General features: G+C 57.0%; 51 protein-coding genes (2 of these 51 cut by a window edge). 28 read left to right on the top strand and 23 right to left on the bottom strand.

Annotation, left to right across the window (positions count from 1 at the left end):
- Together ABIE60_RS09010 and ABIE60_RS09005 are read right to left on the bottom strand one after the other, a co-directional pair.
- A protein-coding gene (locus ABIE60_RS09010; protein WP_354469103.1) for a methyl-accepting chemotaxis protein crosses the window boundary here: on the bottom strand, positions 1-19 show its start. 1,562 nt of this gene lie to the left of the window's left edge; 19 of the gene's 1,581 nt are visible here — the first part of the coding sequence; it begins with the start codon at positions 17-19; its stop codon lies beyond the left edge, outside the window.
- A gap of 152 nt (positions 20-171) precedes the next feature.
- Complete coding sequence (locus tag ABIE60_RS09005; RefSeq protein WP_354469102.1) at positions 172-2,427, bottom strand: Orn/Lys/Arg family decarboxylase; 2,256 nt, start codon at positions 2,425-2,427, stop codon at positions 172-174.
- Between the two features lie 200 nt (positions 2,428-2,627).
- On the opposite strand from ABIE60_RS09005, the gene ABIE60_RS09000 reads away from it, so the two are divergent.
- Both ABIE60_RS09000 and ABIE60_RS08995 read left to right on the top strand, forming a co-directional pair.
- Complete coding sequence (locus ABIE60_RS09000) at positions 2,628-3,056, top strand: hypothetical protein (RefSeq protein WP_354469101.1); 429 nt, start codon at positions 2,628-2,630, stop codon at positions 3,054-3,056.
- Positions 3,057-3,270: 214 nt separating this feature from the next.
- Positions 3,271-4,179 carry a bestrophin family protein gene (locus tag ABIE60_RS08995; RefSeq protein WP_354469100.1) on the top strand — a complete coding sequence of 303 codons (909 nt, stop codon included), beginning with the start codon at positions 3,271-3,273 and terminating at the stop codon, positions 4,177-4,179.
- A 131-nt stretch (positions 4,180-4,310) separates the two neighbouring features.
- Here the strand turns inward: ABIE60_RS08995 and ABIE60_RS08990 are convergent, their stop codons facing one another.
- Together ABIE60_RS08990 and ABIE60_RS08985 are read right to left on the bottom strand one after the other, a co-directional pair.
- Positions 4,311-5,237 carry a porin gene (locus ABIE60_RS08990; RefSeq protein ID WP_354469099.1) on the bottom strand — a complete coding sequence of 309 codons (927 nt, stop codon included), beginning with the start codon at positions 5,235-5,237 and terminating at the stop codon, positions 4,311-4,313.
- Between the two features lie 38 nt (positions 5,238-5,275).
- A complete protein-coding gene (locus tag ABIE60_RS08985) occupies positions 5,276-5,935 on the bottom strand; it encodes a YccT family protein (protein ID WP_354469098.1) in 660 nt (219 codons plus the stop codon).
- Positions 5,936-6,123: 188 nt separating this feature from the next.
- Between ABIE60_RS08985 and ABIE60_RS08980 the strand changes: the two genes are divergently transcribed.
- The 3 genes from ABIE60_RS08980 (at position 6,124) to ABIE60_RS08970 (ending at position 9,509) form a co-directional block, all read left to right on the top strand.
- Complete coding sequence (locus tag ABIE60_RS08980; RefSeq protein ID WP_354469097.1) at positions 6,124-8,289, top strand: esterase-like activity of phytase family protein; 2,166 nt, start codon at positions 6,124-6,126, stop codon at positions 8,287-8,289.
- A gap of 190 nt (positions 8,290-8,479) precedes the next feature.
- Positions 8,480-8,773: a hypothetical protein gene (locus ABIE60_RS08975; protein ID WP_354469096.1), complete on the top strand. Its 294-nt coding sequence runs from the start codon at positions 8,480-8,482 to the stop codon at positions 8,771-8,773.
- 76 nt (positions 8,774-8,849) lie between these two features.
- Positions 8,850-9,509 (top strand): class I SAM-dependent methyltransferase, encoded by a 660-nt coding sequence (locus ABIE60_RS08970; RefSeq protein ID WP_354469095.1) that lies wholly within the window; start codon positions 8,850-8,852, stop codon positions 9,507-9,509.
- Here the strand turns inward: ABIE60_RS08970 and ABIE60_RS08965 are convergent.
- Positions 9,490-11,229: a sensor domain-containing diguanylate cyclase gene (locus tag ABIE60_RS08965; protein WP_354469094.1), complete on the bottom strand. Its 1,740-nt coding sequence runs from the start codon at positions 11,227-11,229 to the stop codon at positions 9,490-9,492. The two genes, ABIE60_RS08970 and ABIE60_RS08965, sit on opposite strands and share 20 nt — an antisense overlap.
- 235 nt (positions 11,230-11,464) lie before the next feature.
- Here ABIE60_RS08965 and ABIE60_RS08960 point away from each other — a divergent pair, with 235 nt between their 5' ends.
- From ABIE60_RS08960 to ABIE60_RS08930, 7 genes are all read left to right on the top strand, one after another.
- Positions 11,465-12,226, top strand: a complete 762-nt coding sequence (locus ABIE60_RS08960) for an SDR family NAD(P)-dependent oxidoreductase (RefSeq protein ID WP_354469093.1) — start codon at positions 11,465-11,467, stop codon at positions 12,224-12,226.
- A 14-nt stretch (positions 12,227-12,240) separates the two neighbouring features.
- Positions 12,241-13,392 (top strand): acyl-CoA dehydrogenase family protein, encoded by a 1,152-nt coding sequence (locus tag ABIE60_RS08955; protein ID WP_354469092.1) that lies wholly within the window; start codon positions 12,241-12,243, stop codon positions 13,390-13,392.
- A 57-nt stretch (positions 13,393-13,449) separates the two neighbouring features.
- Positions 13,450-14,631, top strand: coding sequence for a thiolase family protein (locus ABIE60_RS08950; protein WP_354469091.1), 1,182 nt, complete (start codon positions 13,450-13,452; stop codon positions 14,629-14,631).
- 220 nt (positions 14,632-14,851) lie between these two features.
- Positions 14,852-16,417: an HD domain-containing phosphohydrolase gene (locus ABIE60_RS08945; protein WP_354469090.1), complete on the top strand. Its 1,566-nt coding sequence runs from the start codon at positions 14,852-14,854 to the stop codon at positions 16,415-16,417.
- Positions 16,418-16,659: 242 nt separating this feature from the next.
- Entirely contained in the window at positions 16,660-16,950 is a 291-nt protein-coding gene (locus ABIE60_RS08940; protein WP_354469089.1) for a sll1863 family stress response protein, read from the top strand.
- Positions 16,951-16,994: 44 nt separating this feature from the next.
- Positions 16,995-17,186, top strand: coding sequence for a DUF3185 family protein (locus tag ABIE60_RS08935; RefSeq protein WP_354469088.1), 192 nt, complete (start codon positions 16,995-16,997; stop codon positions 17,184-17,186).
- A gap of 13 nt (positions 17,187-17,199) precedes the next feature.
- The gene (locus tag ABIE60_RS08930) at positions 17,200-17,451 is read left to right on the top strand and encodes a GlsB/YeaQ/YmgE family stress response membrane protein (protein WP_502914945.1); all 252 of its coding nucleotides are present in this window, start codon (positions 17,200-17,202) and stop codon (positions 17,449-17,451) included.
- Positions 17,452-17,528: 77 nt separating this feature from the next.
- Here ABIE60_RS08930 and ABIE60_RS08925 read toward each other — a convergent pair whose 3' ends face one another.
- The 11 genes from ABIE60_RS08925 to ABIE60_RS08875 form a co-directional block, all read right to left on the bottom strand.
- Positions 17,529-18,416 carry a F0F1 ATP synthase subunit gamma gene (locus ABIE60_RS08925; protein ID WP_354469087.1) on the bottom strand — a complete coding sequence of 296 codons (888 nt, stop codon included), beginning with the start codon at positions 18,414-18,416 and terminating at the stop codon, positions 17,529-17,531.
- A complete protein-coding gene (locus tag ABIE60_RS08920) occupies positions 18,416-19,951 on the bottom strand; it encodes an alternate F1F0 ATPase, F1 subunit alpha (protein ID WP_354469086.1) in 1,536 nt (511 codons plus the stop codon). Before ABIE60_RS08920 ends, ABIE60_RS08925 begins: the two co-directional genes overlap by 1 nt.
- Positions 19,948-20,769, bottom strand: coding sequence for a F0F1 ATP synthase subunit delta (locus ABIE60_RS08915; protein WP_354469085.1), 822 nt, complete (start codon positions 20,767-20,769; stop codon positions 19,948-19,950). The genes ABIE60_RS08920 and ABIE60_RS08915 overlap by 4 nt, the downstream gene beginning before the upstream one ends.
- Positions 20,770-20,772: 3 nt before the next feature.
- The gene (locus ABIE60_RS08910; RefSeq protein ID WP_354469084.1) at positions 20,773-21,054 is read right to left on the bottom strand and encodes a F0F1 ATP synthase subunit C; all 282 of its coding nucleotides are present in this window, start codon (positions 21,052-21,054) and stop codon (positions 20,773-20,775) included.
- A 30-nt stretch (positions 21,055-21,084) separates the two neighbouring features.
- The gene (locus tag ABIE60_RS08905) at positions 21,085-21,786 is read right to left on the bottom strand and encodes a F0F1 ATP synthase subunit A (protein WP_354469083.1); all 702 of its coding nucleotides are present in this window, start codon (positions 21,784-21,786) and stop codon (positions 21,085-21,087) included.
- On the bottom strand, positions 21,776-22,087 hold the full coding sequence (locus tag ABIE60_RS08900; RefSeq protein WP_354469082.1) for an N-ATPase subunit AtpR: 312 nt from the start codon (positions 22,085-22,087) through the stop codon (positions 21,776-21,778). Before ABIE60_RS08900 ends, ABIE60_RS08905 begins: the two co-directional genes overlap by 11 nt.
- Positions 22,080-22,412: an AtpZ/AtpI family protein gene (locus ABIE60_RS08895; protein WP_354469081.1), complete on the bottom strand. Its 333-nt coding sequence runs from the start codon at positions 22,410-22,412 to the stop codon at positions 22,080-22,082. The genes ABIE60_RS08900 and ABIE60_RS08895 overlap by 8 nt, the downstream gene beginning before the upstream one ends.
- Complete coding sequence (locus ABIE60_RS08890; RefSeq protein WP_354469080.1) at positions 22,405-22,794, bottom strand: F0F1 ATP synthase subunit epsilon; 390 nt, start codon at positions 22,792-22,794, stop codon at positions 22,405-22,407. Before ABIE60_RS08890 ends, ABIE60_RS08895 begins: the two co-directional genes overlap by 8 nt.
- Positions 22,784-24,256 (bottom strand): F0F1 ATP synthase subunit beta, encoded by a 1,473-nt coding sequence (atpD, locus tag ABIE60_RS08885; protein ID WP_354469079.1) that lies wholly within the window; start codon positions 24,254-24,256, stop codon positions 22,784-22,786. The genes ABIE60_RS08890 and atpD overlap by 11 nt, the downstream gene beginning before the upstream one ends.
- A 328-nt stretch (positions 24,257-24,584) precedes the next feature.
- Entirely contained in the window at positions 24,585-26,675 is a 2,091-nt protein-coding gene (locus tag ABIE60_RS08880) for a methyl-accepting chemotaxis protein (RefSeq protein ID WP_354469078.1), read from the bottom strand.
- 150 nt (positions 26,676-26,825) lie between these two features.
- A complete protein-coding gene (locus ABIE60_RS08875) occupies positions 26,826-27,830 on the bottom strand; it encodes an AraC family transcriptional regulator (RefSeq protein ID WP_354469077.1) in 1,005 nt (334 codons plus the stop codon).
- Between the two features lie 241 nt (positions 27,831-28,071).
- Between ABIE60_RS08875 and ABIE60_RS08870 the strand changes: the two genes are divergently transcribed.
- The 4 genes from ABIE60_RS08870 (at position 28,072) to ABIE60_RS08855 (ending at position 32,369) form a co-directional block, all read left to right on the top strand.
- Positions 28,072-29,721, top strand: coding sequence for an AMP-binding protein (locus ABIE60_RS08870; RefSeq protein ID WP_354469076.1), 1,650 nt, complete (start codon positions 28,072-28,074; stop codon positions 29,719-29,721).
- Between the two features lie 68 nt (positions 29,722-29,789).
- Positions 29,790-30,542 carry an electron transfer flavoprotein subunit beta/FixA family protein gene (locus tag ABIE60_RS08865; RefSeq protein ID WP_354469075.1) on the top strand — a complete coding sequence of 251 codons (753 nt, stop codon included), beginning with the start codon at positions 29,790-29,792 and terminating at the stop codon, positions 30,540-30,542.
- Positions 30,539-31,468, top strand: coding sequence for an electron transfer flavoprotein subunit alpha/FixB family protein (locus ABIE60_RS08860; RefSeq protein WP_354469074.1), 930 nt, complete (start codon positions 30,539-30,541; stop codon positions 31,466-31,468). The genes ABIE60_RS08865 and ABIE60_RS08860 overlap by 4 nt, the downstream gene beginning before the upstream one ends.
- A 49-nt stretch (positions 31,469-31,517) precedes the next feature.
- A complete protein-coding gene (locus ABIE60_RS08855; RefSeq protein WP_354469073.1) occupies positions 31,518-32,369 on the top strand; it encodes a M48 family metallopeptidase in 852 nt (283 codons plus the stop codon).
- A gap of 67 nt (positions 32,370-32,436) precedes the next feature.
- Here ABIE60_RS08855 and ABIE60_RS08850 read toward each other — a convergent pair whose 3' ends face one another.
- Together ABIE60_RS08850 and ABIE60_RS08845 are read right to left on the bottom strand one after the other, a co-directional pair.
- Positions 32,437-33,540, bottom strand: coding sequence for a phosphoribosylaminoimidazolesuccinocarboxamide synthase (locus tag ABIE60_RS08850; RefSeq protein WP_354469072.1), 1,104 nt, complete (start codon positions 33,538-33,540; stop codon positions 32,437-32,439).
- Between the two features lie 56 nt (positions 33,541-33,596).
- Positions 33,597-34,154 (bottom strand): lysozyme inhibitor LprI family protein, encoded by a 558-nt coding sequence (locus tag ABIE60_RS08845; protein ID WP_354469071.1) that lies wholly within the window; start codon positions 34,152-34,154, stop codon positions 33,597-33,599.
- Positions 34,155-34,440: 286 nt separating this feature from the next.
- Here ABIE60_RS08845 and ABIE60_RS08840 point away from each other — a divergent pair, with 286 nt between their 5' ends.
- From ABIE60_RS08840 to ABIE60_RS08830, 3 genes are all read left to right on the top strand, one after another.
- Positions 34,441-35,007, top strand: a complete 567-nt coding sequence (locus ABIE60_RS08840) for a TMEM165/GDT1 family protein (RefSeq protein WP_354469070.1) — start codon at positions 34,441-34,443, stop codon at positions 35,005-35,007.
- Positions 35,008-35,060: 53 nt separating this feature from the next.
- Entirely contained in the window at positions 35,061-35,501 is a 441-nt protein-coding gene (locus tag ABIE60_RS08835; RefSeq protein ID WP_354469069.1) for a hypothetical protein, read from the top strand.
- A gap of 133 nt (positions 35,502-35,634) precedes the next feature.
- A complete protein-coding gene (locus ABIE60_RS08830) occupies positions 35,635-37,374 on the top strand; it encodes a putative bifunctional diguanylate cyclase/phosphodiesterase (protein WP_354469068.1) in 1,740 nt (579 codons plus the stop codon).
- On the opposite strand, the gene ABIE60_RS08825 is transcribed toward ABIE60_RS08830, so the two are convergent.
- A complete protein-coding gene (locus ABIE60_RS08825; RefSeq protein ID WP_354469067.1) occupies positions 37,359-43,721 on the bottom strand; it encodes an AAA family ATPase in 6,363 nt (2,120 codons plus the stop codon). The two genes, ABIE60_RS08830 and ABIE60_RS08825, sit on opposite strands and share 16 nt — an antisense overlap.
- Complete coding sequence (locus ABIE60_RS08820) at positions 43,718-44,452, bottom strand: response regulator (RefSeq protein ID WP_354469066.1); 735 nt, start codon at positions 44,450-44,452, stop codon at positions 43,718-43,720. Before ABIE60_RS08820 ends, ABIE60_RS08825 begins: the two co-directional genes overlap by 4 nt.
- Positions 44,453-44,681: 229 nt before the next feature.
- On the opposite strand from ABIE60_RS08820, the gene peaA reads away from it, so the two are divergent.
- From peaA to qhpG, 7 genes are all read left to right on the top strand, one after another.
- Positions 44,682-46,283 carry a quinohemoprotein amine dehydrogenase subunit alpha gene (peaA, locus tag ABIE60_RS08815; protein ID WP_354469065.1) on the top strand — a complete coding sequence of 534 codons (1,602 nt, stop codon included), beginning with the start codon at positions 44,682-44,684 and terminating at the stop codon, positions 46,281-46,283.
- A gap of 47 nt (positions 46,284-46,330) precedes the next feature.
- Positions 46,331-47,761 carry a quinohemoprotein amine dehydrogenase maturation protein gene (gene peaB / locus ABIE60_RS08810; RefSeq protein WP_354469064.1) on the top strand — a complete coding sequence of 477 codons (1,431 nt, stop codon included), beginning with the start codon at positions 46,331-46,333 and terminating at the stop codon, positions 47,759-47,761.
- Between the two features lies 1 nt (position 47,762).
- The gene (gene qhpC, locus ABIE60_RS08805; protein ID WP_091826707.1) at positions 47,763-48,086 is read left to right on the top strand and encodes a quinohemoprotein amine dehydrogenase subunit gamma; all 324 of its coding nucleotides are present in this window, start codon (positions 47,763-47,765) and stop codon (positions 48,084-48,086) included.
- A gap of 12 nt (positions 48,087-48,098) precedes the next feature.
- The gene (gene peaD, locus ABIE60_RS08800; protein ID WP_354469063.1) at positions 48,099-49,217 is read left to right on the top strand and encodes a quinohemoprotein amine dehydrogenase subunit beta; all 1,119 of its coding nucleotides are present in this window, start codon (positions 48,099-48,101) and stop codon (positions 49,215-49,217) included.
- 98 nt (positions 49,218-49,315) lie between these two features.
- Entirely contained in the window at positions 49,316-51,043 is a 1,728-nt protein-coding gene (locus ABIE60_RS08795; protein ID WP_354469062.1) for an ABC transporter ATP-binding protein, read from the top strand.
- Positions 51,033-51,731 (top strand): subtilisin-like serine protease QhpE, encoded by a 699-nt coding sequence (qhpE, locus tag ABIE60_RS08790; protein ID WP_354469061.1) that lies wholly within the window; start codon positions 51,033-51,035, stop codon positions 51,729-51,731. The genes ABIE60_RS08795 and qhpE overlap by 11 nt, the downstream gene beginning before the upstream one ends.
- A complete protein-coding gene (gene qhpG / locus ABIE60_RS08785) occupies positions 51,724-53,046 on the top strand; it encodes a flavin-dependent monooxygenase QhpG (RefSeq protein ID WP_354469060.1) in 1,323 nt (440 codons plus the stop codon). Before qhpE ends, qhpG begins: the two co-directional genes overlap by 8 nt.
- Before the next feature lie 60 nt (positions 53,047-53,106).
- On the opposite strand, the gene ABIE60_RS08780 is transcribed toward qhpG, so the two are convergent.
- Both ABIE60_RS08780 and ABIE60_RS08775 read right to left on the bottom strand, forming a co-directional pair.
- A complete protein-coding gene (locus ABIE60_RS08780; RefSeq protein ID WP_354469059.1) occupies positions 53,107-54,021 on the bottom strand; it encodes a nucleotidyl transferase AbiEii/AbiGii toxin family protein in 915 nt (304 codons plus the stop codon).
- 5 nt (positions 54,022-54,026) lie between these two features.
- Entirely contained in the window at positions 54,027-54,800 is a 774-nt protein-coding gene (locus ABIE60_RS08775; RefSeq protein ID WP_354469058.1) for a type IV toxin-antitoxin system AbiEi family antitoxin domain-containing protein, read from the bottom strand.
- Between the two features lie 326 nt (positions 54,801-55,126).
- On the opposite strand from ABIE60_RS08775, the gene sfsA reads away from it, so the two are divergent.
- The gene (gene sfsA, locus ABIE60_RS08770; protein WP_354469057.1) at positions 55,127-55,849 is read left to right on the top strand and encodes a DNA/RNA nuclease SfsA; all 723 of its coding nucleotides are present in this window, start codon (positions 55,127-55,129) and stop codon (positions 55,847-55,849) included.
- A gap of 48 nt (positions 55,850-55,897) precedes the next feature.
- Positions 55,898-56,854 carry a sensor domain-containing diguanylate cyclase gene (locus ABIE60_RS08765; RefSeq protein WP_354469056.1) on the top strand — a complete coding sequence of 319 codons (957 nt, stop codon included), beginning with the start codon at positions 55,898-55,900 and terminating at the stop codon, positions 56,852-56,854.
- 3 nt (positions 56,855-56,857) lie between these two features.
- Here the strand turns inward: ABIE60_RS08765 and ABIE60_RS08760 are convergent, their stop codons facing one another.
- Positions 56,858-57,510, bottom strand: partial view of a GNAT family N-acetyltransferase/peptidase C39 family protein gene (locus tag ABIE60_RS08760; RefSeq protein WP_354469055.1) — the 3' portion only. The gene runs 466 nt beyond the window's last position; 653 of the gene's 1,119 nt are visible here — the last part of the coding sequence; its start codon lies off the right edge, out of view; it ends in the stop codon at positions 56,858-56,860.

Genomic DNA, 57,510 nt, shown 5'->3' with positions numbered 1-57,510 from the left:
TGGGCAGATTCTTTTTCATGGCACCTGTTATCCTTGTTATCGCCGTTTGGTCCCTCAAGGACCATCCAGCTCACTATAGATTACCTACAAATTGTGTGCCAAATATTTCATGTATAAAAAAAGCGGCTTCTGAAAGCCGCTTCTAATAAGGTGTTGTTTGTCGTGTGTTGATCAGTCCTTGACCACATCCACGAAGTAGGCGTCCTTGCCGTTGACCTGCTCACGTACCAGGCCGTGAACGTCGGTCTCGAAGCCCGGGAAGCGTGAATTGAAGTCGCGGGCAAACTGCAGGTAGCGCACGATAGTCTTGTTGAAACGCTCACCCGGTACCAGCAGAGGAATACCCGGCGGGTAGGGGGTCACCAGCATGGCAGTGACGCGACCTTCCAGCGCATCAATGGAAACCCGCTCCACCTCGCGGTGCGCCATTTTGGCCCAGGCATCGGCCGGGGTCATGGCCGGTTCGATGTTGGACAGGTACATTTCGGTAGTGATGCGAGCCACATCGTACTGTTTGTAAACGTTGTGGATCTCGGTACAGAGATCACGCAGACCAACGCGCTCATACGTAGGGTGACGCTTGGCAAACTCAGGCATCACACGCCACATGGGCAGATTCTGATCGTAGTCATCCTTGAACTGCTGCAGTTCGGTCACCATTGAGTTCCAGCGGCCCTTGGTGATGCCGATGGTAAACATGATGAAGAAGGAGTAGAGCCCGCTCTTCTCAATAATAATGCCGTGTTCGGCCAGGTATTTGCTGACGATGGCGGCCGGAATGCCGATCTCGTCGAACTCACCTTCCAGGTTAAGCCCCGGCGTGATGATGGTGGACTTGATCGGGTCCAGCATGTTGAAGCCTGAATCGATCTTGCCAAAGCCATGCCAGTCATCGTTGTCATGGATGATCCAGTTGTCACGATCCCCCAGACCCTCCTCGGCCTGGACATCCGGCCCCCAGACCTTGAACCACCAGTCGTCTTCGCCAAACTCCTCGTCAACCTTGTGCATGGCACGGCGGAAATCGATCGCTTCCAGCAGTGATTCTTCGACCAGCGCCTTGCCGCCCGGCGGCTCCATCATGGCGGCTGCCACGTCACAGGATGCGATGATCGCGTACTGTGGGCTGGTCGAGGAGTGCATCAGGTAGGATTCGTTGAAACGGTGAGTATCCAGCTTTCGGCTGGTGCCGTCCTGTACCAGAATCTGTGAAGCCTGCGACAGCCCTGCCAGCAGCTTGTGAGTGGACTGGGTGGCAAACACCAGGGTTTCATCCGAGCGCGGACGGTCCGGCCCGATGGCGTGCATGTTGTGGTAGAACTCATGGAACGAGGCGTGCGGCAACCAGGCTTCATCGAAGTGCAGCGTGTCGATGGTGTTGCCCAGCATCTCCTTGATCGTTTCCACGTTGTAAACGATGCCGTCGTAGGTGCTTTGGGTAATGGTCAGAATGCGTGGCTTTTTGTTCTTCGCCTCGCGGGCAAAGGGGTTGGCCTCGATCTTCTTGCGGATGGTTTCAGGGTCGAATTCGCTCTTCGGAATCGGACCAATGATGCCGTAGTTGTTGCGGGTCGGCATCAGGAATACTGGGATCGCCCCGGTCATGATGATCGAGTGCAGAATCGACTTGTGGCAATTACGGTCGACCACGACGATGTCACCCGGTGCCACCGTGGAATGCCAGACCACCTTGTTGGAGGTGGAGGTGCCGTTGGTGACGAAGAACAGGTGATCGGCATTGAAGATGCGTGCGGCATTGGCCTCACTGGCCGATACCGGGCCGGTGTGGTCCAGCAGTTGGCCCAGCTCTTCCACTGCGTTGCACACGTCGGCGCGCAGCATGTTTTCACCGAAGAACTGGTGAAACATCTGGCCTACAGGGCTTTTCAGAAAGGCAACACCGCCTGAATGGCCGGGGCAGTGCCAGGAATAGGAGCTGTCACTGGCGTAGTCCATCAGCGCCTTGAAAAAAGGTGGAGCCAGGCTTTCCAGATACTTGGTCGCTTCGCGAATGATGTGGCGTGCGACAAACTCGGGTGTATCCTCAAACATGTGGATGAAGCCATGCAACTCACGCAGGATATCGTTGGAGATGTGGCGTGATGTGCGGGTTTCACCGTAGAGGAACACCGGGATATCGGCGTTGCGCTTGCGCACTTCGCCAATGAACTGGCGGATCGATTCAAGTGCCTTGTTGACGTCATCGTCCGAGCCGGAACCGAACTCCTCGTCATCGATCGACAGAATAAAGCAGGACGCTCGGCTGGCCTGTTGTGCGAATGAAGTGAGGTCGCCGTAGCTGGTAAATCCGACCACTTCCATGCCTTCGCGACTGATCGCTTCGGCCAGATCCCGGATACCGGAGCCTGAGATGTTTTCGGAGCGGAAATCTTCGTCGATGATGACGACGGGGAAACGAAACTTCATGCACACATCCTGCAGGTTGAGGGCGGTTCCTAAGAGCTCAGGACAGCAATTGTAGCAGTGGCAGGGTCAGAGTAAAGTTGCATCAACGGCCCCCTCGGTTGTCATACTGGCGTCATTCTTGCAATTCATCATCTGAATGATCCCGTAAACCTGATCTGGCGTATCGGCTTGCACTGTATCGGTACGCGTAAGAGGTAGATATGACCTGTATTGAAGCACATCCTGATCAGAGCCGCTGGTCGCCCGTCGCACTTGATGTCAATAACCGTCTGCCTGTTCGTGCAGGAAGCGATGGTGTGACGCTGGTCGGGCGTCAGCAGCTGCAATTGCCTTCAGGGGTGGATACGGTCACCCGGCCCGGTGAGCTTGTTTTTGCCAGTGACAGTGCCTGTTTGCTGCTGGGGCCCTGGGGGCCTGACCCGCGCAGGCATCTGATGCTGCGGGCGCGGTTGGCACGCCTCTGTACGGGTGATGACCAGTTGTGGCTGGAACTGGAAGTCGAAAAAGGCTTGCCACTGGTGCAGCTTTCCTTGCCACGCTATCGCTATGAAAAACTGCGCCTCAGTAACGGCCAGCGGTTGTGGGTTTCGATTCCTGCTGAAGCTCTGCAATTCATTCCCGCCCACTGAGCCCGCTTCGCTGATTGTACGATGCCCCAAAACTGCGGGCATCACTGTTTGATGTGCTCCTGTGCCTTCCCTGCCTGCCTCGGCAACCAGAAAACGCTGTTCAGCGTGATCATTCTGATCGACACTAGTGCGGGCAGGCTGTTTCTGCCGTCTGTTTTCCATTCAAGGACCCTGGAATGACAGGGCCTTGTCTGTTGTTCGGAGTCCATATTCTATGATCGTTCGCAAGCGCCCTGGTGCCATCGGGCTGATGCTGGCCTGGAAAGGCTCGGTTGTGCCTCATGTGTTGCCTCATATTATTCTGGTCGGGTTGTTTGCCCTGACCGTCACCTGGGGCATGAGGCGGCATTATCTTGATGGGGTTGTCGAGTACAGCCTGTTGCCGTTCACTCTAATCGGTATTGCCCTGTCGATATTGCTGAGCGTGCGCAACACCGCAACCTATGACCGTTGGTGGGAGGCCAGAAAGCAGTGGGGTCATATGGTATATGAAGTGCGCAGTCTGGCGCGTGCCAGTGGCATATATTTGGCGGAGGGGGAGCGTCGACACCTGCTGTCATGTGTGCTGGCATACAGTCACCTGTTGCGCGGACAACTGCGTGGTGAGGATGTACGCGATGATCTGCCACCGGATCTGCCGGCTGAAATGATCAATATGGCCCTTTCGAAACGCAATCCGGCGGAGTTCATGTTGCAGCAGGCGGGGCTGCAGATTGCGCAGGCTTTGCAGTCAGGGCGCATCGATACCATCGCGGCGGCGGCCCTGGACCGCCACCTGCATGAACTGGCGGGCATTCAGGCTGCATCCGAGCGGATTGCGCATACACCCTTGCCTTTTGCCTACACACTGTTGGCACATCGGACGGCCTATATCTACTGCTACCTTCTTCCCTTTGGACTGGTCGGCGCCGCTGGCTGGTTTACTCCGGTGTTTTGCGCCATCGTGGCCTACACGTTTTTTGGGCTGGACCGCCTTTCCGAGCAGCTGGAATTCCCTTTCGGGCGTGAAAGCAACGACCTGCCATTGGATGCAATATGCCGCATTCATGAAATCAGTATTGCGGAAGCGTTGGGAGAAACCGCACCTGAGCTTCTGCAGCCGGTTGAGTTTCAGCTGCAGTAACCTCGACTCCTGGCCAGCCCGGGCTAATGACATAGCGTCATGAAACGAAAAAGCCGGCTCAAGAGAGCCGGCAGTGAGCCGTGACCGTTCAGGCCCGAAGGGGGTAAGGCGTGAACGGCTACGCTAGTCCATTAGAATTTGACGCGCATACCTGCCAGGTAGCCCATGTCGGCGCCGTCTTCGTCAGAGTCAGCGATTTCTGCAAACAGGCTGACGTTTTTCTGAGTCGGGAACTTGTAGGTTACGTTGGCGTACCATTCAGTGATGTCGTCGCCGGCATCAAAGTCTTCGTTAACCATACCGATGGCCATTTTTGTGGTGCTGGCAATCGGGAAAGAAACAGCAATGTTGTAGAGGTCAGCAATGTCATCAGTGCTGCTGTAGTCAGCTGCAAACGTGGCAAAGCCGGCATCATAAGAGGCGCTGACACCCCAGGTATCAAAAGACTCGGCACCGATCGCTTCCTTTGCGTTCTGGTAGGCGGCTGCCAGTGTCAGATCACCAACGCTGGTGGATGCAAAAAGATCAAAATATTCACCGTTTTCGCTGGATTCGTTTTCGGCATCCATCTCGTAGGAGGCAACCAGGTAAACATTCTCCAGTTCGATATCCATACGGATAGTGTCATCACCGTCGGTAGACATGCCATCGAAGCGGTCTTCGCTTACGGTCTTCAGTTCGTAGGCTTCCTCGATACCGAACTCGTCAGATGCAAAGTTCTGTTTGCCGAAAGACACGGAGGTATTACCGAAGGCCAGACCCAGATACGCTTCTTCAAGCTTGCTGCCATCCTGCTTGTCTTCAGCGGCATCCTTGAAGCCGAAATCAACGCGACCAAAGGCTTTCATGTCGTTGCCAAGGTCATAGCTGACGTAGTTTTTCAGTTCCAGATCATCAAACTCGATATCAGCGTGTTCGTCTTCACCGATCTCCTTACGCAGCTGAACCTGCAGGTCGCCGTTCAGTTTGTAGGTAAAACCATTGCCTTCATAAACAGTAACAGCGCTGGCGGAGCTGGCAGCAGCGGAAACTGCAACAGCCAGAAGAAGCTTTTTCATGTGCGAGACTCCAAATAAAAGAATAGTAAGGGTGAGTTTTACTGGCCAGATTTAATCCAGCTCTTGAATTTATTCTGTGTTTCCGTACTGGCCTGCTCATACCAGAACTGCAGCATTTGTCCGACCATTTTCTGATCGGGGTTTATACTGTTGGATACTGATTGAGCCGGTGTTCCTTTATTGAAACTGTGCGTTTCATGATTTAAGGAAATCATGGCGGCATCTGATTGAGTATTGTTGAACTTTTTCAGCTCACTCTCGTAATCACGTGATAGCTGAAAACCTTCTTTTTCAAGCTTTCCATAATCAAAGGAGATGGAATGTCCATCCTTGTCTTGAAGCGTCCATTCACCGGACTCATTAAATGCCTTTAAATCGTATGCGCTGGATATTTCAGGTGCATGAACCTGAACCGTTGTGTTGGCAGCAGAGAAGGTGATGACAAACGTGTCACTGTTCTCAAGCCTGTAATCATCGGCTGAATCCGATATTTCAGCTGTATACTCAGCGACTATTTGTGTTTTTCCGTTATCGGCTTTCAGCTCAGGTGCGCCTGAGAAGAGAGTACCCTGATCAATGGCCTTGCCGTTGATGGCCAGAATATTAACGCCTTCCCCTGTAGACAGTTTTATTTCTGCATGGGATATGGAAGGAATAACTGCCATCGAAATAAGCAGCGGCAAGACCATTTTTTTCATGTAAGCACCTGTAACCATGTGTTCCAAAGTTGCGGTGCATACTATTTTCAGATTATTACATGAGTGTTTCTAAAATATTAATATTTATTTCAATGAATCTGTAACAGTAATTTAATTTAGGCTTGATATACGGGTACAGCAAATTGCCTCTTATGTGAGATATCAAACCATCAAAGGAAATGTATCTGATGCATTGTTTAGCTTCTCGTCTTTCCGTGCTTGCACTGGCTGTTGCTGCAGCGGGTGCCCATGCCGAGCAGTTCAATCGTATTGCCAGCTTCCCGGTCAGTCAGAATTTGCCTGCCGATCAGATGTCGCAGGAAACGTCGGCCGAAATCATTACCGCAACGGCCAATGGCGAGATGCTGGTGTATTCCGATAGCCCCAGGGGAGGGCTCGGTTTTTTAGACATTCGACAAGAAGAACAGCCCAGGCCCGCAGGCTTCCTGGCACTGGAGGGTGAGCCTACCTCCGTCAGTGCACTGGGTAACCTGGTTGTGACCGCTGTGAACACGTCTGAAAGCTATGTAAAACCTTCCGGTTTTCTGGCGCTGGTTTCACCGGATCAGATGAAGGTGATCAATCGGTGCGAACTGGATGGGCAGCCTGATTCGGTGGCGGTTTCAGCCGATAAGACGCTGGTTGCCATCGCAATCGAGAACGAGCGTGATGAGGACCTGAATGATGGACAGATACCGCAGTTGCCGGCCGGTGACCTGGTCATCCTGTCGGTCAAGGATGGGCAACTGGACTGCAACAGCCTGAGACGTGTTGATTTGACAGGGCTGGCCGACATTGCGCCTGAAGATCCTGAGCCGGAATTTGTCGACTTTAATGCTCAGGGTGAGATTGTGGTGACACTGCAGGAAAACAATCACTTGGTGATCATTGACGGTGCCAGCGGCAAGGTGATCAACCACTTTTCGGCGGGCAGCGTTGATCTTGAGGGCATCGACACCGAAAAGGATGGTGCGCTGATCTTTACCGGCAGTTTGAAAAACGTGCTGCGAGAGCCTGATGCGGTCAAGTGGCTGGACAATGAACGCTTCGTGATTGCCAATGAAGGCGACTATCAGGGTGGCGCGCGCGGGTTCAGTATTTTCCACAAGAGTGGTGAATTGCTGTTCGAGTCGGGAGCGGCCTTTGAACATGAAGTGGTACGTGCCGGCCACTACCCGGACAAGCGTTCAGGCAAAAAGGGCGGTGAACCTGAAGGGCTTGAAGTTGCCCGTTTTGGTGATGACACCTATATCTTCGTATTGTCTGAGCGCGGATCGGTGGTGGGGGTCTACCGAGACACAGGTGCTGAACCTGAGTTTGTGCAGTTGTTGCCGTCCGGTATGGCACCGGAGTCAGCCATCGCGATCCCTGCACGTGGCTTGCTGGCCAGTGCCAACGAAAAGGACCTGGTTGAAGAGGGTGGTGCGCGTGCACATGTCATGCTGTTCAAGTGGTCAGACGCACCTGCCGCTTATCCTCAGCTGATTTCAGAAAACGACACATCGGGAAATCCGATTGGCTGGGGAGCTCTTTCAGGGTTGGCTGCAGACGACAAAGAGCCTGGTATTCTCTATGCCGTTAATGACAGTTTTTACAAAAAGCAGCCTCGTATATTCCGTATTGATGCGACTGAGCACCCAGCTCGTATTACCGCTGCGATCGATATCACCCACGAAGGCAAGGTTGCCGACAAGCTGGATCTCGAAGGAATTACTTCGGATGGTAAGGGGGGCTTCTGGCTGGCGTCTGAAGGCAATGTCGACAAGAAGGTTCCGCATGCGATCCATCATGTGAATGCGGCGGGCGAAATCACCCGTACCATTGAACTGCCTTCACAGCTGCTCAAACATCAGAGCCGCTTTGGTGCCGAGGGGATCGCACTGGCAGGCGATACGCTCTGGATTGCGCTGCAGCGTCCCTGGGGTGATGACCCTGATAATCACGCAAAACTGTTGGCTTATGACCTGAAAACCGGTCAGTGGAGTGCGGTGCATTATCCGCTGGAGCCCGCCAGCGAAGGCTGGGTAGGCCTGTCCGAGCTTGAGCTGCATCAAGACGGTCTCTATGTGATTGAGCGTGACAACCAGATCGGTGAAAAAGCGGCAATCAAGCGGCTGTACCGCATCGAGCTGTCAGCACTGAAGCCACGGTCATTGAGTGAGGCGCTGCCAGTGGTACCCAAAACCCTCGTGCGTGATTTGATGCCGGATCTGAAGGGCCTTAATGGCTATATCACCGACAAGGTTGAAGGCTTCGCGATCGATGCCAATGGTGAGGCTTATATGGTAACGGATAACGATGGTGTGGATGACAGCTCCGGTGAAACGCTCTGGCTGAAGCTTGGTAATCTCTGAGCCGAACGAATCCATGTGTTCAAGGGCTGCCTTCGGGTGGCCCTTTTTTGTTGTTAACGAGCAACATACAAACGTTTTGCTGCAAATGTCGGCATTTTTGAGACACTGGAGCACAATTTTGGTTGGCGCTACAATCGTTCGTATAGGCAGGTCTGATCAATTAATGATCAAATCCTCGGGAGGGTTCACCATGAGTGTCGACAAGAAGAGTTCGGTTAAAGACATTAACCGCCACATTCGCAAATACAACCTGATTACATTGCCGGCCACGCTGATCATCGGGTTTGGCATCTACCTTCTGTTCACCGGTAATGGAGGTCAGTTTCATCCCTTGCTGGCTGAGCAGTCGTTTGTGATCAAGCTGATGCTGGCGGCAGGTGTGATCGAGTTGCTGGCCATGAATCGGGTGGCGAAGCTCAATAAACTCAAGCATGTTGTTCTGAGTAGCCACAAACTGGATCGTCGCAGCAGGGCCTTTCACTGAGAGACCTGTTTGCGAGCATGGCGTGCATACCGGCACTGTGACATCATCCGCTGTTTCAACTCAGAGCGGAGGTATCGTGCTGCAGACCGAAAAGCCTACCGGGCGTTGCCCATTGTGCGGCAGTGACGACCTCTACCCGCTAAGGTGTAAAGAGCGACTTTACCACCGTTGTCGAACCTGTGAGCTGGTGCATCTGGAGCCAACTCAGAGGTTGTCTGAGCAGGCCGAAAAGGCCATCTATGACGATCATGAAAATGCGGTTGATGACCCGGGCTATCGCCGTTTTCTGTCCCGCGCATTTGAGCAGGTTACACAGCATCAGCTTCCGCCTGCCAAGGGGCTTGACTTTGGTTGCGGCCCGGGGCCTGCTCTGGTTGCCATGGCGCGCGAAGCCGGCTATGAGATGTCCCTGTATGACAAGTACTACCATCCTGACCCGGCTTCTCTACAGCAGCAATACGACTTTATTACCTGTACCGAAGTGGTTGAGCACCTGGCCGACCCCCTGACTGTTCTGGATCAGCTCTGGTCATTGCTGAGCCCGGACGGGCTGCTGGTACTGCAGACCAAGCGGGTATTGGATGAGAACCGCTTTCGCAGCTGGCACTACCGCAATGACCCCACCCATATCACCTTTTTCGCTGAAGCCAGCTTTCGCTGGCTGGCACAGCGCTGGCAGGCTAACGTCAGCTTTCCCCATGCAGATGTGGTCTGTTTCAGTCCGCTGATTCGCTGATCAACACCTCGCTGAGCTGATCGTTTCCATCCGCGTCTACCTGCTGTTGAAAAATGCGGTTACGTCCCCGGTGCTTGGCTTCATACAGCGCCTGATCGGCATGGCCGATCAGGTCGTCGAGGCTGCGATCCTGCTCTGACTGCTCTGCAATCCCGATGCTGGCCGTAACCTCAACCACCCGGCCGTTCAGAATCAGCTGTGTAAGGCGGATCTGTTCAAGCAGTCGGGCAGCAAAGCGACCTGCATCTTCCAGGTTCGTATCAGGCAACAGGATAAGAAATTCTTCACCGCCCCAGCGTGCCGCCAGGTCACCTTCGCGCACCGTATTCAGAATGCACTGGCCCAGCTGACATAACACCCGGTCACCCGCTGCGTGACCGTGTGTGTCATTGCACAGTTTGAAATGATCGATATCCAGCACGACGGCACTGAGTGGGCGGCGCCGACGGTTTCCGGTCTGCCAGTGGCTCTCGGCCAGACGATAGAGCGCCCGACGGTTATTGAGCAGCGTTAAAGGGTCTGTATTGGCAGCGTGCTCGGCCTGAATCTGCTCGCGTTGAACATGGCGTATACGCGCTGCAAGTGCCAGTGCCAGCAGAGTGGCTTCGGCCAGCATGCCGATTTCGGCGGCGCGAAAGCTCCATTCCCTCAAGGGCAGGTGCCCCAGCACTGCCAGTGTCGTGATGACGGTACCGCAGGTGCCGGAGATCACGGCCAGCAGATAAAAGCGGGCACTGACACTGCCTTGAGTGACCCGGTACAGGCCCATCAGCAGCATCAGGCTGGTGAAGACCAGCATAAACACAAACGCGGTGCTCAGTGCGATCAGTTGTGAGTCCATCAGCCAGCCGGCAGAAAGACTGAGAAGTGCGAGGGCAGCCGCGAGCTGCGCCGCTCGATAGCCCAGTGAACAGTGCTGACGTATATGCAGAAAACTGGTGGCAAACAGCAGTCCACAACAACCGAACAGGATCATCAGCGCAGGGGGTGCCCAGCGCTGCCATTCGGTGGCATCACTCCAGAACCAGGCCAGACCATGGCCAGAGTAGGCCAGGTTAACCAGCAGAAACGAGCCCAAATAGAGCGCATACAACAGGTGGTGACGGTCACGAATACCAAAGAACAGTGCCGTATTGTAGAAGATCAATGCCAACAGAAAACCATAACTCAAGCCGTAGCTGGTCAGTCGCTGCAGCGAGAGGTGTTCCAGTTGTTCGTCATCCAGCAGGCGCAACGGTAACAGCATCGGGTCGGGTGTGCTGATCCGTAACAGCACCAGGTGCTCACCCGGGCTCAGTTGCAGCGGAAACAGAAACCCGGTCAGTAATGGGTTGCGATTGGCAAATGGCTGCAGATCTCCCGCCACAACCTGGTGGTGTAACCGTGGGCCGCGGTAGTGGTATAGCCGGATCTCATCCAACCAGGCAGTATCCAGCAGAAGGCTACGCTCCACTTGCCTGCCGGTGTCATTGTGCAACTTCAGGGCAACCCAGACCGGTTTGCTGCCCAACCCTTGCGCCAGTGTGTCGGCATAGGGTGTGAATTGCCCCTTGTGCCATAGTCCTGCAGCCGTGGCAGGGCTCAAGCGGGATCCTGTTTCGACCAGAAAAGCCGTGGTCAATTCAACAGTGGTGGTATCCGCTGAATGGGCAGCAATGGCAGGTGTGCTCAGCGAAATTGGCAGCCAGAGGCACAATAGCAGTACAGCCTTAGCCCACATATTGCATCCGGAGTATTGGAACGGGAGTTTGATTATAGGCGAAAAATCGGAAATTGCAGTTGAAACGCGACATTATTTTGCCTGTCTGAAACAGCGTTCAATTGTCTTTTTTTAACAAATTTGCTGCCGGAAATTGTCATGGCGGAGCCTCGCCTGCTGATCCAAACTAAGGTCATTCCCTTATTGGTCTGCCACAGCAGGTGGCACTAACCCTACAAGCGACAAGGTGAGAGCAATGGATTTCAAAGACGTACCCGCAATTGTTACCGGTGGCGCATCCGGTCTGGGTGAAGGCTCGGCGCGGGCGCTGGCAGCGGCTGGCGCCAGGGTTGCCATCTTTGACCTGAATGAAGAGCGCGGTCGCCAGATCGCTGAAGAGCTGGGTGGCATCTTTGTACGTTGTGACGTGTCCTCGGCCGAAAGCGCGGAAGCGGCGTTTGCGGCGGCACGTGAAGCGCATGGCCCCTGCGGTATTGCCGTCAACTGTGCCGGTATCGCCCCGGCCGGCAAGATAGTGGGCAAGGAAGGCCCGATGCCGCTGGAAGACTTCAACAAGGTCATCCAGGTCAACCTGGTGGGCAGTTTCAATATCATGCGCCTGGCCGCCGCCGAGATGGCCACCCGTGAAGCGAACGACGATGGTGAGCGTGGCGTGATCATCTCTACTGCCTCCATCGCCGCGTACGAAGGCCAGATCGGTCAGGTGGCCTACAGTGCATCCAAGGGCGGCGTGGTGGCCATGACGCTGCAGGCGGCTCGTGAGCTGGCGCGCAGTGGTATTCGCGTTAACACCATCGCACCCGGCATCTTCATGACACCGATGATGGCCGGTTTCCCGCAGGAAGTGCAGGACAGCCTGGCCGCGACCCTGCCGTTCCCGCAGCGTTTGGGTCGTCCTGACGAGTACGGCATGCTGGTGGAGCAGATTGTGAAAAACCCGCTGCTGAACGGCGAGACCATTCGTCTCGACTGCGCGCTGCGCATGGCACCGAAGTAAGCGAGGATCGAGTGATGAATGCAGCCGTAATCGATACCGAAGAGCTGGAACTGTTCCGCGAGATGGTGCTGCGCGCACTGGAACGTGAAGTCGCGCCGCATTATGAACAGTGGGAACGCGAGGGCATTACGCCGCGTGCGCTCTGGAATACGCTGGGCGAAGCGGGTCTGCTGTGCGTGGATGCGCCCGAAGACCATGGCGGTTGTGGTGTGCCCTTTGAGTATTCGGTCATGCTGGTCACTGAAATGGCCCGACTGGGCTACGGTGCCCTGGCCACCAATGTAATGGTGCACTCCGATATCGTGGCCCCCTACATCGCCCACATCGGCAATGACGAGCAGAAAAGCCGCTGGCTGCCGGGCATGGTGTCCGGTGAGGTGGTTGGCGCCATCGCCATGACCGAGCCGGGGGCCGGCAGTGATCTGGCGGCGCTGCGCACCACGGCGGTACTGGATGGTGACGAGTATGTGATCAACGGCTCAAAAACCTTCATCACCAACGGTCAGCACGCGGACATGGTGATCGTCGCTGCCAAGACCGATCCGGCGGCCGGCGCCAAAGGTGTCAGCCTGTTTCTGGTGGACACCACACTGCCGGGCTATGGCAAGGGCCGCAATCTGGAAAAGATCGGTCAGCACAGCGGCGATACCTCCGAACTGTTCTTCGAGAATATGCGCGTGCCCAAATCGGCCCTGCTGGGCGAAGAGGGCAAGGGCTTCATGTACCTGATGCAGGAGCTGGCCCGTGAGCGTCTGGTGATCGGTGCCATCGGTGTTGGCGCCGCCCGCGGAGCGCTGGATATGACCATCCAGTATGCCGATGAGCGCACCCTGTTCGGCCAGAAGCTGAAGGAGTTGCAGAACACCCGCTTCCGCATCGCCGAGATGGAGACCGACTACCGCGTCAACAAGGCGTTCATTGATCAGTGCATCAGCGAGTACTCCCGCGGCGAGCTGGATGCCGCCACCGCATCCATGGCCAAGTACACCGCCACCGAAATGCAGTGCCGCGTGGCTGATGGCTGCCTGCAGCTGTTCGGCGGCTACGGCTACACCACTGAATACCCGATCTCACGCGCCTTCATCGACGCCCGTGTGCAGCGCATCTACGGCGGCACATCCGAGGTGATGAAGGAAGTCATTGCGCGCTCGGTGCTTGGGCGGTAACGCAACGGCCAACCGAATGACTGATCAGAATATTAGCGACTTAACAGGAGCAACAAGATGTCAGACAACAGCATTGTGATTCTGGGCGCGGCCCGTACCCCCATGGGCGGCATGATGGGCTCACTCAGCGACGTGCGTTCGCCGGACCTGGGTGCGGTGGCCATCGAAGCGGCCATTGAGCGTGCCGGCCTGCAGCCGAGCGATATCGACGAAGTGATCATGGGCTGCGTACTGCCCGGTGCACTGGGTCAGGCTCCGGCCCGTCAGGCCTCCCGCAAGGCCGGCATCCCGGATGCGGCCGGTGCCACCACCATCAACAAGATGTGCGGCTCCGGCATGAAAGCGGTGATGCAGGCCCACGACCAGATCAAGGCCGGCAGCGCCAATATCATGATCGCTGGCGGCATGGAAAACATGAGTCAGGCGCCCTACATGTTGCCCAAAGCGCGTGCCGGCATGCGCATGGGCCACGGTCAGGTGATCGACTCCATGTTCTTCGACGGCCTGGAAGACGCTTACGAAGGTGGCCTGATGGGCGTATTCGCCCAGCGCTCTGCTGATGACTTCAACATCACCCGCGAAGCGATGGACGAGTTCGCCATCGGCTCTCTGAACAAGTCGTTGGCCGCCATCGAAAACGGTTGGTTCAAGGACGAGATCGCACCGGTCATCATCAGGGGCCGCAAGGGTGATACCGTTGTTGATATCGACGAACAGCCGGGCAACGCCCGTCCGGACAAAATCCCGCAGCTGAAGCCGGCGTTCAAAAAGGACGGCACCGTCACCGCCGCCAACTCCAGCTCCATCAGCGATGGCGGTTCCGCGCTGGTACTGGCCACACAGGCCGAGGCCGACAAGCGCGGCGTCAAGCCGCTGGCGCGGATCGTGGCGCACTCCACCCACGCCCAGCTACCGGCCGAGTTCACTATCGCCCCGATCGGCGCGATTCAGAAAGTGCTCGACAAGGCGGGCTGGAGCAAGGACGACGTGGATCTGTACGAGATCAACGAAGCCTTCGCCGTGGTCTCCCTGCTGGCGATCAATGAACTGGGCCTGGATGCCGACAAGGTCAACGTCTACGGTGGCGCCTGTGCCTTGGGACACCCAATCGGCTCCTCCGGCTCACGTATTCTCGTCACGCTGCTCAACGCCCTTAAGCAGCGCGGCTTGAAAAAAGGGGTTGCATCCCTCTGTATCGGTGGTGGCGAAGCGACAGCCGTGGCTGTCGAGCTGCTTTGAGGCAGCTCCCTTCATTACATCTCTGCCCTTGGCTCTTGGATTAGAGTAGGCCACCTTCGGGTGGCCTTTTTTGTCGTACCAGGCTGGTGATGATCTTCTACCCACTTGTTGTCACACCATATGCCAAAGCTCTTTTACACCTGAGCGGTCTGGTGGCAAGTTGCTCATCTTCACATTAAGGCGTAGAGTCAATTTTTGACTTGATCGAAGGGGCGGTGCCATGACAAGCCCGGAATCATCTGCCACTAACCCGCCTCCGTCTGCGGCAACCGAAAAAGCTCTGCGAGTGTCTGAAGCGCGCTATCGACGCCTGTTTGAAAGTGCTCAGGATGGCATCCTGCTCCTGAATGCTGAAACGGCACAAATCGAAGATGTTAATCCTTTTTTGGTCAATATGCTGGGATACTCATACGAAGAATTTATGGGTAAAAAGCTATGGGAAATTGGTGCTTTCAAAGATATTGCATTGAATAAAGAGGCTTTTGCTGAGTTACAGGAGAAGCATTTCATACGCTATGACAATTTGCCACTCGTCACGAAAAAAGGAGCGCGCTTATCAGTTGAGTTCGTGAGCAATGTATATGACTGTGAAGGCGTTCAGGTTATTCAATGTAATATACGCGATAACACCAAGCGATATCTGGTGGAGATCGCGCTAAAGGCAACTACACGCTCCCTTAAAATGCTCAGCGAAAGTAATGTAGCACTGCTAAGTTCAGAAACGGAAAATATCTTGCTTACTGAGTATTGTCGTATAGCGGTTGATACAGGCGGTTACTGTATGGCATGGGTTGGTTTGGCAGATGAAGGAGATGAAAAGAATATCAAAGTACTCTCACAGTATGGTGAAGACGACGGGTATTTGGAGCTGCTAAAGACTTCTTCTGCCGAACGTGATTTTGGTATTAGCCCAACGGGCCTTGCAATACGTTCAAAGCAGGTTGAGTTTGTTGATAATATATCTGTCGATTCCAGGATGGTGCATTGGCGCAAAGAGGCTTTAAAGCGGGGCTATCAGTCTGCAATTGCTATTCCTTTTCATTTACCCAACGATATGATTGCTTGCTTAACGCTCTATAGTTCCAGAGTTAACGTTTGGTCCTCACCGGAACGAAAATTGCTACAGGAAATTGCAGCCGATCTTTCGTTTGGAATCGCCGCACTACGGACAGCCGCCGCCAAGATTCAGTATGAAGTCAGTTTGCGCGATAGCCTTGAGCAAACCATACAAGTCATCGCCGATACCGGTGAAGAGCGTGATGCCTATACGGCGGGACATCAACGGCGAGTGGCTGCCTTGTGTGTCAAGATTGCGACTGAGATGGGGCTCTCGGAAGACCGTATTCATGGACTTCATCTGGCGGCATCCATTCATGACCTGGGCAAGATCGGCATTCCGGCAGAGATCCTTGCGAAGCCTCGGCGCTTGAGCACGATGGAGTTCGGTTTGATCAAGGAACATCCAGCCATCGCCTTCAATATACTCAAAGGTGTTAATTTCCCTTGGCCTATTGCCACAATAATTGTGCAGCACCATGAGCGCATCGATGGTTCGGGTTATCCCATGGGGTTAACACAAGATGAGTTGCTCATGGAGTCCAGGATTTTGGCTGTAGCTGATGTGGTTGAGGCGATGGTATCACATCGACCCTATAGAGCAGCGCTCGGTAAGGAGGCCGCTCTGAACGAGATTACGGCTCAGCGAGACATTACTTTAGATGCGCAGGCAGTTGATGCATGCCTGCGTATTTTCAACCAGCAAAACTACATCTTTGACGAGCCGTAAGCAGCACCTCAATTGATAAACACGTGAAGCAGCCATCACGCAGGCCGATGGATGCCATAAATAATGGCAAATTACCATTTCTCTCCTATGCTTCAGGTATACGATTTCCGACTGTCTACACCCTTCCATTTTCTGCTGATCAGGCTTGAGGATGCGCCAGACCACTCTGGAAGGACATCCCAGTATCCGGTACGCGGCTTGTGAGTACCGGCGCACAACCCAAACAACAGGAAAATAAGACCATGAACGATAAAGAACTGTATAAGCAGAAAAAGCAGGCTCAGTTGGATAAGTTGCAGGCCGATGTCGACAAAATCAAGGCAAAGGCTTCTGAGGCCAGCGCGGATGCTCAGCTGGAAATGCATAAACAGATCAAGGTGTTGGAAGATAAGGTTGCAGACGGCCGTACGAAACTGCAGCACCTTGCTGATGCAAGTGAGGATGCCTGGGAGGCAAGCAAGCACAGCGTGGAATCTGCCTGGGATTCCCTGAAGTCTACCGTGAGTGACGTCGCCGCGAAACTCAGGAAATAGTCATTCATCGGGGGTTTAATATGTCAATGGGTGCAGGAGCTACAATGAAAATCATAGGTATTGTCCTCCTGGTTCTGGGGGTTGGCCTTGCAATCTGGGGTTATCAATTATCTGGATCGGTAGAGTCGCAGGTAACTCAGGCCGTTACAGGTTCGGATACAGACAAGGTCATGACGCTCTATATTATGGGTGCCGTCAGCTTTTTTGTTGGCATCTTCCTGTTTATTAAAAAATAAGACGGGGTAAGGCATGGATATTATTGGTTTGTTGATATTTTTGGCTGTTGGCGCCCTGGTGGGGTGGCTTGCAGGCACCCTCGTGAAGGGGAGCGGATTCGGTATCATTGGCAACATCATTGTTGGAATCATTGGGGCTGTGCTGGGCGGTTTTCTGTTCGGCTTGCTCGGTATAACAGCAGGAGGGTTTGTAGGTTCTATTGTTATGGCCACCATCGGCGCTGTTATTCTGTTGTTTATTATCGGCGTTCTCAAAAAGGCATAGGACATATGCTGCCTCCTGCCAGGTAAGCGGGGGGCAGCGGTTACATTCCCCAGCCGCACAAAACTGCTGCCACGCCGTTAATGCCTCGGCAAGGCTTCGAAGCCGGCTATGACATCAAACAACTCCTCATCGATAGCCCCCTGGCGCTCACTGTGAAATGTCATGTTGAGTGCCTCCAGACGTTCACCGATATTGGTATCGGCGCGCTGCATGGCAGCCAGTCGACTGGCGTTTTCGCTGGCCAATGACTCGGCACAGGCACGAAACAGCGAAACGAACAGGTATTCCCGGATCAGTGCTTTCAGCGTTGTAGTCTGCATGCCGAGCACTTCGGGCAGGTTGTAGGTCGGCCAGTGGCGCTCGGCCAACTGCTGACACCAGTGTGCATCCAGAGGCAGCAGATGCTGGCGCGTGGGGACATAGGTGGTTGCCGCTGCCGGCTGATTGTAAAACAGGCTGAGTCCGCTGATCTCACCACGGCTGATATGCGCCTCGCTGATGGCCAGAATCTGGCCAACCAGCAGGGTAATGGCTTGGACAGAGCTGGGCACACCGAAACCGCCCTCCAGTGTTAACCCAGCATCTGTCAGTCGCGCTTGGACGCGCGCTCCGACAGCCCATACCAGTGGGCGAGCTGATGAGTCTGACAATGCCTGCAGGGCATGTTCGGCGACCACATCATTGAACTGCCCCACCAGCCCCTGATCCGAGCCGAAGACGACAATCCCAGGAGGAGCGGCAGTAGCGGCTATGTCGGCGCTGCCAGGGGTGTGGTTACTGGCAACATCATGCAGGCAGACGCTCAATCCCAGCTCTACACTGTGGGCATAATGTGCCAGCGCCTGTACGGCCTGCTCGTATTGGTTGATGCTTGAAGCAGCCAGCGCCTTCATGGTTCGAACAACCGCTTGGAGGTCGCTGGCGCTGTCGATTTGACGCCGCAGATCGGCTGAGGAGTGAGCCATCAGGATGCCTCTGGCAGGCTGTGCAGTGCGGCCTGAGCCAGGGCGATGATGGTGGCACGGTCTGCATCGCTGAGTTTCTCGGAGCTGCCCAGACGCTGCTGCAGCGCATCGGGCAGCCGTGTACTGGCTTCGCGCACGGCTTTTTCTGCAGCGGCCATCTGCTGCATGGGTATGGGGTCAAACAAGCCCTCGATCAATGCCAGCAACACGGTGATCTGGGCCGGCATTGCCACCGGTGCCCCCTCGGCCTGCTTGAGACAGGCACGGATACGCAGGCCATGCTCGATCACTCTGCGACTGTCTTCATCCAGTCGGGCGCCGAAGCGGGCAAAAGTTTCCAGCTCTTCGAACTGGGCATACGCCAGCTTGAGATCGCCTGCGACGGCACGGTAAGCGGGACGCTGTGCCTTGCCGCCCACACGGGACACCGACTGGCCAACATCGATCGCCGGTAAAACCCCCAGTCCAAACAGCGAAGGTGACAGGTAAACCTGGCCATCGGTAATCGAGATCAGGTTGGTCGGGATGTAGGCAGAGAGGTTTTGCGCTTCGGTCTCGATGATGGGCAGTGCCGTCAGTGAGCCGCCACCACACTCGGGTCGCAGGTGAGTAGCACGTTCCAGTAGTCGCGAGTGGATGTAAAAAATATCGCCAGGGAAGGCTTCCCGGCCGGGTGGGCGGCGCAGCAGCAGCGATATTTCCCGATAGGCGCGTGCGTGGTGAGTCAGGTCGTCGTAGACGATCAGCAGATCGCGCCCCTGTGCCATGAAATACTCCGCGATACTGGTTGCGGCATAGGGGGCGATGTAGGTCAGTCCCGGCGGGTCATCGCCTTCAGTCAGCACCACCACGGAGTAGTCCATGGCATCATGGGCCTGCAAAGTCGCCACTACCTTGGCCACGGCTGAGGCGCGTTGGCCGATGGCGCAATAGATGCAGAGCACATCCTTGCCGCGCTGATTGAGAATGGTGTCGATGGCGATGGCCGTTTTACCGGTCTGGCGATCACCCAGAATCAATTCACGCTGCCCACGCCCCACGGGAATCAGCGCGTCGATCACCTTCAGTCCGGTCTGCAGCGGTACGGTGACGGGCGCTCGATCCATAATCGGCGGTGCCGGTCGTTCGATGGGCAGTCGCTGCTCGGTTGCAATGGGACCCAGGCCATCGAGGGGGCGGCCAAGTGGATCTATGACGCGCCCGAGCAAGGCATCCCCAACCGCTACGTCCATGACGCGCCCGGTGCGCTCAACGGTATCGCCGGCCTGCAGGTGCCAGTATTCACCCAGCAGCACCACGCCGATCTCATCCTCGTCCACGTTGAAGGCAATGCCGAACATGCCATCGCCAAAGCTGACCAGTTCATCTGAGCCAGCTCCGGGCAAGCCACTGACCTGCGCGACGCCAGTGGACAGGCGGGTGATCCGACCCACTTCCTGTATGTTGAGCTGCGCAGTGAAGGTTTTCCGGCCCTGCCGCAGATCGGCAAAGGCGCGCTCAAAGGTGTTTTGCAGCGTATCGGCCGGCGTGCTCATTGAGGTGCTTCCGACGCTTTGGCGTCAGGCTTGGGGTTGGTGTCAGCAGGTGTTTGGCCAGCAGATAGCGCTAACAGGGCACTGATACGGGTTTCCATATCAGTCAGATAATCGGCGATGTTCCAGCCCAGTTTGCGGCCGTTGACACTGAGTTCAAGGCCGTTGATCAAGGTGGGAGTGGTTTCGAATGTGACCGGCACCTCAGTGGCAAACAGTTCTTCCAGTGCTGTCTGTATTGTCTGGCGCTGCGGTGCAGGCAGTTCGAATACACTGCGCACCCTTACCGGGTCGGAGCCGTTTGCCAGTGCGCTGACCAGTTCATCGCGTGTGGCCGGGTCCAGCCCCTGCAGTCGTTCTGCAAACACCTCGCTCATGCGCGCTTCCAGCGTATCGCCGGACAGTTCGGTCAATACCTTGCGGGTGATGGCAAAGACTTCATCCCGTGTCAGGCGGGCAAGTTCGGCCTTCAGTTGTTGATGTTCGCGCAACAGGGCTTTCCGACGTTGTCGGTCGAGGGCATCGGCGGCCTGTTGTGTCTCTGCCAGCAATTGTTTGCGCTCTGCCTGTGCCGCCGCTTTTGCCGCGTTCAACAGGTCGTCACGCTGCTGGTCCAGGGCCGTGCTCTGGTGCAAAAAGGCATCGCGTGCCTGTTCCGCTTCAGAGCTTTTTGCTGCAGCATCGGCCAGCGTGGCGGCGATGCGATGCTCACGCGCATCAATGGCATCGAGAATCGGCCGGTACAGAAAACGTTTCATCAACCACACCAGAACGAGGAAGTTGATCAGCTGGGCGACGACAGTAAACCAGTCGATGAGCATGGTTCATTGTCCTGCGGCGATTGTAAGTGCGTAGTTCCAGAACGGATTGGCGAACAGAAGAATCATCGAAACCACAAAACAATAAATAGCCGTGGATTCGATCATCGCCAGGCCAACAAACAGTGTTCGGGTAATGGTGGCGGACGCATCGGGCTGTTGTGCGAGGGCACTCAATGCTGTGGCGACCGCCCGGCCCTCGGACAGTGCCGGTGCCAGGGTGCCTATTGCCGTGGTCAGGCCGGCAAGGGTAATCGAGACCAGAGCAATCAGTGTCATGCTATCCATGGGATTTCCTTGATTTGGCCAGTGGCATATTCATGCGGCATCCTCTGTTTTGGCGGCAGAAGGGTGGCTGCGGACTTGAGTGGCGGCAGCGATGTAAACCGCGGCCAAAATGCTGAAAATATAAGCCTGTACCATGCCCGTGAGCAGACCGAGCAGGGTCATGACGACGGGGAAAATGAATGGGGTAATGCTGAGCAGAATTGCGATGATCATCGTCCCGCTCATCATGTTGCCGAACAGGCGAACGGCCAGAGCCAGCGTGCGCGACAGCTCGCTGATGAGATTGAACGGCAGCATGATAAAGGTGGGTTGGACATAAGACTTGAGGTAATTGGCCCAGCCCTGTTCCGCGATGCCGAACAGGGGAACGGCAACGAACACGCACAGTGCCAGCGCCACCGTGGTGGATAACGACCCGGTCGGGGGGTGATAGCCGGGGATAATGGTGAACAGGCTGGCGCTGGCCACGAACAGGAACAGGGTGCCAAGAAAGCCAAGATAGGTCTGTGGATGCCTTAGACCTACCTCTTCGATCTGTTGCATGATCGCCGTGACAATGATTTCCAACAGGTTTTGCCAGCGAGAGCGGGTCAAATCAGTCGACAGGCGACGGGTGATCAGCCAGGCCCCCAGCGTCAAAAACAGCATCAGCCCCCATGTATACAGAATGGTGGCGTTGAGATGGAAAATGCCGTACTGCCAGAACAGGGTTTCGTCAGGGCTAAGGGGCATGACCGCTCTCCTGCAGTGGTGCAGTCTGCATCGGTAAAGGGCCGAGGACGCGCATCAGGATCAGTCGGGCGATGACAAATCCCAAAAGGCATGCCAGTAACTGCTGCCAGTGGCCATTCGCGACCCAATAGAATCCGGCGAGCGTGATGCTCATGCGCAGCAGCAAACTGGCGAGAAACAGCAGGGCGGGGTGGGGGGAGTTGATGCCACGCCGCACGGTCCACCAGAGGCCACCGAAGAACACTGCGCCCAGCCCCAGCCCTGCCGTCGCACTCAATGCCCAGATCAGGGGTTCATTCATGCTCATCTTCCTCCTCGCGTATGGCGCGATCCTCTTTGGTAACCCAGTGCCAGGCGTTCAGGCAACCGATACAGAGTCCAGCGATCAGTAACGCCAAGGTCCAGGAATACTGGCCGGAACTGTGCTTGTCGAGCCAGATGCCGATGGCAGCCCCCAGCAGTGTGGGGACTGCCACGGACCAGCCGACCAGTCCCATCATGCCCAGTCCAAACCACAGTCCCGGCGTTGGCTGGCGTTGGGCCTTGAGCTTGCGTTTGGCTTTTGAGCCGACCTGATGGGCGAAGTCCGGTTCCTTGTGGGGGTTGTTGTCAGGCTCATCAGTCATTTTTCAGTCCTGCAAACCGGCGCAGAAAACCGCTTTCCAGTTTCGCCATCACGGAGCGCAGGTTGCGCTCATGTTCGTCCAGGGTTAAAAACTCCTGTGTCACCTGCTGGCGCAACTGCTGCAGGTCAGTCCCGGCCAGCGCGTGGCGCACGGACACAACCACCTCGCCACCGGCCTTGATCAATACGCCCTGATCCACCGCAATATAGCGCTCGTCTTCTGTCGTGGTTTGGTAGATCAAAATCCCCGGTATCAGTGCGGCTACGCAGTCCAGACGGCGTGGCAGCAGGCCAAAGGAGCCGGCGCTGGTTTCGGCCACAATACGTGTCACGGCAGCGGCTTCGATGAAAATGCCATGGGGCAGCAGTACTTTAAGGCTCATCGGTGACATCGGATGACCTCTGTTCTACAACGGTATCCGCCGCAGGCCTGTTGGCATTTTTTTGCCGGGCTTCATCCACGGCGCCTATCATGTATAGCGCACGTTCCGGGTAGTCCGCGAACTCGTCACGCAAAATGCGTTCACAGCCATCCAGTGATGTTTCCAGACTGACCAGTTTGCCGGTCAGACCGGTAAACTGCTCGGTGGTGAAAAAGGGCTGAGTGAGAAACCGCTCCAGCCGGCGGGCTCGGGCCACCACCTTGCGATCCTCTGACGACAATTGTTCAAGTCCGAGCATGGCGATGATGTCCTTGAGCTGTTCGTATTGCGCCAGGGTGCGGCGAATCTCTTGAGCCAGCCGGTAGTGGCGCTCGCCGACAATGCCCGGTGTGGTCATCTTGGAACTGGACTGCAGCGGGTCGATGGCAGGGTAGAGCCCCTCGCTGGCACGCTTGCGCGACAACACGATGGAGGCTGACAGGTGTGAAAAGGTATGTACGGCGGCCGGGTCGGTGAAATCATCCGCCGGCACGTAGACCGCCTGAATCGAGGTGATCGCACCCCGGTCGGTATTGGCGATGCGCTCTTCAAGCTGTGACAGTTCGGTGCCCAGCGTCGGCTGATAACCCAGCCGCGAGGGCATCTGCCCCATCAGTCCCGAGACTTCCATGCCTGCCTGAATGAAGCGGAAAATATTGTCGATCAGCAGCAATACGTCGCGGTGTTCATCATCGCGGAAATACTCGGCCATGGTCAGCGCGGCATGACCCACACGGAAACGACTGCCTGGCGGCTCGTTCATTTGGCCGAAGATCATGACCATGTTCGACAGCACGCCGGCCTGTTTCATCTCGCGGTGCAGTTCCTCGCCTTCACGGCAGCGTTCGCCAATACCGCAAAAGATGCTGACGCCCTCATGGTGACCGATCATATTGTGGATCATTTCCGTCAGCAGCACGGTTTTGCCGACGCCCGCACCGCCGAACAGACCGGCCTTGCCGCCCCGTTCCAGGGGCAGCAGCACATCAATCAGCTTGATGCCGGTTTCAAACACTTCAGTTTGTGTAGAGCGACGAGCCAGAGGTGGAGGAGGCTGGTGCACCGAGCGCCACTGCACATCGGTCAAAGGAGCTTCGCGATCGATGGTGTTGCCGAACACATCGAACATGCGCGCCATGATGCCTTTGCCTACCGGAGCGTGCAGCGGCCCGCCGCTGTCTTCTACCCGCATGCCACGGGCGAGCCCTTGGGTGGGGGTCATGGCGATACCGCGAACATGTCGGGCATCCAGTTGTGCCAGTACTTCGATGATGATCTGTTGCCGCTCTCCGGTACGCAGCAAGGAGTAGATGGGGGGCAGGCGGCGGGTGAAGCGGATATCAACAACGCTGCCACGCACCGATACCACTTCGCCGGTGTTCGGTACATCGTTACTGTGCTTCAGCGCCTGAAGTTGACTCATTGAACCGCCCTCCCGCCTCTGCGCCGAAGTCTGCGTCTCAACTCTCCAACCCAAGCAGCATCTGGAAAGCGCACAAACAAGGACGGCCAAGCGTTTTGCTGGTTTGAGTCTAGCAGTATATGAGATGGATGCTGCTGTTCACTGCGTTACAACGATTTCAGCCTGCCCGGTGTACCCTTGTGCTGAAGCGTGAACTGGAAGAGGAAACCGGTGGGTGTCGCCTGTCGTTCCTACACCCACTGGCTTGCACTACATCTCCCGGAGTTTAAGGCACCTGGGGGTAACCTTCTCTTTACTGTCGACCACTGTTGTTTGCTCAGCGCCGTATTTACACCTTAAATCGACCCAGTTGCTGATCAAGGCGAGCAGCGCTGGTTGATACTTCCTTACCCAGCGCGGTGACCTGTGCAGCAGCCTGTGCGAGTACATCCGCAGCATCACCAATGCTGGTGATGTTGCGATTGATCTCTTCGTTCACCATGCTCTGCTCTTCGGCGGCGGTCGCGACCTGAGTGGTGTTCTCGGTAATGGCCGTGATGCGTGAAGAGACGCCTTCCAGCCGTTGATAGCTGGAGTGACTCTGCTCGACCGTCTGGGCGGCCATGCCTCTACAATGCTGCATGCGACCGACACTGTCATCCACATCCCGTTTCAGGGCTGAAATCAGTGTGTCGATATCACCGGTAGCATCCTGTGTGCGGCTGGCAAGGTTTCTGACTTCATCAGCGACCACCGCAAAGCCACGCCCCTGATCACCTGCCCGCGCGGCTTCGATCGCGGCGTTCAAGGCCAGCAGGTTGGTCTGCTCGGCAATATTACGGATGGTTTCGATAATGTTATAGATTTCGTCACTGCGGCTGGCAACCTGGCCGATACTGTCTGAAGCCTCATCCAGTGCGCCGGACATGTTACCGATTTCGTCAACAGTAGACTTGAGAGTGTTGCGGGTGGCGCTGACTTCCTGTTCGGAGTTGCCGGCGTCCTGGGCCGTCTGACCTGCCAGGTTGGCCACCTGGGTGGCGGTAGCGGCCATCTCGTTGGCGGCTGCAGCCACACTTTGCAGCTGTTTCTGCTGCTCTTCGGTTGATATGCGGGTCTGTTGTGCGTTGTCTGCCAGTGAGTTGGCATTCTGCTGCAGCTGTGCGGACAGGCTGATCAACTCGTGAATGACGGTGCGGATCTTGCGGGTAAAGCTGTTGAAACCATCCGATACGGCGTTCAGTTCAGCATGACGGAAGTGCTCCAGCTCCTGTGTCAGGTCGCCCTCTGAACCTCCCAGTGCCTGCATGCGCTCGCCGAGTTGTGCCAGCGGCCTGGTGATGCCGGATATGAACAGATTCACCACCGCCAGGGTGATCAGCAGAATGACGCCTGCGGTGATCAGCAAATCCCAGATGGTGCTGCTGCGATTATCTTCCATGTCGGCCTGTAACTGGTTCAGTTCTGCCAGAGCGGCGGCCTTGGGAACTTCCACAATCAAACGCCAGCGGGTATTGGCGGCGGACAGCTCCTCGGTCACCATAATGATGTCGTTGCTGTCTTCAGGTTTGTTGATGCGTTGCAGGAAGTCTGGGTCAACGGATTGAATGGTCTTCCCGGCCGCCTGGGTAAAGCGGCTGGATGCGATAACACGATTCTGCTGGCTGAGCAGTGTAATACTGGCTTCGCCGTTATAGAGGTTTTGCGAGAGCTTTTCAGTCAGTTGCTGCAGTACAGGCAGGTTGATGTCGGTGCCGGCAACCCCGATCACTTTTTTGTCGTGCATGATGGGTACGGTGAGGGACGTCATCAGTACCGAGTTGCCCGGCTCGATCTCGTACAGGTACGGCTCCACCATACAGGGCGAGGCTGTTTCGCGTGGGCACAGGTACCATTCGGATTCACGCATGCCGTTTGCGTTCAGGGTGACGTCCAGTTTGCGGTTCGAGTCTTCGGTGGGGTAGAAAGTCAGCGAGTTCCCTTCACGTACCCAGTAAATCTCCAGGTTGCCCTGATTCGAGCTGTGTTCCAGCTGGCCCTTGTACAGGTTGTCAAAGTTGTCGTAACCGTTGGGCTCGAACTGGGCATACATGGAGCTGACCTCTTCGTTGGCCAGCAGATGAGCGCGAACCAGTTGCTTGGCCGCATGGCGTGAAACCAGCTGGTCGGTCCAGGCGGTAGCCCCCATAAAGGTTGCCAGAGCGGTTGCCGAGTCGAAACCGCGTTCAAGACGCTGACGAATATCAACCGATATCTGTCCAGCGGTCAGACGCAATTGATCATTCACGTTCTCTGTAATGATGCCGGTGGTGTCGTCTACCGCCTTGTCGATGGAGGCTTGATAGGCACCGAGCGCAAGGTAAATGACAATTCCGAGTGAGGCGAGTATGGCGAGTGCTGAGCCGGCCAGCAGTTTGAAGCGGATGGACAGGTTGGTCATGAAGTCCGTTCCTCAGGAGAAGTTGTGGGGGCATGTCGGGCTGGCGGGCGCGACAGTTGATCCGCAGAGCGGATGTAGTCGGCTGAAAACTCCCTCTTTCAGAATGGCTATACGGTTTTATAAAGAACTTCGCGACCATTAACAAGCCGATTACCCCTCCTGCTTGCGATAGGCCAGGGGGCTGACACCGGTCCAGTGCTTGAATGCCCTTGAGAATGCGCCGGGCTCGGCGAACCCCAGTTGGCTGGAAATATCCCCGATGCTCAAATTCTGCCGGGTCAGCATCATGATCGCCTGGTCACGGCGCAGGTTGTCCTTGATCTTCTGGTAGGAGGTGCCCTCTGCCTTCAACTTGCGTGACAACGTGTAGGAGGTGGTGTGCAGCTGCTCCGATACCCAATCCAGATTGGGCAGGCCACCTTCGTCAAATCCTTCCAGCAGGCCGCGTACCCGGGTGCTCAGGCTGTCATCTTCGTCGGTCCAGATCAGCAGGTCCCGCGGCGAGCTCAAAATGAATTCGTCCAGCTCTTTTGGACTGCGTGTTACCGGCATGCTGAGGTAATTCTTGCTGAAGAAAATACTGCTGCGGGGTTGCTCGAACAGGCACTTGCAGGGGTAGATGAAACGATACTCATCGAAGTGAGAGGGGAGCGGGTGGGTAAAGCTGGCATGACTGAGTACGATCTTGCGCCCGATCAGCCAGCCGATCAGGCGGTGCCAGACCATCAACAGCCACTCTACCAGAAAATTGTCCGGGTCCAGTTCAGGGTGATGATGGGTCAGGCTCAGTTCGACCTCATCGCCCTGCAGCATCAGGCTGATCTCGATGTCATCCGAGAACAGGCGGTAACAGCGGATGCTTTGCCGTATTACCTCCTCCAGGTTGGTGCTGTGCACCACCAGTGATCCCATCAGGTGAAAGTGCCCAACGCGACAGGGGGATGATGTGAGGCCCATGAATTCGTCATCAAGCTCGCGCCAGATGCGGCGAAACAGCTGGATGAACTGACCAGTGCGCAGCCGTGCCTTGGGCTGGTTGATCAGGTCCGGGTCGATATCACAGCTGGCCAGCAAACGTTCCACGTTACGCCCCTGAGCGCGGTAGCCCTGCAGCATGGCGCGTGCATAGTGGGAAGAGAAAGTCAGGTTCTTCATAGGTCAGGGCTGGGCTCTGTGCCGGCTGATTTTTATCAACCGCTTGTTTTTGATGACGAATCAGGGGTGCAAAAAATGTCAATTTATCTGTTGAAAGTTGTCATTCTGTTGCCCCGGGCGATTGCTTTAATCTGCGTCCATACAGATGGGATAAGTATTTTCCCTTATTCATGCCCGGTTTGGCCAGCGCCGTCAGCTCGGGTAATGGTGAACCTCATTAGAACAATAAACAGGTTTCAGTATGGACAAGATCAGCTACAACGACTTCATCAGGGATTTCTCGCCGGAGTCGATCATACAGAACTTCGTGGGCGATTTTAACGCGGGGATCAATGTCTGCGAGGAGATCTGTGATCGCTGGGCGGATGATCCTGCAAAGGTTGCGCTTCGCTACGAGCTTGCCGATGGCAGCGGCGGTGAAATGACATTTCGTGAGCTGAAGCAGCGTTCTGCCCAGTTTGCCAATTTCCTCAAGTCGCAGGGGATTGGCAAGGGCGATCGGATATCTGCACTGCTGACGCGCACTCCGGAGCTGCTGGTTGCCGTTCTGGGTGCACTGCGAGCAGGCGCTGTTTACCAGCCCATGTTTACCGCCTTCGGCTCGGGTGCCATTGAGTACCGGGTACAGAAAGCCGACACCAAACTGATCATCACCAATCCCGAACAATGGTCGAAGTTAGCGGATGTGAAGGGGCTCCCCACCACCATGCTGGTGGCTGAAGCCGGTCATCCGCTGGAAGGGGAGGCGGACTTCCTGTTCCAGCCGACACTGGATCAACAGTCCGATCAGTTTGAGCCGGTGAAAATCGGCCCGGAAGATCCCTTCCTGCAGATGTTTACCTCCGGCACTACCGGCAAGTCGAAGGGGGTGACGGTTCCGGCCAAAGCGCTGCCCGCGTTCTATGTCTACATGCGTTATGCGATCGGTCTGCGTGACAGCGACAACTTCTGGAACGTGGCTGACCCGGGCTGGGCGTATGGACTGTACTACGCCGTGGTGGGGCCGCTGTTGCTCGGCTGTACCACCCACTTCAATGAAGCCGGCTTTACTGCCGAGAACACCTTCGAGTTCCTGCGCAAGCATCGCATCACCAACCTGGCGGCTGCGCCCACGGCTTACCGCATGCTCAAGGCCAACGACAAACTGTTGAAAGACTACCCCGAGATCGATCTTCGGGTGGCCAACAGTGCCGGTGAGCCCCTGAACCCTGAAATCGTGAGCTGGGTACAGCGCGCCTTCGGCTGTCTGGTCTGCGATCAGTATGGTCAGACCGAGACCGGCATGACCTCCGCCAACTTCCACGAGCTGGGGCATCAGCTGCGTGATGCCAGCATGGGCTACCAGTTGCCGGGCTATCGTCTGGTGGCGCTGGACGCCAACTTCAAAGAAGTGGGTCCGGGCGAAAGTGGCGAGCTGGCCATCGACATGGACAATTCACCGCTCTATTTCTTTCAGGGCTATACCTGGGGTGAAAAGAGCCCCTACCACGGCAAGTACTATTTGACCGGTGACGTGGTGATCAACAATGGCGATGGCTCACACTCCTATACCGGGCGTGATGACGACATCATCGCCTCGGCCGGCTACCGCATCGGGCCTGCCGATGTGGAAAGCACGTTGCTGGAGCATGAGGCGGTGGTTGAAAGTGCCGTGGTGGGCAAGCCTGACGAAAAACGCGGCTTTATCGTCAAGGCCTTTGTGGTGACGCATCCGCATGTTGATGCCGATGATGCGCTGGCTGAAGCCCTGAAGCAGCATGTGCGCAACCGGCTTTCCACCCACGCCTTCCCGCGTGAAATCGAATTCGTGAATGATCTGCCCAAAACCTCAAGCGGCAAGATCCAGCGTTTCCTTCTGCGTAAGCAGGCAGCTGAGGAAGTGGCTTCTTAGTGAGCATTGAGGCCTTCGGGCCTCCTTTTTTTCCCTTTGTGCTGCTTGATTGATAAAGGTACTGAAACATGAAAATACTGGTCGCTGTTAAGCGCGTGATTGATTACAACGTCAAGGTGCGGGTCAAGTCGGACCGCTCTGATGTGGATCTGGCCAACGTCAAAATGTCGCTCAACCCGTTTTGTGAAATCGCGGTGGAAGAGGCGGTACGCCTGAAAGAAGCGGGCAAGGCGGATGAAGTGGTGGTCGTGTCCATCGGCAGCAAGGCCTGTCAGGAACAGCTGCGTACTGCGCTGGCCCTGGGCGCTGACCGCGCTGTACAGGTGGAGGCACCGGATCAGCTGGATTCCCTGTCGGTGGCGCGCATTCTGCAGAAGCTGGCGGAAGAGGAGTCGGCTGACCTGATTCTGCTGGGCAAGCAGGCGATCGACTCTGACAACAATCAGACCGGACAGATGCTGGCGGCGCTGATGGACCGCCCACAGGCCACGTTTGCCTCTGAAGTGGTGGTCGAGGGCGACAGCCTCAAAGTAACCCGTGAGATCGACGGTGGTCTGCAGACCCTCAGCCTGAAGCTGCCGGCGGTGGTCACTACCGACCTGCGTCTGAACGAGCCGCGCTATGCATCGCTGCCCAACATCATGAAAGCCAAGAAAAAGCCGCTGGATGTGAAAACACCTGAAGAGCTGGGTGCTCAGCTGGCAGGAGGCGTGCAGCTGGTCGGAGTTGAGCCGCCAGCTGAACGTCAGGCCGGTATCAAGGTTGGCTCGGTGGACGAGCTGGTGGAAAAACTGCGTAATGAAGCAAAGGTGATCGCATGAGCATTCTGATTCTGACCGAACACGACAACCAGTCCCTCAAGCCGGTTACCCTGAGCCTGGTAACGGCTGCACAGCAGATCGGGGGTGATATCGACCTGCTGGTAGCGGGTGAAAACTGTCAGCCGGTGGCCGATGCCGCTGCCGCAATCGCCGGTGTGCACAAGGTGATCGTGGCAGATAATGCCGCCTACGCTCACCAGCTGGCGGAAAATATCAGCAAACTGGTGGTCGAGCTGGCCGACGGTTACAGCCATATTCTGGCACCGGGCACCACCACCGGTAAAAACGCACTGCCACGCGTAGCGGCACTGCTGGGCGTGAATCAGCTGTCTGACATTATCGCGGTTGAATCTGCCGATACCTTCAAGCGTCCGATCTATGCCGGTAACGCCATTGCAACCGTGAAGTCAGCAGATGCGGTCAAGGTGATGACCGTGCGCGGCACCGCCTTTGATGCGGCCGAAGTCAGCGGCGGCAGTGCAACTATTGAGGCTTGCTCTGCCGTGCATCAGCATGACGACGTGAGCTTTGTGGGTGAAGAGCTGGCCAAGTCGGACCGTCCGGAATTGACGGCCGCCTCCATCGTGGTCTCCGGAGGCCGAGGCATGGGCAATGGTGAAAACTTCAACCTGCTGAACAGCGTAGCCGATAAGCTGGGCGCGGCTGTCGGCGCCTCCCGTGCCGCTGTGGATGCGGGCTTTGTGCCCAACGACATGCAGGTGGGCCAGACCGGCAAAATGGTCGCCCCCGAACTCTACATCGCTGTGGGTATCTCCGGTGCCATTCAGCACCTGGCAGGCATGAAAGACTCCAAAATCATTGTGGCGATTAACAAGGATGAAGAAGCGCCGATCTTCCAGGTGGCTGACTACGGTCTGGTCGGGGATCTGTTTGAAGCGGTTCCCGAACTGGAGGGTCGCCTCTGATCAGAGTATTCTTTCGGGAAAGTTGATCCTCACAAGGAGATATGGACCCATGCCCTGCCTCATGAAACAGCGGTGTCGCCCCGGATGGCTGGCACCGCTTGCGTTGACCGCAACACTCGCCTTGACCGGCTGTGCCGTTTCCCCCACCGGTGAACGCACCCTGTTGCTCAATTCGCCCACGCAGATGAATGCGCTTGGCTCCCAGTCTTTTGAACAGATGAAACAGAAGATCCCGATCGAGAATGACACCCGCATCAATCGCTACGTGCAGTGCGTGTCCGATGCGGTCGTGATGCAGGTGCCGCGTGAATATGGCTATGCCCCTCAGGACTGGGAGCTGGTGGTGTTCAAGGATGATTCCGTGAATGCCTTCGCTTTGCCGGGGGGCAAGATTGGGGTCTATACCGGAATGCTCAAGGTGGCCAACAACCAGCATCAGCTGGCATCGGTGGTTGGTCACGAGGTGGCGCATGTGCTGGCGCAGCACAGCAATGCTCGCATGAGTCAGCAGCAACTGACTCAGCTTGGCATTGTTGCAACCAGTGTGGCTTTGGCGGATCGGGTCGACTCCAGAACCCAGCAGGCCGCGATCATGGCGCTGGGGTTGGGTGCCCAGTATGGCATTTTGCTGCCCTACAGCCGTAAACACGAGTCGGAGGCGGATATGCTGGGGCAGGAGATAATGGCGAAGGCCGGCTTCGACCCGCGTGAGGCAGTAACGCTGTGGCAGAAGATGGCACAGACAGGCGGAGCCACTCCACCGGAGCTGCTGTCTACCCATCCGGCCCCGAGTACACGTATCCAGCAACTGGATGCTCAGGTGCAGCAATATATGCCGCTGTATCAGCAGGCGCTCGCCGCCGGGCGCAAACCGAACTGTGATCGGCTGAGACCGCGCTGAAAAGGCAATAAAAAACCTCCCGCTGCTTGAGAGCAGGGGGAGGTTCCGGCCTCATGGTGACGCAGGATCAGTCGATCAAACCGTACTGCTCACGCAGGATCTCGATGATCTCCGCTTTCGGATTGTCCGACAGCTCGATGCTGTGCCCCACGATCTTCTCGGCAATATCCAGGTAGGTGCGCGACACGTCCATCAGCACCTCTGCCGGCAGTGCGTTATCCCGCGCCAGGGCTTCACGCTCCGACATGCGATCCTTGTTAAGCAGAATGTCCGGATCGGGGAAGTGGTTGAGCAACAGCTGACGGAAGCCTTCCTTCGATTTCTCGATCACCTTGCCATCACGGAATGCAGGACCATCCCAGATACGAGAGGAGTCCGGTGTACCCACCTCATCCATGTAGATCAGCTTTTCATTGCCGGCCGCATCAGTGACGTAACCGAACTCGAACTTGGTATCGACAAACACCTGATCCAGCTTGGCCAGCGCATCACTGATGACGCCAAAGCCTTCCTTGAGCAGCTTTTCGTACTGATCCACATCGGCCGCTGAGCGGAAGCCAAAAGCCTCGTAGTTGTCGATGATACTGGCGCGGGTGATGTTGACGTCATCCGCTTCAGGTACACCGGGAATGCCGCGCAGAATACCTTTGGTGGACGGGGTGATCAGCAGCTCGGGCAGCTTCTGGTCCTTATGCAGCCCTTCCGGCAGGGTGATGCCGCAGAACTCGCGCTCGCCCTTGCTGTAGGCCCGCCACATGGAGCCGGTGATGTACTGGCGGCAGATCGCTTCAATCATCACGGGACGGGCTTTCTGCACGATCCAGACGAACGGATGCGGAATGTCGAGAATATGGCTGTTGGCCAGCCCCTGTTCACGGAACAGGCGGAACCAGTGGTTGGAGATGCTGTTCAGTGCCGCGCCCTTGCCAGGGACACCGTTGAGGCCGCCTTCACCATGCCAGATGCAGTCGAACGCGGAGATGCGGTCACTGATCACCATGATTGCCAGCGGTGCATCAGGTGCCACATCGTAGCCCTTCTCTTCAATCAGGCGTCGGCTGTCGGCTTCGGTCAGCCAGTAGACGGAGCGCACCTTGCCACTGTGCACGGGGCGGTCGGTACGGATCGGCAGGTCGTTGTTTACGGCCAGAACGGATTGCGCAAGGCTCATGGTGGCACAGGTCCTGTTGAGGGTTAAAAACGGGGTGATTCTAGCACAAAGCCCGGTCAGTCGATCACGATCAACGTGCGCAGGTTCTGCAGCTCTGCGATCCGCTTGCGGGTCTCGGCAATAAACGCCTGACCCGCCGTGTAGCGCGCGATTTCACCATCCTGATCAATCAGGAAGGCCTGCGTCATTACCTGCTGGCGCTGATCCAGCCAGCGGTTCTGTACTTCAACTTCGTGCTGCTGTGCCTTGGGTGGCAGGTAGTCGAGCGTATCCTTGAACAGCAGATAGAGTTCGGCATCGTAAAGGTAGGCAATGCTGGAGAGGGTTTCGTTGATCTCCAGCTGAGAGCTGCCGTTTTCCTGCTGCTGTGTCAGCCGGGACTCGAGCTGGTCCAGAGGCGCTTCCAGTGAAGGGTTCCAGTTCAGGTCGGTGGCGGCCGGCAACGCCTGTTTGGGCAATGGCGCAGGTGTTGTCGGAGTGGACTCGGCAATAACCGGCTCGGCACGAGGTGGCTTGGGTGTTGGCTGTGCAAAAGGTGCAGGCAGGCTCTCGCAACCACTCAGACCCAGTCCGGTGATCAGCAATATGGCGGCAGAGATGGAACGGGCACTCATTCAGTCGGCCTCTGGCGGTTCAAATAAAACGCCATTCTACCTGACATCGGTGTCGAGACCAGTCCGTTTGCCTGATATGCACAAGGCTGTTAGAATTCGCGCCACTCTTGGGGGAGTAATCTTCTGTATGGCCCTGGCCATCAGAGTGGCTGTCAACATAATTGAGCCTCACGCTCATGGCAGTCACGTCCTGTACGGGATTGATGAGACCTGAGACACAACGCACTGTCCTGGCGGGCCGGTGTGGCGTGTCTTATGGAATCAACAGCCCGCCGGATGAACTGTTATGGACGCTTTTCTACCCTCGACCCTCGCGGTTGCCATCGCCGAAATCGGTGATAAAACCCAGCTTTTGACCCTCTTTCTTGCTGCCCGTTTCGCCCATCGTGGTGCGATTGTTATGGGTATTCTGGTTGCCACCCTGCTGAATCACGCCCTGTCCGCCTGGCTGGGTGCTTGGCTGGTACAGTGGATTCCCGACCAGTGGGTGCCCTGGATTATTGGTCTGAGTTTCATTGCCGTAGGGCTTTGGGTGCTGATTCCCGACAAGGACGATGAGGAAGGTGGCGCGGTGCTCAAGTACGGTGCCTTCATCGCAACCTGTGTTCTGTTCTTTCTGGCCGAAATCGGTGACAAGACGCAGATCGCTACGGTCATTCTGGCGGCACGCTACGACAGCCTTTTCTGGGTAGTGATCGGCACAACGCTGGGCATGTTGCTGGCCAATGTACCGGTAGCGTATGCCGGTAACTGGCTGATGCAGAAAGTACCGCTTGATTTTGCCCGCTGGGCCGCCTGCATTCTGTTTGTGGGGCTCGGGGTCGCGACCCTGTTCACCTTAGACTCATTTTAATGTTCTATACTGCACGCACTTTACCCACGACTGAAGTAAAAGGAGTGACTGATATGAGTTGGCACAAACTGATTGTCCCGGCAGTACTGGCATCCGCCGTTGTATTGGCAGGTTGCAGCGATGACAGCGCGTCTGATGAAAAGACAGACAGTGCGGCACCCGCCAGCCAGCAGGATACAACTGCAATGGATGATCTGAAGAAGGAAGCGGGTGAAACTCTTGATGCCGCCGGTGAAGTTGCCTCCGAAGCGGGAGAGGCTGTTAGCAGCACCGCCTCTGACCTGGTAGACAAGGCAGCCGAAACGAGTGAGCAGCTGGAGCAACGGGCGAAGGAAACCTACGAGCAGGTCAAGTCCGATACTGCTGAACTGGGTGAAAGTGCGTCTGAAACCACTGAAGAGATGACCGAAGCGGTGCGTCAGAAAATGGCAGAGATGCAGCAGGAAGAGACGCCTGATGCAGACGCCAAAATGGATGCATCTGAATCCAACTGATCAGCCATGACACCCCCGGCTTCGGCCGGGAGTGTCATGTTGCTGTCATCTGTCTCTGCTAGCGTTGCTGCCGGGTGTCTCCCTATACCAACAGGGAGATCGTCAATCAGTTGCAGGCTAACAGGGATCTGTCTTGAGCCTTCTCCCGTCCGAGTCACACGTTACGCCCTCGATGCTGCCACGCGTTGGCATCGCCGGTTTTGCGCTGCTGCTGGTGCTGGCGATCTGGCTGCTTACGGTCTGGCAACTGGATGAGTTGCAGCGTCTCTATCAGGTGCTGGAACTGGCCTGCCAGTCAGGGCCGAATAACATGCTGCATTATCACGAGCAGCGTGATCTGTATCTGGCGACCGTGCTGGGGCTTACACTGATTGCCGTGAGCGGGCTGGGCTGGCTGTTATGGACGCTGCATCGGCGTGATGAATATCTGCGGGCTCTGCAGCGCTCGGAAAAGCGCAATCTCAAGCTGCTTAACTCCCTGCGCAATGAGCACCAGCATATTCTGGAAGCGGCATCGCGAGATCATCTTACCGGACTGTATAACCGTCGCCTGTTCATGGAGCTGGCACACTCGCACCTGCTGGGTTCAAAACGGCAGGGACGTTTTGCCGCTGTCTGCTTTATCGACCTTGACCGTTTCAAGCTGATCAATGACACCCTGGGCCACAAGGTGGGTGACCTGCTGTTGCAGGAGGTTGCAAGGCGGCTTGATACGGGGGTACGTGAGAGTGACATCGTGAGTCGCTTCGGCGGCGACGAATTTGTGGTGATGCTGACCGAGGTGCGCCGACATGAAGATGTGGAGACCTGTGTCCGGCATCTGGTTGAGACCCTGTCGGCGCCCTATGCCGATCTGGAAAGTCATGGGCTGAGCACAAGTCCGAGTATTGGTGTTGCCATTTCACCACGCGACGGGGTGGATATCGAGACTCTGGTCAAACACGCCGATATGGCGATGTACCATGCCAAGCGGTCTGGCCGGGGGCAATACGCTTTCTATGATCCGCGACAGGGCAGTGAGCCGGGCAGCAAGCCCGATCTGTCGCTGTTGTCGCCGCAGGCTCTGCAGCATCAATTGTGTGTACATTACCAGCCCTGCATCAGCCTGCGTGGTTATGTTACTACCGGGTTTGAAGCGCTGGTGCGCTGGGACTGTCCGGGACACGGGCTGATTGAGCCCGATGGCTTTCTTGATGTGGCAAAGGCACGGGGCCTGATGCCTGAGCTTGGCCGCCGGGTGCTGGAGCAGGTGATGCAGCAGCTGAGCCAGTGGCAGGAGCAGGGGCTGGAACTGTTGCCGGTTTCGGTCAATCTGGGCCTGTCTCAGCTGCAGAACCCTGAGCTGGTTGACTGGGTACGGGAGCGGCTCAAGCATTATCGAGTGGCCCCGGGCCTGATTCAGATTGAGATCAACGACCAGTTTCTGGATCAGCTGGGCGCGATCGAAATCAGGCTCCTTGAGGCGCTCTATGGCATTGGGTTGGAGCTGGTGATTGATGATTTTGGCTGCAGTGAGATCGGGCTGGAGCATGACCGGCTTGAACGTGTGCACTTCAGCCGTATCAAGATCGAGCGCAGTTTCATACAGAGTATCCGCAACAGTTATGACGACAACGTGATACTGACCTCCATTGCGGCGGTTGCCCGGCGCAAGGGTATGCAGGTGGCGGCCAAGGGGGTTGAAACACCGGATCAGCTGGTATGCTTGAAGCTGTCCGGCTGTGATGAAGTACAGGGTTTCTTTTTCAGCCGGGCGCTGAGCGCAGAAGAGGTTGGCCGCTACCTGATCAACCCTCGGTTCAGTGTCCCCTTTGCGGACGTGGAGGCGGATCGGCCAGAACAGGAATCGGCTGTGTTTCAGCCTCTGTCCTGATCAGGGACCGATTCCTGCAGACCCAGCTCCGAGCAGTTGTACAGCGCCTCCAGGCTGTTGCGGGTCAGCTGATCCAGCTGCTGCAGGCTCTCATGAGTTGCCGCTTGCTGCTCCAGCTCACGGCTGAGGCGGGCGGCCTGCTGCAGGCCGAAGTTACTGAGTGTACCGGCCAGCTTGTGCAGCAATACCGTGCGCACCTCTGTATCGGCCGTTTCGAGCTGTTGCAGCAGTTCCAGACACTGCTCCTGCATCTGTTGGCAAAGAGCAGTGAAACGATCGCTGCCCAGCATATGACGATGTTGTTGCAGCAGGCTGAGGTTAAGCAGGTTATCTTCGTTGCCAAGGCTGGGGGCGGGCAACTGGGTTCTGGTTGGAGTCTCCCGAAGCAGGCGATTCAGTTCGTCGAACTGCAACGGCTTGCTGACAACCGCATCCATGCCGGCCTGCTGGTAAAGTCGCATTTCGGCGGGCGTTACCGAGGCGGTGAGGGCGATGATGCGCACAGCGGCGCGGGACGCGTCAGGATGGCTGCGCATCCGCCGTGTGGTTTCAATACCGTCCATGTCCGGCAGGTGGATATCCATCAGAACCAGATCATAGCCGTGGTCGTTATGCATCGACAAGGCGGTGTAACCATCGTCCGCTACGCTGACGCTGTGTCCTTCCGACTCCAGCAGCCCAACCGTGACCTGCTGGTTGATGGGGGTGTCCTCCACCAGCAGGATGTCCAGTCGCGCCTTCTCTTCCATCGTCCCTGCAGGTTCGATACTGGGCGGCGGGAGCGCGCTGCTGCTGGTAACGGTATATTCCAGTTCAGCCCAGAAGCGGCTGCCTTGACCGGCGCGACTGTCAAAACCGATCTGGCCTGCCTGCAGCTCGACCAGTCGCTTGCAGATCGACAGCCCAAGCCCGGTGCCGCCAAAGCGGCGCGTAATTGAGCTGTCGGCCTGACTGAAATGCATGAAGATGCGGGGGTGAGCCGATTCAGGAATGCCGATGCCGGTATCCTCCACTTCAAACCGCAACCGGCAGCGCTCCTGCTGTTCATTGAGGACACGTACCTTGATCAGGACGTAGCCCTCCTGGGTGAACTTGAGCGCATTGGTACAGAGGTTCAGCAGAATCTGGTTCAGGGCACGGGCATCACCGATGACACGCTCCGGCAGGTCCTGTTCCAGGCGCAGAATCAGATCGAGCTGCTTTTCCTGAGCCATCGGCAACAGCAGCTGGCGCAGCTGCTCAAGCTGCTCCACCAGGTTAAAAGGCGTCCGCTCCAGCTCCATCTGTCCTGCCTCGATCTTGGTGAAGTCGAGCACATCGTTGAGGATGGTCAGCAGAGACTGTCCCGAGCGGTAGATGGAATCGACCTGTTGCTGCTGCGCCGGGCTCAGGCCTGAGCGCATCAGCAACTGAGCCATACCGAGAATGCCATTCATCGGGGTGCGAATTTCATGACTCATGGTGGCGAGGAAATGGCTCTTGGCCTCGCTGGCCGCTTCGGCCTTCTCGCGCGCAATCTCTGCCTGCTCTTTGGCCTTGCGCTCACTGATGTCGGTCAGTGAGCCTTCGTAATATTTCAGCTGCCCCTGTTCATCGGTAATGCGATGGGCCGAGATTGAGATATAAACCTCGGAGCGATTACGCCGTCGCCAGCGCGTCTCAAAGCGCAGTACCCGCTCCTGTCGATTGAGCAGGGCAAGAAATCGCCGGCAGTCCTCGCGGTCGATGAAGCAGTCACGAATGACATCGGTGACCGAGTTCAGAAACTGGGAGGCGCTGTCATACCCCAGCAGCCGCACCAGTGCCGGGTTGGCGGAAATGAAGCGGCCACGCCTGTCGATTCTGAAGATGCCTTCGCTGGAGTTTTCGAACAGGGAGCGATATTCCCGCTCGGACTGCTCCAGACTCTGGTACAGCTTGGCGTTTTCAATCGAGATAGCGGCCTGTGCCGCCAGTATCTGCAGTGTCTTGAGCCGGTCGCGGTTGAAGATGTCGCGGCTCTGTGAATGCTCCAGATAGAGTATGGCCGTCAGTTCGCCGTGATACAGAATCGGGATGGCCAGCAGCGACTTGGGCAGGTGGTGGCGGATATAGCTGTCCTGCTGGAACATCTGATGCTCAACCGCGTTGCCCAGCACGACGTCATCCTTGGTGCGCGCAACATAGTTGATGATGCTCAGTGGCAGCAGGCTGCCACTTTGTTCCAGTGGCAGAACGTTGAACAGCGTAGGCGGCTGGTTGAGGCAGATTTCCGCCTCCAGATACAGGTTCTGTTGCCGGCGCAGAATCAGAATTGCCCGCTGGGCACCGGCATTCTGCAGAGCCAGTCGCATCAGTCGCTCCAGCAGCCGCTCCAGTACGATTTCGTCCGAGATCGCCTGCGAGGCATGAATTACGGAGGTGATGTCGAAAGCCTGGTTGTCCAGTGACTGCCCGCTGTCAGCACGGCTGTTGAGCGGTTCGGGCCGGACCTGACGCAACGGTCGTTCGGGTTCAAAGGCATAGCGCTTGAGCATCTGCTCCAGCTTGGCACGCCCGCCCCAGTCGGCGTAACGCTCCCAGGCGTCCTGCAGGTAGGAACGAGCAACACCCGGCTTGTCCCATTCAAGGTAGAACTGCCCGGCCAGCTCACAGGCAAGTGCTTCTTCAAGCAGAAAGCCCTGCTGACGAGCATGTTCAATCGCCTGCTCGTACAGATCCATCGCCTTGCTGTACTGCTTTTGGCTGCGATACAGCTCCGCCTGCAGCAGGTCGACGTGGTGACGCTGGTTTTCCGGCGCGTGACGCGCCAGTTTGCGCAGACGCTTGAGAGTCTTGTTCACCTTTTGCAGACGAGCGGGCTGTTGCAGAATACTGGTGCGCGGCAGCAGTGCCAGAATGCTCAGTGCGTTGAGCAGTGACAGCCAGGGGGCGGTAAATGTCCCGCTGATGGATGAGCGCAGGGCATCGCCGGCTTCGCTGTGGGTATAGGCCAGCTCGTACTCGCCGAACAGGTAGCAGAGCAGTGCCTTGTAGAAATGGTGCAGGCTGATGGCAGTGCGGTGGTTTTCCCGCTCCAGTTCAGCCAAGTCGCGTGCTTCCTGATAGAAGTGGCCATCGAGCCGGGTCGGGTCCGTGTTTTGGCCGCGCAGGTTTTCCATGGTCTGCAGCGTGAACAGGGAGTACTGCAGCGACTGCTGTTGTCCTGACTGTTCCAGCCAGCGAGCATACTGTTCCAGCCGTGGCTGCAGTTCATCCAGGTTGCGGCACAGCGGGAACGCGTACTGGATGTAGGCGGCCAGTGCGTAGGCCCCCCATTCCATGTCGCCGCAGTCCAGTGCCAGCTGATGCGCTTTGAGCAGCGACTCCATGCAGTGCTGCAACGGCTCGCGGTAGTGGCGGATGTAGCAGTCAAACAGCGACAGGGTGCGGTGATGGGTTGGTGTGGAGGGCAGTTGTGCATCCAGCTCCAGGGCAAGTTGGCCCAGACGGTAACCCTGCTCGATCGCCTGAAACTGACCGCACAGCACGCCACCGTACCCGGCAAAGGCGAGTGCAGAAGATGGGCTCAGGCCGTGTTTGAGCGTCAGTTCAACCTGACGTGCCATCACCAGCGGGCGCAGCTCGGAGCTTGAAAACTTGATGGCACCGAACATGCTGGCCAGTATCGGCATTGCGGCCAGCAGCTGTGGGGACTCCATGGCCGGCAGCTGAACAACCTTCTCGGGTGGCTGCCGGCGCAGCATCCATTGGGTACGTGCCACGGCCCTGAGCAGTTGACCGGTTCCGGGGCGAGAGGGAATCCGAACGCCCAGCTGATTGAGCAGTTCCAGCGCGGTGTCCAGCGCCATGTGAAAGCGATTGCTGGCGACCTGTGACTGGATGCGGATCTCGAATACCCGGACCCGGTCCAGCAGTGTCTGTGCATGTGTCTCAACCGCATTGATCAGTTGCTGCATCCGATCCTGCTGCCCCTTGATGTGGGCAATGCCGGCAGCGGATGTGTGCAGCTCAAGCGCCAGGCTGTAGCTTTCCTGCCAAGCATTTGCCGGCAACAGCTCCAGCCCTGTGCTGAGGTAGTCGAGTGCCGAGTCAAAGGCGGCGGCTTCTCGAGCGCGCCGGCCTGCGCGCAGGTTGAGGTTGGCCAGTCGTATGCGCTGAGCAGGTGTATCCAACAGGCGCCTTGCCTGATTCAGGTGGTTGCTGATTTCGAAAATACGGGCGTCGATTTCGTCCGGTCGCAGGCTGTTTTCCAGCTGGCGACCAATCTGAAGGTGCAGCGCTTCCAGTTCATCATCGTGAATCAGCGAGTAGGCCGCCTGCTGGACACGGTCATGCACGAAGCGATAACGGGTGCGGCTCGGGTCCAGGTTCTGGAACAGCCGGTAGCTGTCATCCTGCGGCACGATGAGGCCTTCGGTGAGTGCAGGCCAGAGTTGGTCAGCGGCCTGGCGCGGCTCCAGGCCGCTCACGACTACCAGCGTTCGCAGGTTGAAACTGCTGCCTATACAGGCGGCCAGTGGCAATACCGCCTGAGTATCAGAGGGCAGCCGCTGAATTTTGTTGACCATCAGCTCGATGACGTTATCGGTCATCTCCTGAGAGCGGATCGCCTGCTCGTCCCACTGCCAACGCTGTTCACGAAAACAGATCAAACCGTCCTGGTGCAGCGAGTGCAGGAACTGGCTCAAAAAGAAGGGGTTGCCCTGAGTTTTTTCGCTGCAGGCTTTGGCCAGTGAGCGACACTCGTCTGGATCGGCCCGCAGGGTATCGGCAATCAGCTGATTGACCTGGTCCGGACTCAGCGGCTCCAGTGCCAGCTCAACCGGCGGCAGCGTTGAATTCTGCAGCCGTTCAAGGCTGGTACGCAGCGGATGAGTGGCCCCCAGTTCATGGTCGCGAAAGCTGCCGATAAGCAAAAGCCGAGGCGGATCGATCACGCCCGCCAGGGTCTCGATCAGGTGCAGAGAGGCCAGGTCAGCCCAATGCAGGTCATCCAGAAACAGCACCAAAGGTCGTTCGGGTGAAGCAAAGACGCGCAGCATCTGGATGAAAATGCGGGAAAAACGGTTCTGTTCTTCAGCCGCTGACAAGGGCGGGGCGTCCGGCTGACTGCCGATGATCAACTCCAGTTCGGGGATCAGCTTCAACAAAATCTGGGCATGGCTGCCAACGCTGTCCAGCAACTGTTCACGCCAGCGTGCAATGCGAATTTCGGGCTCGGTCAGCAGCTGGCGGACCAGCCCCTGCAGCGCCTGGAAAATGGCGAAGTAGGGGCGGTTGCGTCGAAACTGGTCGAACTTGCCACTGCTGAAGCTGCCGCCCTGCTGATTGACGTACTGGCGCAGCTCATGCACCAGGCTGGTTTTGCCCACGCCTGCATAGCCGGTGATCAGGACCAGGGGGCTTTGCCCCTCGCGACAACTGTCGTACAGCTGATGCAGTTGCTGCAGAACGTTCTCACGGCCATAGAGTCGCTGTGGAATCTGGAACCTGGCTGAAAGATCCTGCTCGCCCGGTGTGAAATCCAGCTCATGCTCGCCACGCTGGTGTGCCTGCAGGCAGAAGCGCAGGTCATGCACCAGGCCGACGCTGGATTGATAGCGCTGGGCGGCATCCTTCGACAGCAGTTTGAGAATGACCTGCGACAGCATCTGCGGCAGCTGCGGATTGATCTCATGCGGCGGTGCGGGTTGCTTGGCGATGTGGTCATGCACCAGTGCCATGCCATCGTCGCTGACAAAGGGCGGGCGCCCGGTCATCAGCTCGTACAGTGTGGCGCCAAGACTGTAATAATCGCTGCGATAATCGATATTGCGGTTGATGCGTCCGCTCTGCTCCGGGGCGATATAGGCAAGGCCACCGTCGCCGAGCTCCGGTGTGTTCCAGCTGGCCTGCTCGCGACTGAGGCCGGTACTGAGGGAAAAGCCGATCAATTCCACCAGGCCGGTGTCGGGGTTGAACAGCAGGTGATCAGGGTTCACCTGTTTATGGATAACGCCTGCCTCATGCAGCCGTCCCAGCAGGGTGCTGATGCGGATCGCCACCGACAGCCACTGAGACCAGTTGAGCTGCTGTTCAGCCAGTAGCTGACGCAGTGAAACCGAGCCGGAATCGGTAAACAGTGCCGCGGGACCGGCTTCAAGCTGGATCAGCTCAAGCGGTCGCACAATGCCAATAATGTCCAGCCGCGACAGCATCTCAAACTCATGCTGCAGGCGGCTCAGACGCTCGCGGCTGCAGTGGCTGCGGTACAGTTGCTTGATTACCACCGCCGTACCATCTTTCAGCCGGACGGCGCGGCTGACGGTGCAACCCGGACTCTGGTGCAGTCGGCGCAGAACCCGGTAGCCTTCAGGGACGCTCATGGGCTGATGTCACCGGCAAACATGTAACCGGCGCCATGGGCTGTCAGGATCAGCTGCGGATTGGAGGGATTGTCACCGAGCTTGCGTCTCAGGCGGCCGATCAGTACATCAACCGAACGGTCGTTTGGGGTCCATTCACGGTCGTGAATCGCATCCATCAGCTGATCGCGAGACAGTACCTGGCCGGGGTGATTGATCAGCGTTTGCAGCAGCTTGAACTCGCCCTCGGGCAGGCGTTCATGATCTCCTTCAGGGCTGGTCAGCTGACGTTTGTGCGGGTCCAGCACCCAGCCCTCGAACTGGTAGCCCACCGGTCCCCGTCGATCACTGGTGCCATTGCTGCTGCGGGCGCTGAAGATGCGCCACAGCAGGTTTTTGGCACGTACCAGCAATTCACGCGGGTTGAACGGCTTGGTGACATAGTCGTCGGCGCCCAGTTCCAGCCCCACAATTCGATCAATTTCGTCGCCCTTGCTGGTGACCAGAATGATCCCCACCGCTGAGCAGGCTCGCAATTCACGGGTCACGGTCAGTCCGTCCTTGCCGGGCAGGCTGATATCCAGCAGCACCAGATCGATCTGTTCCTGCACAACGCGCTCGCACAGGTCATCGGCCTGATCGGACTCGGAAACTCGATAGCCCTCGTTCTCGAAATAGCTCACCAGCAGCGAGCGTGAGGCAATATCATCTTCAACAATCAGGATATGTGCGTGGGATGGGGCTATATTCATGGGTGTTGGGCATCTCTGGGCAAACTCGACAGGTGCAATATCAACTGCAGCACAGAAAAGTAAAAGGCCTTTTTACATCCTGTTACATCTGTGCACAACTTAACACAAATCCTCAGAATTTCATTTACATGACGGGGTTAGTTTAGCTACACGCACTGAAGCAGCCTGGCGACATTTGACGTTTTGACTGCTCCGGCGAAAACAGGATCCCATCTCAAGTGAGGGAGTGATGGCATTGAGTAATAATAATTCCAAGCGTGCGGTACTCGGCACCGGTGCTCTGGCCCTGGCGGGACTGGTCAGTATGCCGTTGCAGGCCGCAGACGCAGAGCAGATAATCAGGGACCGTTGCCTGGCTTGTCATACCGAGTCCGGTGATTCAGCGGCACCGACCTTCTCCCGTATCAGTGAACAGCGCAAATCGCCGGAAGGCTGGCAGATGACGCTGAACCGCATGATCCATCTACGCGATTTGCAGATCAGCGCAGAGGAAAAGCGGACACTGATCAAATACCTGTCTGACAAGCAGGGGCTGGCCCCGTCCGAAGCAGCCCCCTATCGCTATTTGCTGGAGCAGGATACCAATCTGGTTGAAGCCGGTGGCGATCAGCATCTGGTCGAAACCTGTGCCCGTTGCCACTCCGAAGCGCGTTCCGGGCTGCAGCGTCGCAGCAAGGACGAGTGGAAGCTGCTGGTCGACTTCCATATGGCCCAGTTCCCGGGGATTGAGCTGCACGCAGGCTCGCGCGACCGTCCCTGGTATCAGATTGCAACCACCCAGACCGTCGATACCCTGTTTGAGAAGTATCCGCTGGTGACTCAGGAGTGGAATAACTGGAAGAAAGCCGACAAGGCCGATGTTATGGGCCGCTGGCGCGTGACCGGCTACATCCCCGAGAAGGGCGAATTTGACGCCTGGATGAGTGCTGCCAAAACCAGCGATGGTCGCTATGACCTGACACTGGATGGCCACTATGCCGATGGCACCGTGCTTAGCGGTACCGGCAAGGCGACTGTTTACACCGGTTACGAATGGCGTGCTTCCGTCACCATCGATGATGTGAAAATGCGTCAGGTGATGGCACTGGATACCAATGGTCAGATGGAAGGCCGCATGTTCCTCGCCAGCGAACGGGAGATTGGCGGGGCGCTCAATGCCGTGAAGGATCAGGGTATGGGGCAGCTGGTTGCGGTTCAACCCTCCTACCTGCGCAGTGGCGAAAGCGCTGAGCTGACATTGATTGGTGCCGGTCTCAAGGGCGATATCGATCTTGGCGAAGGCGTCACGGTCGAGAAAATTGTTGCCCGCAGCGATGACCGCATCACGCTGGTAGCCAAGGCAACAGGCGCTGAAGGTCCGCGCACCATCAAGGTGGGCAAGGCGATCCAGAATGCAGCGCTGAATGTCTACGATCAGCTGGCGCGTGTTGAAGTGACACCGGCCAATGCGGTCAGCCGTATCGGTGGCGCTGACAGCGAAATGGCGAAAGTGCGTGCGACATACCGTGCCGTGGGTTACAGCGCGGGTGCCGATGGCCAGCCCGGAACTGATGATGACCTGCGTCTTGGCTATATGCCGGCCAGCTGGTCGATTCAGCCGGCTGACGAAGTGGCCGAACATGACAAGGACCACCTCTACGCGGGTCAGATCAACGCCGCCGGTATCTTTGTGCCCGGCGATGCCGGACCCAACCCGGAGCGCAAGATGTCAGCCAACAACGTGGGCCGCCTGAAAGTGGTTGCCAGCGTTGATGATGGTGCCAACAAGGTTGAGGGTGACGGCAGCATGCTGGTGTCAGTACCTGACTTTGTCCGTCGCGTGCTTGACTGAGCCCTGAGCCGGAACAGCCACCGAGATACGATAATAAAGAGGTGATTATGGGTGCCATGACGCTGGTGAAACCGAATCTGCACAGGGTTGATGTTGATGCCCGTCAGATGCTGTTTCACATTCCAAGCAGCAGCATTTTCGAGCTTGATGGCTTGAGCCGCGAGCTGCTGGAGCTGTTCGACAGCCATGACCAGGTGACCCCCGAATACCTGGCCCCGCTGTGTGAGCGTTACTCTCAGCAGGAGGTGTCTGAGGCTCTGGAGGAACTGCTGACGCTGGAGGTGATCTCTGAGTCGGGAGCAGTGGCCAGAATCAACCCTGAACCGCAGAAGGTCAGCAAGTTCCCGCTGACCACCGTTGTGCTCAACGTCAACACCGGTTGCAACCTGAGCTGTACCTACTGTTACAAGGAAGATCTGACCACCCCGTCCAAGGGGGAAAAGATGGCCCTTGAAACCGCGATTCAATCAGTGGAAATGATGCTGCGAGAGTCGCCGGATCAGCGCAACTACAACGTGGTGTTCTTCGGCGGTGAACCGCTCTCCAACATGCCATTGATCCGTGAAATGGTGACCTACTGCGAGAAGCGTTTTGCCGAGCATGGTGCCACGGTGGACTTCACCATGACCACCAATGCCACCTTGCTGAATGAAGAGCTGGTGGACTGGTTCAACGAGCACCGCTTTGGCCTGACCATCTCCATGGATGGGCCCAAGGCGATGCACGACAAGAACCGGATTACGGTTGGCGGTCAGGGCACCTACGATGTGGTGCGACGCAAGGTGGAGATGCTGCTCAAGCGCTACACGGCACGTCCGATCGGCTGCCGAGTTACGCTGACGCGTGGCATCACCGATGTGGAGCGGATCTATGATCACCTCAGCGGCGAGCTGGGATTCTTCGAGGTGGGCTTTGGCCCTGTCACCTCGGGCGATATTGCCGAATTCAACCTGACCGGTGAAGAGCTGGTCGAAGTGTTCGCCGGCATGAAGCGTCTGGGGCAGCGTTACCTCGAAGCGGCGCTGCGCAATGAAAACTTCGGCTACGGCAACATGCACCAGCTGATTACCGACATGTACGAGGGCAACAAGAAACTGGTGCCCTGTGGTGCCGGGCTCAAGCTGCTGGCGGTGGACAAGGATGGCGGGCTTAACCTCTGCCACCGTTTCACCGGCTCGGACCTGCCCACGTTTGGTGATGTCGAGAAAGGGATCGACCGTGCTGCGCTGGGCGAGTTCATCGAGCAGCGTCTGGACCGCACCGACACCGGCTGCTCAACCTGTCGTATCCGTAACCTCTGTTCCGGTGGCTGTTATCACGAAAGCTATGCCAAATATGGAGATCCGACGCATCCTTCCTACCACTACTGTGACCTGATGCGAGACTGGGTCGATTTCGGCGTGGAAGTGTATTCGCGGATCATGCTTGAGAACCCCGGGTTCTTCGAAGCATACGTCTCTCCGAGGAGGAGTGCCTGATATGAAACATCTGAAGTCTCTGAACAAAAAAGCACAACTGATCAACCAGTCCGTGAGCCCGGACGAGGTCGAAGACGTTGTAGCCATGCAAACGGTGGTGGGCTGTACCGCCACTACTGACCCGGGCTGGGAGCTGGATCCCTTCGGTGGACTGGGTTCACTGTGTCAGCCGATGGAAGCGGATCTGTACGGCTGTGCCGATGCCTGCTGGTGGCCTGCTCAGGTGCCCGACACCATGAACACCTATCCGGACTGGAACAAGGATGTGGCGAAGGCCACACAGGACTGGCGCAAGCTGGACGGTATCTTTGAGGATGGTGAATAAGGGAGCCTGGCAATGAAAATAAGCAAAATGTTCAAATCGACCGCTCTGGCCGGCTCTTTGGGTACGGCGGCCCTGCTCAGTGCAGTGGCGCCAGCGGCCGCGGCTGCGCAGGAATACCTGCTGACCGTGACCCGCCCCGGTCATCTGCATGTGATCGACATGAAGACCAACAAAATCGAGCGCACCTGCGACATTCCGGGCAACTTCGGTTCCGGCTCCATCGCACCTTCGCCGGACGGCAAGATCGCCTACGTGCTCAGCAACGGCATGGAAGATGTGTACGGTTTTGATATTCGTACCTGCGAGATTACCTTCCACGCGGCTCAATCAACGCCGACCATGAAGGTAAAAACCTTCCAGTCGCTGACGGTAAGCCCCGATGGCAAGGAAGTCTATACCGTACAAAACCCGTTTGGCATGGAGCGCGACCGCCTTACTGTAGAACAGCCCCGCCTGGCGGTGTTCAACGTGGCGGATGGTGTCGGTGCCAAGCCGGTACGCACCTTCCCGGTGGATCGTCGTATCACCAAAATTGCGGCTACGGCCAAGGGTGACGTGATCCTCGGCGGTGCCGATGTAAAATCGATCGATCCGAAGACTGGTGAAGTCAGCATGGTGACACCGCTGCAGAACTGGGAAAAGGGTCCGTTGTGGCTGCCGCCCGATGCCTTCGCGATGCACTCCCAGGGTGAGCAGAGCAACGAGTACATCATGCCGTACGTCACCGCCAAGTTTGACTCTGAAGAGTGGAACTTCGAGACGGCCGAATGGTGGTGGGGCATGAGCCGTGTTGATCTTGAAACCGGTGAAGCCACGCGCATGGAAATGATTCCGTTCGAGTACATCATCTTCAACTTCATCTCTGATCCGCGTGACCCGAACATCCTGTATGGCGCGTTCAACACGCTGTCCAAGCATGATATTCGTACCGGTGAAACGCTGGCGCTGCGTGAGATGGAACACACCTATTACAACCTGAACATCACCGCCGATGGCAAGACCATCTACGTGGGTGGTACGGCGAGTGATATTTCGGTCCATGACTCCGAAACACTGGAGAAGATCGGCTCCATTGAGCTCAGCGGTGATATGACCACCTCTGACCTGCGTGTAGCCACCATCAGAGACTGATATCTGATCAGGCCCTCAATCAGGTATAGTCAACGGGAGGTGCCGGTAACGGTCCTCCCGTTTTTTGTTTATACACAGGATGCAAGGAAACGCTCACCATGCTGAATTGGCTGGTACGCGCCATCCACGCCCCGGACAAAAGCCGTCTGGAGCAGGGGTTTCGCTGGTTGTACAGCTTCGTTAAGCCGCAACGCAAGGCGATTGCAGGCCTGTTGCTGTTGTCTTTTGTTGGTTCGGCGCTGGTGCTGCTGCAGCCCTGGCTGACCAAACTGCTGATCGATGACGGCTTGCTGGCCAAGGATTACGGCATGCTGGTCCAATTGGCCATCGCAATGATTCTGGTCGGCATTTTCGGCACGGCACTGTCCGGCCTTAACCGTTACCTGCACACGCGTCTGTCCGGACGCATTCTGTTTGCCCTGCGGACCGATCTCTATGCTCACCTGCAGCGTCTTTCGCCCACCTTCTTTGGTCAGCGCCGTATTGGTGATCTGATGTCACGCATCGACGGCGATGTGGCTGAAATTCAGCGTTTTGCGGTCGACAGCCTGTTCTCGGCGGTGAGCAGTATCATCGGTTTGATCGGTGCGCTTGCTCTGCTGGTGACACTGTCCTGGAAGCTGTCGTTGCTGGTGCTGATACTGATTCCGCTGGAAGTGCTTTGGCTGCGCTGGATGCGGCGCAAAGTTGAGGTCAATACGCGCGAGTTGCGCGAACGCTCGGCGGACCTGTCCAGCTTTCTGGTAGAAACCATGCCGGCGATGAAGTTCATCCAGTCCAGCGGTCAGGAAAACCGTGAACGCACCCGTCTGGGCGGGCTTAATGATGGCTACCTCAGTCAGTTGCTGCGGCTGCAGATTACCGAATTCTTTACCCACGCGATCCCCAACACCCTGACCTCCATGACCCGTGCCGCGGCTTTTCTGGTGGGGGGCTGGTGGGTTATTCAGGGACAGTGGCAGCTGGGTTCGCTGATCGCCTTTTCCACCTATCTGGGTATGGCCACGGGGCCGGTGAACAGCCTGCTGGGTTTGTATGTTGCCATTCAACGCATGAGCGTCAGCCTTAACCGTGTGAGCGAGCTGCGCCAGGCTGACGCCGAGATCGAGTCGCCACAAAGCCCGCGCGCGCTGCCACAGCCACTGCGTGGAGAGCTTGAGCTTGAGCGGGTCTGCTTTGCCTACAGCGGACGAGGTCCGGTGCTGGATGATGTGAGTGCCCGCCTGCAGGCCGGCATAAAAATCGCCTTGGCGGGCGCTTCGGGGGCGGGCAAATCCACACTGATCGATCTGCTGCAGCGTCATTACGATCCTCAGCAGGGGCGGATACTGCTCGATGGTGTTGATATCCGTGAGCTGAGTCTGTCGGACTTGCGCCGCACCATTGCGGTGGTATCCCAGGAAATAACGCTGTTCAGAGGCTCGCTGGCTGACAATCTGCGCTACGCCTGCCCGGAGGCCAGTGATGAACAGGTGCGTGATGCGGCCCGCGAGGCTCAGCTTGATGAGTTGATTGAGCGTCTGCCGCAGGGACTCGATACCCCGCTGGGCGAGCGAGGCCAGCAGCTGTCCGGTGGTCAGAAACAGCGTATCGCCATTGCGCGGGCACTGCTGCAGCAGCCTGCGGTGCTGGTGCTGGATGAAGCCACGTCGGCGGTGGATGAAGCCACCGAGCAGCAGGTGATTGCGGCTGTAGACCGGCTGTTTGCCGACCGCACCCGCATTTTGATCAGTCACCGTCCCTCTACCCTGGCGGGAGCCGACCTTCGTTTGCTGCTGCAGAACGGCCACCTCCGTGAAATAGAGGAGGTGGCGGATGTCGGTTGAACCCATCCGTATCGGGGTAGTGGACTCCGGCCATTCAGCGCAACAGGCGGTGGTGTCCAGTGCCGCCTTTGTGCTGCAGGATGGTCAACTCTGGCTGACGGAAGCGGAGCCGGATCAGTTGGGACATGGCACTCGCATCATTGAAATCATTCAGCACCTGATGCCCGAGGCGGAGCTATTCAGTGCACAGGTATTCGGCGATCGATTGTCCACCACCGCCGCGCAGGTCGCGGCTGCCATTGACTGGCTGGTGGAGCAGGGGGCGCAGGTGATCAATCTGAGCCTGGGCCTGCGACAGGATCGTGAAACGTTGCGTGACGCCTGTGCGCGTGCCTTGCAGCAGGGCGTCATCCTTTGTGCCGCCAGCCCGGCCCGGGGCGAGCCTGTGTATCCGTCCGCCTATCCCGGCGTGTTTCGCATGACCGGTGATGCCCGCTGTGATCGGGAGCAGATCTCTCATCTGGAAACCGAGTTTGCCGATTTTGGCGGCTGTGTCCGGCCTCTGGACGACAGTCTGGGGCAATCGGGTGCCAGCATGGGCTGTGCCCACCTGAGTGCGCTGGTGGCGCGCGCTCTGCAACGGGATGTACATAGTCTCAGTGGGGTGCGGGACTGGCTGGTACGCCAGTCCCTCTATCATGGGCCGGAGCAGCGCAGGGGCGTCTATACAGGAGCACGGGATGAATAAGACACAGATTCTGGTTTTGGGCGGAGGCCCTGCCGGTGGAGCGGTTGCGATCGGCCTTGGCAGGCTGGGTTACCCGGTCACTGTGGTGAGCGAGCCACGTCCCTTTGATGCGGTCGAGGGCATTTCCGACCGTGTGGTGCAGGGGTTGCAGGGCGCCGGGTTCAACCTGGCACTGGAGCAGATGGCACAGCCTTCGCCACGGCGTGTGACCTGGAACGGAATCACCAGTGCGGCCAATACCGAGCGTCTGATCCCTCGTCAGGCCTTCGACCTGGCATTGCTGGATGATCTGAAGGCGCAGGGTATTCACGTGATTCAGGGGCGTGTAACCGGTTGTCAGTCAGATACAGTCGGCCATGTTGTCGATGTCACGCTTGCGAGCGGCCAGCACCTGCAGTTGCAGGGCGATTTTCTGGTAGAGGCCCGCGGGCGAGCGGCCCCGGCAGCCGGCGTACCCCGCGTGAAAGGGGCCCAGACCGTATCCTTGCTGCAGTATTGGCAAGGGCCGGCGGATACACCCTGTTCGGCAGTCCAGAGCTTCGCCGATGGCTGGGCCTGGATGGCTCTGCGTGCCGACGGGCGCCGCTACCTGCAGCTGACACTGGATGTGGCCAGTGCCGATCTCCCGCCCAAGCGCGAGCTGGGCGACTGGTGTCAGGCGCGTCTGAGCCAGCTTGAGCAGGCTCGGCCCTTTATGGCCGGCGCCGAACCGGCTGGCGAAGTCTATGCGCGTACCAGTACACCGGTTTTGTGTGAGCACAGTGTCGGTGATAACTGGATTCGAGTGGGCGATGCCGCCATGGCGGTGGACCCGCTCTCGGGCAACGGCATTTTTCAGGCACTGTCATCGGCCTTGCAGGCCCCGGCAGTGATCAATACGCTGATCAATCATCCAGAGCGGGCGGATCTTGCCAAGCAGTTCCATGAGGCCCGGATTGAAGGGCTGTTTTACCGTTTTGCACGCATTGGACGTGACTTTTATGCACTGGAGTCCCAGTGGCCGACCAACCCGTTCTGGCAGGGACGCAGCCAGTGGCCGGATCAGGTCCCGCTGCATCTGGACGTGACGCCCGATCAGGTCACCACCGGCGTACGGCCCGTGGTACAGGATGGGCTGATTCGTGAAGCACAGGTGGTGATTACCCCCGATCAGCCTTTGGGAATCTGGCATCTCAATGGGCTGGAGCTGGCCCCGCTGCTTGAGCAGGTCAGGGCACGACCCGATCTGACGCCTGACGAGTTGCTGTCACGCACGCATGGCGCGGTGATGGGAGAGCGTTTGGCGCTGTGGATGCAACAGCAGGGCTGGGTTTGATCGCAAATTAAGACTTCAATAATACAAAAAAGCAATGAGCTAAATTGGTTTCTTCGGTTTTTACATTTTAAGGATTTCTTCAAGCCGGAGGTAAGCCTCTACATGTTTTTCCGGTTTCATCCCTGTCAGGTTCTGCAACTTCCAGCGGACGGCAGGTAACTGGTCAACGCCAGTTAGACCCAAAAGAGCCCAATCGGGAGTGCGATTTTTGAATGACAGTAAAAACGTCCGATCCTGTGGTGTCAGCGTGGCATTGATGAGCTTTACCAGTTGCTCCCGTGTTGCTTCAAGTTCAGCCAGGGGGATGTCCTGGTCAGCCATATTGCGAAATTCTCCCTCGTAGACACCTGAAATATCTTTAAAATTTGGCCTGATCAACTCGGCAATAGGCCGTGGATGGCTGATGATGTATACCAGCAGGGCTTTGCGTAGGTCATCGCTGAACCCTTCGTTATCGAGTAGCAGCTTGACGTCGAAAAGATCTCGTGGATGCTGGCGATCCAGTGCTGCGCAGATTTTGCCGGCATACAAATCCGCGAAGCTCACGACGGCCATCTCGGCAAAGCCAAACTCTTCTTCAACGGCTTCACTGACCGGTATGATTCCGGGTTGGTAAACTGTTCCACGCAGTACAGGGGAGAGCTCGATTTTGATTTGGATACCATCCCGCTCCACCAATAGGCGCAGGGCATCCACTTTATCCTGGAAGGAGCGAACAACCCGAGTATTGTCGATGCTGGTGGTGATGCTTGCAGCCAAGGTATCCAGATGACTTTTAATGGTTTTCAGAGCCTCCTGCCGCTCCATCATGGGAAGAAAAACCAGATCGATATCGACTGAAAGCCGGGGAAAGTCACGAACAAACAAGTTGATAGCGGTGCCACCCTTGAGAGCGAAACAGTCGTACCGGGAGACAAAGGGAATAATTCGCAGCAACAGCTGAACTTGTCGGTAGTATTGGCTTTGTCTGTCCATGTTACCTACATCTCCTTCGGTACGGTAATCTGCCAGGTTGGCTCCAGCCTGCCGCCTTTGGCGAGCAGTCGCTTACCGGTTCCCAGCGTATACTGATTCGGTGTCAGGTGCTTGAGCCAGGAGTGTTGGTGTCTTCCTGCCAGCCAGAGAAAGAGCCGTTTCACTTTGATACTGCAGCAGGTTTTCAGTAAGGCGTCCAGCTTGCGTGGTGAGAGGTTGTGCAGCCCCTGCATCAACTGGTCAGCATGTTCAAAGCTGATGGTGTTGGGCACCTCTGCCAATAGCTCAAGAATGGCTTTTTCCGGGCAGGAATAGTGGAGTGGGGGGAGTGATGCCTGCCAGATGTCTTGTCGGAGATACTTATCATCTTGCATCAGGGTCTCTGGCCATAGGCGGCGTGTGCCGTGCCACTCAAACTGTGCCGGGACGTCGATTCTGCCCAGCCACCGGGGGAGCGCCGTATCGGAATAGAGCTGAACCCTTGGTTTGTTTCCCTTGGACAGGTAATGGCCAAGACCTTCCAGCTCTAACGCGGTTAAACCTCCGACATGGACAGGAGCATCGGACATGCGTTGCAAGGATGCAACAACCCCTTTCCAGGAAAGCCTTGCTTCCTGCCTGATGTAAACACCGGCTGCGAGGGGGATCAGCGTCCGGTTACGCACCGCATTGTCCAGAAAATGCAGGTTGAGCCCTTGTGCCTCCAGCCATGATTTGGTGGCTACCATATCCAAAGGCAGCACCTTCTGTAGCTGCTGTCTCGCTTCAGTATTCAGCATGGCTGGCCTCAGACGGTTTGTAAAAAATAAAATACACGTTGATTATTACCGTGTTTTTGATATCTATCAAACCAATCTACTTCTGATGGTTTGTAAATTTTTAATTTCACGCTAGTTAGTGCCGTGAAAATGATGTTTTTAAAACCCAATTTTGCCGAGCAGGTGTGTAAGGCACTGCTCCACCAGTTCAAGAAGGGTACACTGGTACAGGCACTCACAGACTGGCATCAGTCGGCGGATATTGATCTGATTTCTCCTTCGTAGCTGGGAACTTCGGCCCGTTTTCGTGCCTGCATACATTGAATCTCTGCAAGGACAAAACATTGATGCGATTTGCCCCCCCGCTTGAAGCCGTGACACTGCTGCGGCGTTACAAGCGTTTTCTGGCGGATGTACGCCGTGCCGATGGCAGTGAAATGACGGTGCATTGCCCCAATACCGGCTCAATGAAGAACTGCGTGCTGCCAGGCGTGGAGCAGCCTGCACTGATTTCCGACAGCGGCAACCTCAAGCGCAAGTACCGCTACACACTGGAGGCCTTGCAGGTGGCTCATGGCCATTGGGCGGGCGTGAATACCAGCCGCACCAATGCGCTGGTGGAAGAGGCCATTCGTGCCGGCCAGATTCCCGAACTGTCACCGCTGACCGGTGTCGAGCGTGAAGTGACCTTCGGTGACAGCCGTTTCGATCTTGCGCTGGGAGAGCGTAAGCAACCGCATACCTTTATTGAGGTGAAAAACGTCACCCTGGGGCCAGGGCCATCTGATCCAGATGATGGCATTATCGCCTTTCCCGACTCGGTTACCGAGCGTGGTCAAAAACATCTGCAGACGCTGATGCAGGTTGTGGCGCAGGGCCATCGGGCCGTGCTGTTTTTCTGCGTGCAGCACACGGGGGCGACTGCGGCCCGGCCGGCGGACGAGATTGATGCTCGCTACGGTGAACTGTTGCGCATGGCGATGGCGCAGGGAGTTGAAGTGCTGGTCTGGCGCGTCAGTCTTTCGGCTGAGGCCTTTGTACTGGAACACTCCCTCCCGTTGCAGGTATAAGGTAGAGTCGATCATCGTGATGAAACCTGAATTCTGTTGGAGATAGCCATGTTGGTAGCGGATGACTCAGCTGCTCAGGCGCTGGAAACAGACGCCAGCGTCTACAAGACTCTGCTGGAGTCGACCCGGGCGATCCCCTGGAAAATCGACTGGAAAACCCTGCGCTTTGCCTACATTGGTCCACAGATTGAGCCACTGCTGGGCTGGAGCCCGGAAAGCTGGGTCAGTGTTGAGGATTGGGCAACGCGAATGCACCCGGAAGACCGTGAGTGGGTGGTCAACTTCTGTGTATCACAGTCACAAAGCGGCGTTGACCATGAGGCGGACTACCGGGCCCTGACGGCCTCGGGTGATTATGTCTGGATTCGTGATGTGGTGCATGTGGTGCGTGACGAGGCCGGTGAGGTGGAGGCCTTGATCGGCTTCATGTTCGACATCAGTGAGCGCAAACGTACCGAGCAGGAGCTGTTGCGTCTGCAGAAAGAGCTGGAAGAACTGTCCCTGCGGGATGGGCTGACAGGTGTTGCAAACCGTCGCCATCTTGATCAGGTGCTGCAGCAGGAGTGGGAACGGGCGCGGCGTCACAACCAGCCGTTGTCACTGGCAATTTTCGATATCGATTACTTCAAGCAATACAATGACTGCTATGGTCACCTGCAGGGAGATGAGTGCCTGAAACAGGTGGCGCAGCTGTTACAGGCTGCCATTCGCAGTGGTGATTTTCTGGCTCGCTTCGGGGGGGAGGAGTTTGTTCTGGTTCTGCCGCAGACTGACCGCGAGGCGGCACAGAGAGTGGTGCAGCGCTGTTATGAGCAACTGGCCAAGGCGGGTATTGCGCACCGCGACTCTCCGATTTCCGAGCAGCTGACCTTCAGTTGTGGTTTGGGCAGTTGTCTGCCTGGTGTGATTGAAACCCTTGAAGCCTTTGTTGAGCGGGTTGATCGCTCCCTCTATCAGGCCAAGCATCGCAATCGCAACGCACTGGTGATCGCCGATACGGACTGAGCCTCAACCTGTGGCCTGTCGTGAAATGATCACCGCCGTTCGCAGTCCTTCCTTGCCAAAGCGCGCCATGCGCCAGAAATGATTTCGGGGCACCGGCACGTTCTGGATATCCAGCCGCGTTTTATCATCCTCTTCGTCCACTTCCGGATCATGCAGATACACGTAGTGGTTGTCGATTCCGGTGAGCACTACCCAGTGCGGGCTCTTTTGCCGACTGAAACGCCAGCTGCTGATCAGCATCAGCACAAAACGACCGGCTGAGAGTGCCTGCTCCAGCGCTTCGAGGGTGACCTCTTCACTGTGTTCGAGGATGCCGGCGGCATCGATCTGCTGCTTGAAATCCTGATGCACCAGCTCCAGCACTTCCTTTTTCAACTCGGTGCGAACACCGTGAATGAACAGCGGGCCTTCACGGTTAATATACAGCTCCACCTGAAAGCCGCGCCGCCAGGCTGCCAGTGCCAACCCACGCGGGCCGCAGCCACCGTGGCCGGTGGTCATGAAAATGGAGGTGGCTTCGCGCCAGATCTGCAGCTCCTGCCGCCGATCCATCACGATGGCGGGGTTCAGCGCTTTCATCGCCATCAACAATGAGGCGGGGCCGCAGGTAAAGGGCAGGGTCTGCCCATACCAGGGAACCACACCCGGTGAACGGG

This window comes from Marinobacterium sp. MBR-109 (assembly GCF_040547565.1).
In the GTDB taxonomy this organism is placed as follows: Bacteria; Pseudomonadota; Gammaproteobacteria; order Pseudomonadales; family Balneatricaceae; genus Marinobacterium.
This window is presented reverse-complemented; position numbering and strand designations above follow the sequence as displayed.

Coding starts and splice junctions, on each gene's coding strand:
- ABIE60_RS09005 (WP_354469102.1), bottom strand. CDS start 2,427: ATGAAGTTTCGTTTCCCCGTCGTCATCATCGACGAAGATTTCCGCTCC.
- ABIE60_RS09000 (WP_354469101.1), top strand. CDS start 2,628: ATGACCTGTATTGAAGCACATCCTGATCAGAGCCGCTGGTCGCCCGTC.
- ABIE60_RS08995 (WP_354469100.1), top strand. CDS start 3,271: ATGATCGTTCGCAAGCGCCCTGGTGCCATCGGGCTGATGCTGGCCTGG.
- ABIE60_RS08990 (WP_354469099.1), bottom strand. CDS start 5,237: ATGAAAAAGCTTCTTCTGGCTGTTGCAGTTTCCGCTGCTGCCAGCTCC.
- ABIE60_RS08985 (WP_354469098.1), bottom strand. CDS start 5,935: ATGAAAAAAATGGTCTTGCCGCTGCTTATTTCGATGGCAGTTATTCCT.
- ABIE60_RS08980 (WP_354469097.1), top strand. CDS start 6,124: ATGCATTGTTTAGCTTCTCGTCTTTCCGTGCTTGCACTGGCTGTTGCT.
- ABIE60_RS08975 (WP_354469096.1), top strand. CDS start 8,480: ATGAGTGTCGACAAGAAGAGTTCGGTTAAAGACATTAACCGCCACATT.
- ABIE60_RS08965 (WP_354469094.1), bottom strand. CDS start 11,229: ATGTGGGCTAAGGCTGTACTGCTATTGTGCCTCTGGCTGCCAATTTCG.
- ABIE60_RS08960 (WP_354469093.1), top strand. CDS start 11,465: ATGGATTTCAAAGACGTACCCGCAATTGTTACCGGTGGCGCATCCGGT.
- ABIE60_RS08955 (WP_354469092.1), top strand. CDS start 12,241: ATGAATGCAGCCGTAATCGATACCGAAGAGCTGGAACTGTTCCGCGAG.
- ABIE60_RS08950 (WP_354469091.1), top strand. CDS start 13,450: ATGTCAGACAACAGCATTGTGATTCTGGGCGCGGCCCGTACCCCCATG.
- ABIE60_RS08945 (WP_354469090.1), top strand. CDS start 14,852: ATGACAAGCCCGGAATCATCTGCCACTAACCCGCCTCCGTCTGCGGCA.
- ABIE60_RS08940 (WP_354469089.1), top strand. CDS start 16,660: ATGAACGATAAAGAACTGTATAAGCAGAAAAAGCAGGCTCAGTTGGAT.
- ABIE60_RS08935 (WP_354469088.1), top strand. CDS start 16,995: ATGAAAATCATAGGTATTGTCCTCCTGGTTCTGGGGGTTGGCCTTGCA.
- ABIE60_RS08930 (WP_502914945.1), top strand. CDS start 17,200: ATGGATATTATTGGTTTGTTGATATTTTTGGCTGTTGGCGCCCTGGTG.
- ABIE60_RS08925 (WP_354469087.1), bottom strand. CDS start 18,416: ATGGCTCACTCCTCAGCCGATCTGCGGCGTCAAATCGACAGCGCCAGC.
- ABIE60_RS08920 (WP_354469086.1), bottom strand. CDS start 19,951: ATGAGCACGCCGGCCGATACGCTGCAAAACACCTTTGAGCGCGCCTTT.
- ABIE60_RS08915 (WP_354469085.1), bottom strand. CDS start 20,769: ATGCTCATCGACTGGTTTACTGTCGTCGCCCAGCTGATCAACTTCCTC.
- ABIE60_RS08910 (WP_354469084.1), bottom strand. CDS start 21,054: ATGGATAGCATGACACTGATTGCTCTGGTCTCGATTACCCTTGCCGGC.
- ABIE60_RS08905 (WP_354469083.1), bottom strand. CDS start 21,786: ATGCCCCTTAGCCCTGACGAAACCCTGTTCTGGCAGTACGGCATTTTC.
- ABIE60_RS08900 (WP_354469082.1), bottom strand. CDS start 22,087: ATGAATGAACCCCTGATCTGGGCATTGAGTGCGACGGCAGGGCTGGGG.
- ABIE60_RS08895 (WP_354469081.1), bottom strand. CDS start 22,412: ATGACTGATGAGCCTGACAACAACCCCCACAAGGAACCGGACTTCGCC.
- ABIE60_RS08890 (WP_354469080.1), bottom strand. CDS start 22,794: ATGAGCCTTAAAGTACTGCTGCCCCATGGCATTTTCATCGAAGCCGCT.
- atpD (WP_354469079.1), bottom strand. CDS start 24,256: ATGAGTCAACTTCAGGCGCTGAAGCACAGTAACGATGTACCGAACACC.
- ABIE60_RS08880 (WP_354469078.1), bottom strand. CDS start 26,675: ATGACCAACCTGTCCATCCGCTTCAAACTGCTGGCCGGCTCAGCACTC.
- ABIE60_RS08875 (WP_354469077.1), bottom strand. CDS start 27,830: ATGAAGAACCTGACTTTCTCTTCCCACTATGCACGCGCCATGCTGCAG.
- ABIE60_RS08870 (WP_354469076.1), top strand. CDS start 28,072: ATGGACAAGATCAGCTACAACGACTTCATCAGGGATTTCTCGCCGGAG.
- ABIE60_RS08865 (WP_354469075.1), top strand. CDS start 29,790: ATGAAAATACTGGTCGCTGTTAAGCGCGTGATTGATTACAACGTCAAG.
- ABIE60_RS08860 (WP_354469074.1), top strand. CDS start 30,539: ATGAGCATTCTGATTCTGACCGAACACGACAACCAGTCCCTCAAGCCG.
- ABIE60_RS08855 (WP_354469073.1), top strand. CDS start 31,518: ATGCCCTGCCTCATGAAACAGCGGTGTCGCCCCGGATGGCTGGCACCG.
- ABIE60_RS08850 (WP_354469072.1), bottom strand. CDS start 33,540: ATGAGCCTTGCGCAATCCGTTCTGGCCGTAAACAACGACCTGCCGATC.
- ABIE60_RS08845 (WP_354469071.1), bottom strand. CDS start 34,154: ATGAGTGCCCGTTCCATCTCTGCCGCCATATTGCTGATCACCGGACTG.
- ABIE60_RS08840 (WP_354469070.1), top strand. CDS start 34,441: ATGGACGCTTTTCTACCCTCGACCCTCGCGGTTGCCATCGCCGAAATC.
- ABIE60_RS08835 (WP_354469069.1), top strand. CDS start 35,061: ATGAGTTGGCACAAACTGATTGTCCCGGCAGTACTGGCATCCGCCGTT.
- ABIE60_RS08825 (WP_354469067.1), bottom strand. CDS start 43,721: ATGAGCGTCCCTGAAGGCTACCGGGTTCTGCGCCGACTGCACCAGAGT.
- ABIE60_RS08820 (WP_354469066.1), bottom strand. CDS start 44,452: ATGAATATAGCCCCATCCCACGCACATATCCTGATTGTTGAAGATGAT.
- peaA (WP_354469065.1), top strand. CDS start 44,682: ATGGCATTGAGTAATAATAATTCCAAGCGTGCGGTACTCGGCACCGGT.
- peaB (WP_354469064.1), top strand. CDS start 46,331: ATGGGTGCCATGACGCTGGTGAAACCGAATCTGCACAGGGTTGATGTT.
- qhpC (WP_091826707.1), top strand. CDS start 47,763: ATGAAACATCTGAAGTCTCTGAACAAAAAAGCACAACTGATCAACCAG.
- peaD (WP_354469063.1), top strand. CDS start 48,099: ATGAAAATAAGCAAAATGTTCAAATCGACCGCTCTGGCCGGCTCTTTG.
- ABIE60_RS08795 (WP_354469062.1), top strand. CDS start 49,316: ATGCTGAATTGGCTGGTACGCGCCATCCACGCCCCGGACAAAAGCCGT.
- qhpE (WP_354469061.1), top strand. CDS start 51,033: ATGTCGGTTGAACCCATCCGTATCGGGGTAGTGGACTCCGGCCATTCA.
- qhpG (WP_354469060.1), top strand. CDS start 51,724: ATGAATAAGACACAGATTCTGGTTTTGGGCGGAGGCCCTGCCGGTGGA.
- ABIE60_RS08780 (WP_354469059.1), bottom strand. CDS start 54,021: ATGGACAGACAAAGCCAATACTACCGACAAGTTCAGCTGTTGCTGCGA.
- ABIE60_RS08775 (WP_354469058.1), bottom strand. CDS start 54,800: ATGCTGAATACTGAAGCGAGACAGCAGCTACAGAAGGTGCTGCCTTTG.
- sfsA (WP_354469057.1), top strand. CDS start 55,127: ATGCGATTTGCCCCCCCGCTTGAAGCCGTGACACTGCTGCGGCGTTAC.
- ABIE60_RS08765 (WP_354469056.1), top strand. CDS start 55,898: ATGTTGGTAGCGGATGACTCAGCTGCTCAGGCGCTGGAAACAGACGCC.